The organism is Polynucleobacter sp. 31A-FELB (genome assembly GCF_018882405.1).
GTDB lineage: Bacteria > Pseudomonadota > Gammaproteobacteria > Burkholderiales > Burkholderiaceae > Polynucleobacter.
On record NZ_JACVOO010000009.1, the window covers coordinates 1 to 57671 of the forward strand.

The 57671-nt window shown below is 47.5% G+C and carries 51 protein-coding genes (1 of these 51 running past the window's edge); 30 read left to right on the forward strand and 21 right to left on the reverse strand.

Features of this window, described 5'->3' with window-relative positions; all coding sequences use genetic code 11:
- Positions 1-108: 108 nt before the first annotated feature.
- From ICN30_RS06840 to clpS, 3 genes are all read right to left on the reverse strand, one after another.
- Positions 109-486: a hypothetical protein gene (locus ICN30_RS06840; protein WP_216274304.1), complete on the reverse strand. Its 378-nt coding sequence runs from the start codon at positions 484-486 to the stop codon at positions 109-111.
- Between the two features lie 296 nt (positions 487-782).
- On the reverse strand, positions 783-3089 hold the full coding sequence (clpA, locus tag ICN30_RS06845; protein ID WP_216274306.1) for an ATP-dependent Clp protease ATP-binding subunit ClpA: 2307 nt from the start codon (positions 3087-3089) through the stop codon (positions 783-785).
- Positions 3086-3442, reverse strand: coding sequence for an ATP-dependent Clp protease adapter ClpS (gene clpS, locus ICN30_RS06850; RefSeq protein ID WP_062310600.1), 357 nt, complete (start codon positions 3440-3442; stop codon positions 3086-3088). The genes clpA and clpS overlap by 4 nt, the downstream gene beginning before the upstream one ends.
- Before the next feature lie 275 nt (positions 3443-3717).
- On the opposite strand from clpS, the gene ICN30_RS06855 reads away from it, so the two are divergent.
- Both ICN30_RS06855 and ICN30_RS06860 read left to right on the forward strand, forming a co-directional pair.
- Complete coding sequence (locus ICN30_RS06855; RefSeq protein ID WP_011903586.1) at positions 3718-3921, forward strand: cold-shock protein; 204 nt, start codon at positions 3718-3720, stop codon at positions 3919-3921.
- A 121-nt stretch (positions 3922-4042) separates the two neighbouring features.
- Positions 4043-4498 (forward strand): DUF192 domain-containing protein, encoded by a 456-nt coding sequence (locus ICN30_RS06860; RefSeq protein WP_255533149.1) that lies wholly within the window; start codon positions 4043-4045, stop codon positions 4496-4498.
- An 81-nt stretch (positions 4499-4579) separates the two neighbouring features.
- Here the strand turns inward: ICN30_RS06860 and ICN30_RS06865 are convergent, their stop codons facing one another.
- The 3 genes from ICN30_RS06865 to argF are packed head-to-tail and all read right to left on the reverse strand — an operon-like array spanning position 4580 to position 7157.
- Positions 4580-4885 carry a pyrimidine/purine nucleoside phosphorylase gene (locus tag ICN30_RS06865; protein WP_215308360.1) on the reverse strand — a complete coding sequence of 102 codons (306 nt, stop codon included), beginning with the start codon at positions 4883-4885 and terminating at the stop codon, positions 4580-4582.
- Positions 4886-4926: 41 nt separating this feature from the next.
- Positions 4927-6156 (reverse strand): argininosuccinate synthase, encoded by a 1230-nt coding sequence (locus ICN30_RS06870; protein ID WP_216274308.1) that lies wholly within the window; start codon positions 6154-6156, stop codon positions 4927-4929.
- 53 nt (positions 6157-6209) lie between these two features.
- On the reverse strand, positions 6210-7157 hold the full coding sequence (gene argF, locus ICN30_RS06875; RefSeq protein ID WP_216230075.1) for an ornithine carbamoyltransferase: 948 nt from the start codon (positions 7155-7157) through the stop codon (positions 6210-6212).
- Between the two features lie 153 nt (positions 7158-7310).
- Here argF and ICN30_RS06880 point away from each other — a divergent pair, with 153 nt between their 5' ends.
- Entirely contained in the window at positions 7311-7625 is a 315-nt protein-coding gene (locus tag ICN30_RS06880) for a DUF3579 domain-containing protein (protein ID WP_215333851.1), read from the forward strand.
- Positions 7626-7700: 75 nt separating this feature from the next.
- On the opposite strand, the gene rpsT is transcribed toward ICN30_RS06880, so the two are convergent.
- The gene (rpsT, locus tag ICN30_RS06885) at positions 7701-7967 is read right to left on the reverse strand and encodes a 30S ribosomal protein S20 (protein WP_015421893.1); all 267 of its coding nucleotides are present in this window, start codon (positions 7965-7967) and stop codon (positions 7701-7703) included.
- Positions 7968-8120: 153 nt separating this feature from the next.
- Here rpsT and murJ point away from each other — a divergent pair, with 153 nt between their 5' ends.
- Positions 8121-9674 (forward strand): murein biosynthesis integral membrane protein MurJ, encoded by a 1554-nt coding sequence (murJ, locus tag ICN30_RS06890; protein WP_216274310.1) that lies wholly within the window; start codon positions 8121-8123, stop codon positions 9672-9674.
- 5 nt (positions 9675-9679) lie between these two features.
- Positions 9680-10522 (forward strand): SirB1 family protein, encoded by an 843-nt coding sequence (locus ICN30_RS06895; protein WP_216230072.1) that lies wholly within the window; start codon positions 9680-9682, stop codon positions 10520-10522.
- A 32-nt stretch (positions 10523-10554) separates the two neighbouring features.
- Here ICN30_RS06895 and ICN30_RS06900 read toward each other — a convergent pair whose 3' ends face one another.
- Entirely contained in the window at positions 10555-11214 is a 660-nt protein-coding gene (locus ICN30_RS06900; protein ID WP_216134791.1) for a DedA family protein, read from the reverse strand.
- A 67-nt stretch (positions 11215-11281) separates the two neighbouring features.
- Here ICN30_RS06900 and miaA point away from each other — a divergent pair, with 67 nt between their 5' ends.
- Positions 11282-12286, forward strand: a complete 1005-nt coding sequence (gene miaA / locus ICN30_RS06905; protein ID WP_216274312.1) for a tRNA (adenosine(37)-N6)-dimethylallyltransferase MiaA — start codon at positions 11282-11284, stop codon at positions 12284-12286.
- 13 nt (positions 12287-12299) lie between these two features.
- Here the strand turns inward: miaA and purM are convergent, their stop codons facing one another.
- On the reverse strand, positions 12300-13352 hold the full coding sequence (gene purM, locus ICN30_RS06910; protein ID WP_216274314.1) for a phosphoribosylformylglycinamidine cyclo-ligase: 1053 nt from the start codon (positions 13350-13352) through the stop codon (positions 12300-12302).
- Between the two features lie 73 nt (positions 13353-13425).
- Here purM and ICN30_RS06915 point away from each other — a divergent pair, with 73 nt between their 5' ends.
- The 6 genes from ICN30_RS06915 to panB all read left to right on the forward strand — a co-directional run bounded on the left by ICN30_RS06915 (position 13426) and on the right by panB (position 18699).
- Positions 13426-14415 carry an AI-2E family transporter gene (locus ICN30_RS06915; protein WP_216274316.1) on the forward strand — a complete coding sequence of 330 codons (990 nt, stop codon included), beginning with the start codon at positions 13426-13428 and terminating at the stop codon, positions 14413-14415.
- Between the two features lie 12 nt (positions 14416-14427).
- Positions 14428-15186: a DnaA regulatory inactivator Hda gene (gene hda / locus ICN30_RS06920; protein WP_216274318.1), complete on the forward strand. Its 759-nt coding sequence runs from the start codon at positions 14428-14430 to the stop codon at positions 15184-15186.
- A gap of 4 nt (positions 15187-15190) precedes the next feature.
- A complete protein-coding gene (locus ICN30_RS06925) occupies positions 15191-15871 on the forward strand; it encodes an HAD family phosphatase (protein ID WP_216274320.1) in 681 nt (226 codons plus the stop codon).
- Positions 15868-17268 carry a polynucleotide adenylyltransferase PcnB gene (gene pcnB, locus ICN30_RS06930; RefSeq protein ID WP_216274323.1) on the forward strand — a complete coding sequence of 467 codons (1401 nt, stop codon included), beginning with the start codon at positions 15868-15870 and terminating at the stop codon, positions 17266-17268. Before ICN30_RS06925 ends, pcnB begins: the two co-directional genes overlap by 4 nt.
- Before the next feature lie 70 nt (positions 17269-17338).
- A complete protein-coding gene (folK, locus tag ICN30_RS06935; RefSeq protein ID WP_216274324.1) occupies positions 17339-17866 on the forward strand; it encodes a 2-amino-4-hydroxy-6-hydroxymethyldihydropteridine diphosphokinase in 528 nt (175 codons plus the stop codon).
- A gap of 17 nt (positions 17867-17883) precedes the next feature.
- Positions 17884-18699: a 3-methyl-2-oxobutanoate hydroxymethyltransferase gene (gene panB, locus ICN30_RS06940; RefSeq protein ID WP_216274326.1), complete on the forward strand. Its 816-nt coding sequence runs from the start codon at positions 17884-17886 to the stop codon at positions 18697-18699.
- A 14-nt stretch (positions 18700-18713) separates the two neighbouring features.
- Here panB and dnaJ read toward each other — a convergent pair whose 3' ends face one another.
- The 5 genes from dnaJ to hrcA form a co-directional block, all read right to left on the reverse strand.
- Positions 18714-19844, reverse strand: coding sequence for a molecular chaperone DnaJ (dnaJ, locus tag ICN30_RS06945; RefSeq protein WP_216274328.1), 1131 nt, complete (start codon positions 19842-19844; stop codon positions 18714-18716).
- A gap of 99 nt (positions 19845-19943) precedes the next feature.
- On the reverse strand, positions 19944-21878 hold the full coding sequence (gene dnaK / locus ICN30_RS06950; RefSeq protein ID WP_015421906.1) for a molecular chaperone DnaK: 1935 nt from the start codon (positions 21876-21878) through the stop codon (positions 19944-19946).
- Between the two features lie 173 nt (positions 21879-22051).
- The gene (grpE, locus tag ICN30_RS06955) at positions 22052-22612 is read right to left on the reverse strand and encodes a nucleotide exchange factor GrpE (protein ID WP_216274330.1); all 561 of its coding nucleotides are present in this window, start codon (positions 22610-22612) and stop codon (positions 22052-22054) included.
- 82 nt (positions 22613-22694) lie between these two features.
- Positions 22695-23789, reverse strand: coding sequence for a ferrochelatase (hemH, locus tag ICN30_RS06960; RefSeq protein WP_216274333.1), 1095 nt, complete (start codon positions 23787-23789; stop codon positions 22695-22697).
- Between the two features lie 44 nt (positions 23790-23833).
- Entirely contained in the window at positions 23834-24856 is a 1023-nt protein-coding gene (gene hrcA / locus ICN30_RS06965; RefSeq protein ID WP_216230061.1) for a heat-inducible transcriptional repressor HrcA, read from the reverse strand.
- Between the two features lie 37 nt (positions 24857-24893).
- Here hrcA and ICN30_RS06970 point away from each other — a divergent pair, with 37 nt between their 5' ends.
- Positions 24894-25799 carry an NAD kinase gene (locus ICN30_RS06970; RefSeq protein ID WP_216274335.1) on the forward strand — a complete coding sequence of 302 codons (906 nt, stop codon included), beginning with the start codon at positions 24894-24896 and terminating at the stop codon, positions 25797-25799.
- A gap of 26 nt (positions 25800-25825) precedes the next feature.
- Complete coding sequence (recN, locus tag ICN30_RS06975; RefSeq protein WP_216274337.1) at positions 25826-27496, forward strand: DNA repair protein RecN; 1671 nt, start codon at positions 25826-25828, stop codon at positions 27494-27496.
- 3 nt (positions 27497-27499) lie between these two features.
- Here the strand turns inward: recN and glnE are convergent, their stop codons facing one another.
- Positions 27500-30316: a bifunctional [glutamate--ammonia ligase]-adenylyl-L-tyrosine phosphorylase/[glutamate--ammonia-ligase] adenylyltransferase gene (gene glnE / locus ICN30_RS06980; protein ID WP_216274338.1), complete on the reverse strand. Its 2817-nt coding sequence runs from the start codon at positions 30314-30316 to the stop codon at positions 27500-27502.
- Positions 30317-30394: 78 nt separating this feature from the next.
- Here glnE and ICN30_RS06985 point away from each other — a divergent pair, with 78 nt between their 5' ends.
- The 4 genes from ICN30_RS06985 to ICN30_RS07000 are packed head-to-tail and all read left to right on the forward strand — an operon-like array spanning position 30395 to position 38052.
- A complete protein-coding gene (locus ICN30_RS06985) occupies positions 30395-34555 on the forward strand; it encodes a YhdP family protein (protein ID WP_216274340.1) in 4161 nt (1386 codons plus the stop codon).
- A 4-nt stretch (positions 34556-34559) separates the two neighbouring features.
- Positions 34560-35393 carry a carbon-nitrogen hydrolase family protein gene (locus ICN30_RS06990; RefSeq protein ID WP_216274343.1) on the forward strand — a complete coding sequence of 278 codons (834 nt, stop codon included), beginning with the start codon at positions 34560-34562 and terminating at the stop codon, positions 35391-35393.
- Positions 35394-35417: 24 nt separating this feature from the next.
- Positions 35418-36908: a metalloprotease TldD gene (gene tldD, locus ICN30_RS06995; RefSeq protein ID WP_255533151.1), complete on the forward strand. Its 1491-nt coding sequence runs from the start codon at positions 35418-35420 to the stop codon at positions 36906-36908.
- Between the two features lie 19 nt (positions 36909-36927).
- Positions 36928-38052, forward strand: coding sequence for a 3-deoxy-7-phosphoheptulonate synthase (locus ICN30_RS07000; protein ID WP_216274346.1), 1125 nt, complete (start codon positions 36928-36930; stop codon positions 38050-38052).
- Between the two features lie 51 nt (positions 38053-38103).
- On the opposite strand, the gene ICN30_RS07005 is transcribed toward ICN30_RS07000, so the two are convergent.
- A complete protein-coding gene (locus ICN30_RS07005) occupies positions 38104-38673 on the reverse strand; it encodes a cob(I)yrinic acid a,c-diamide adenosyltransferase (RefSeq protein ID WP_216230054.1) in 570 nt (189 codons plus the stop codon).
- A 27-nt stretch (positions 38674-38700) separates the two neighbouring features.
- On the opposite strand from ICN30_RS07005, the gene ICN30_RS07010 reads away from it, so the two are divergent.
- From ICN30_RS07010 to proC, 5 genes are read left to right on the forward strand one after another with little or no spacing between them, the layout of a single operon-like run.
- Positions 38701-40206: an FAD-linked oxidase C-terminal domain-containing protein gene (locus ICN30_RS07010; protein ID WP_370626611.1), complete on the forward strand. Its 1506-nt coding sequence runs from the start codon at positions 38701-38703 to the stop codon at positions 40204-40206.
- Complete coding sequence (glcE, locus tag ICN30_RS07015; protein ID WP_216274348.1) at positions 40206-41354, forward strand: glycolate oxidase subunit GlcE; 1149 nt, start codon at positions 40206-40208, stop codon at positions 41352-41354. Before ICN30_RS07010 ends, glcE begins: the two co-directional genes overlap by 1 nt.
- Before the next feature lie 8 nt (positions 41355-41362).
- A complete protein-coding gene (gene glcF, locus ICN30_RS07020) occupies positions 41363-42640 on the forward strand; it encodes a glycolate oxidase subunit GlcF (RefSeq protein ID WP_216274351.1) in 1278 nt (425 codons plus the stop codon).
- On the forward strand, positions 42640-43365 hold the full coding sequence (locus ICN30_RS07025) for a YggS family pyridoxal phosphate-dependent enzyme (protein ID WP_216274353.1): 726 nt from the start codon (positions 42640-42642) through the stop codon (positions 43363-43365). Before glcF ends, ICN30_RS07025 begins: the two co-directional genes overlap by 1 nt.
- Entirely contained in the window at positions 43362-44222 is an 861-nt protein-coding gene (proC, locus tag ICN30_RS07030; RefSeq protein ID WP_216274355.1) for a pyrroline-5-carboxylate reductase, read from the forward strand. Before ICN30_RS07025 ends, proC begins: the two co-directional genes overlap by 4 nt.
- Here the strand turns inward: proC and ubiA are convergent.
- A complete protein-coding gene (gene ubiA / locus ICN30_RS07035; RefSeq protein WP_216274358.1) occupies positions 44219-45076 on the reverse strand; it encodes a 4-hydroxybenzoate octaprenyltransferase in 858 nt (285 codons plus the stop codon). The two genes, proC and ubiA, sit on opposite strands and share 4 nt — an antisense overlap.
- 36 nt (positions 45077-45112) lie before the next feature.
- Positions 45113-47203 (reverse strand): ATP-dependent DNA helicase RecG, encoded by a 2091-nt coding sequence (recG, locus tag ICN30_RS07040; RefSeq protein WP_216274360.1) that lies wholly within the window; start codon positions 47201-47203, stop codon positions 45113-45115.
- 30 nt (positions 47204-47233) lie between these two features.
- On the opposite strand from recG, the gene queA reads away from it, so the two are divergent.
- The 5 genes from queA to secF all read left to right on the forward strand — a co-directional run bounded on the left by queA (position 47234) and on the right by secF (position 52736).
- Positions 47234-48274, forward strand: a complete 1041-nt coding sequence (queA, locus tag ICN30_RS07045; RefSeq protein WP_216274362.1) for a tRNA preQ1(34) S-adenosylmethionine ribosyltransferase-isomerase QueA — start codon at positions 47234-47236, stop codon at positions 48272-48274.
- Complete coding sequence (gene tgt / locus ICN30_RS07050) at positions 48267-49424, forward strand: tRNA guanosine(34) transglycosylase Tgt (protein ID WP_216274364.1); 1158 nt, start codon at positions 48267-48269, stop codon at positions 49422-49424. The genes queA and tgt overlap by 8 nt, the downstream gene beginning before the upstream one ends.
- Before the next feature lie 122 nt (positions 49425-49546).
- Positions 49547-49873 carry a preprotein translocase subunit YajC gene (gene yajC, locus ICN30_RS07055; protein ID WP_215375725.1) on the forward strand — a complete coding sequence of 109 codons (327 nt, stop codon included), beginning with the start codon at positions 49547-49549 and terminating at the stop codon, positions 49871-49873.
- 25 nt (positions 49874-49898) lie between these two features.
- A complete protein-coding gene (gene secD / locus ICN30_RS07060; RefSeq protein WP_216274366.1) occupies positions 49899-51758 on the forward strand; it encodes a protein translocase subunit SecD in 1860 nt (619 codons plus the stop codon).
- A gap of 3 nt (positions 51759-51761) precedes the next feature.
- Positions 51762-52736 (forward strand): protein translocase subunit SecF, encoded by a 975-nt coding sequence (secF, locus tag ICN30_RS07065; RefSeq protein ID WP_216179624.1) that lies wholly within the window; start codon positions 51762-51764, stop codon positions 52734-52736.
- A 25-nt stretch (positions 52737-52761) separates the two neighbouring features.
- Here the strand turns inward: secF and ICN30_RS07070 are convergent, their stop codons facing one another.
- Together ICN30_RS07070 and purB are read right to left on the reverse strand one after the other, a co-directional pair.
- The gene (locus tag ICN30_RS07070) at positions 52762-54144 is read right to left on the reverse strand and encodes a 3-deoxy-D-manno-octulosonic acid transferase (RefSeq protein ID WP_370626609.1); all 1383 of its coding nucleotides are present in this window, start codon (positions 54142-54144) and stop codon (positions 52762-52764) included.
- Complete coding sequence (purB, locus tag ICN30_RS07075; RefSeq protein WP_216274369.1) at positions 54141-55520, reverse strand: adenylosuccinate lyase; 1380 nt, start codon at positions 55518-55520, stop codon at positions 54141-54143. Before purB ends, ICN30_RS07070 begins: the two co-directional genes overlap by 4 nt.
- 94 nt (positions 55521-55614) lie before the next feature.
- Here purB and ICN30_RS07080 point away from each other — a divergent pair, with 94 nt between their 5' ends.
- On the forward strand, positions 55615-56229 hold the full coding sequence (locus tag ICN30_RS07080; protein WP_216274371.1) for a glutathione S-transferase N-terminal domain-containing protein: 615 nt from the start codon (positions 55615-55617) through the stop codon (positions 56227-56229).
- 4 nt (positions 56230-56233) lie between these two features.
- Here the strand turns inward: ICN30_RS07080 and mnmA are convergent, their stop codons facing one another.
- Positions 56234-57349, reverse strand: a complete 1116-nt coding sequence (gene mnmA, locus ICN30_RS07085) for a tRNA 2-thiouridine(34) synthase MnmA (protein ID WP_216274422.1) — start codon at positions 57347-57349, stop codon at positions 56234-56236.
- 175 nt (positions 57350-57524) lie between these two features.
- On the opposite strand from mnmA, the gene ICN30_RS07090 reads away from it, so the two are divergent.
- A protein-coding gene (locus ICN30_RS07090; RefSeq protein ID WP_216274373.1) for a Re/Si-specific NAD(P)(+) transhydrogenase subunit alpha crosses the window boundary here: on the forward strand, positions 57525-57671 show its 5' portion. The gene runs 984 nt beyond the window's last position; 147 of the gene's 1131 nt are visible here — the first part of the coding sequence; its start codon is at positions 57525-57527; its stop codon lies off the right edge, out of view.

Consider the following 57671-nt stretch of genomic DNA (forward strand, 5'->3'; position numbering starts at 1 on the left):
TTGATGCAATGCAAAAGCAATCTGCTCTTCTGTGAACTTTGACCTCTTCATGGCGCACCCCTCCTTAGGGATAATATCGCCGATTTTTTCTAATTTAGGGTGTCCAATTTATTGGGAGGAGGTCAATGCTGTAGCAACAGGAATCTTAGGGGCAACATAGGTTGACGTGATGGTTGTATTCCCCGACGTATTGCCTTGTGAACTTGAGGCACCAGAAGTGGTATTGCCAACAGACCCACCAGCACCGCCAGCAGATGTTGAGGCGCCAGTTGTTAAATTACCTACCGATCCGCCGGTACCGCCAGCACCGCCAGCCGAGGTAGAGGCTCCCGTAGATAGACTACCTACGCTTGAAACAGAATTACTCAGAGGGCTACTAGTGACAGCGCCACCGGTAGTACCGCCAGTAGTGTTGACTGTAATTTGAGCATATGGTCTAGTAAATACGAGCGCAATCAAACTTGCCAATGCAAGTTTTTTAAACATATAAGAATTTTCTGAGAGGGATGAGACCTACTCTAATTCGCTAGAGAGGACGACTGTTACGTGAGGTTGAAAAACCCAGTGCTGTAACAGTTATCAGCCTTGGACTGTACTGAAGATACTCCCTAAGTACAACAATAGATACAACTCATTCCTAAAGACCTTCTGGGCACATGAATGAGGCCTAAGTCACAGATTGTGAAGGTAACATTAATTATCTAGGGCTATTGTGAAATGCAAAAACCACCCGAAGGTGGTCTTTACGGTCTTTCAATACCTTGGTATTGAATACGCAATACCTAGATCTCCTCAACCGGAGCTACATCTGCTTTAGGCCGCTTACCCGGAATTACTGGGGCATCAAACTGGAGCTGAACTTTGCCATCAGCATCAATGTCAACATCAACATGACCGCCCTGTGCCAATTTTCCGAAAAGTAGCTCGTCAGCCAAAGCTTTACGCACCGTATCTTGAATGATGCGTTGCATTGGTCTTGCGCCCATGAGTGGATCAAAGCCATGTTTAGCCAAATGCGCACGTAATGCCGGACTAAATGTGGCGTCTACCTTCTTCTCGTGGAGTTGCTCTTCTAGCTGCATTAAGAACTTATCCACCACGCGCATGATGATGGTCTCATCAAGCGCTTTGAAGGAAACAATCGCATCTAAACGGTTGCGGAACTCTGGCGTAAAGAACTTCTTAATATCAGCCATTTCATCACCGGACTCGCGCGCATTGGTAAAGCCGATCGTAGACTTCTGCATCGCTTCAGCACCAGCATTCGTAGTCATAATGATGATGACATTCCGGAAGTCAGTCTTGCGGCCATTGTTATCCGTAAGAGTACCGTGATCCATTACCTGCAAGAGAATATTGAAAATATCTGGATGAGCTTTTTCAATTTCATCAAGCAAGAGAACGCAATGTGGCTTCTTATTGACAGCCTCAGTTAGCAATCCACCTTGATCAAAGCCTACATATCCGGGAGGTGCACCGATTAAGCGACTAACTGCATGACGCTCCATATACTCAGACATATCAAAGCGAAGAAGCTCAATACCCAAGATGTAAGCAAGCTGCTTAGCAACCTCAGTCTTACCCACACCGGTTGGGCCAGAGAACAGGAATGATCCAATTGGTCTATCGATCTTGCCAAGACCAGCACGAGTCATCTTAATAGCACTCGCCAATGCCTCAATGGCAGGATCTTGACCAAACACCACACTCTTAATATCGCGATCTAATGTTTGCAGCTTGCTACGATCATCCACAGTTACAGACTGTGGCGGTATGCGAGCAATCTTTGCAACGATCTCCTCAATCTCTGGGCGGCCAATAGTTTTCTTCTGCTTAGACTTCGGCAGAATGCGCTGCGCGGCACCAGCCTCATCAATCACATCAATCGCCTTATCAGGCAAATGGCGATCATTGATGTAACGCGAAGACAGTTCAGCCGCTGCTACCAAAGCGGCGGAGGCGTATTTAACGCCGTGATGCTCTTCGAAGCGTGACTTCAAACCACGCAAGATTTGCACTGTCTGATCTACGGTTGGCTCAACTACATCCACCTTCTGGAATCGGCGTGACAAGGCTGCATCTTTTTCGAAGATGCCACGGTACTCAGTAAAGGTAGTTGCACCGATACATTTGAGCTGACCATTTGATAATGCGGGCTTTAACAAATTGCTCGCATCCAAGGTGCCACCTGATGCAGCACCCGCACCGATCAAGGTATGGATCTCATCAATAAATAAAACGCCATGTTCGCTGTCTTTTAAAGACTTGAGAACACTCTTTAAGCGTTGCTCAAAATCTCCACGGTACTTAGTACCCGCCAATAGCGCACCCATGTCTAATGAATAGACTGTGGCATCAGCCAAGATCTCAGGTACATCACCCTTCACAATTCTCCAGGCTAGACCTTCAGCAATCGCGGTCTTGCCCACGCCAGCCTCACCCACCAATAGCGGATTATTTTTGCGTCGACGGCACAGCACCTGAATCACACGCTCAACTTCGCTGTCACGCCCAATCAGTGGATCAATCTTGCCTTGCTTAGCTAGAACATTGAGGTTCTGGGTATATTGCTCTAAAGGACTCTCTTTTCCGGAAGATCCAGCCTCCTCAGTCTCCTGAGCAGCCTCAGCTGGCTTCACGCTCTCGGTTTGATCTTTACGTACACCGTGGCTAATAAAGTTCACTACATCCAAGCGAGTCACACCTTGCTGTTGCAAGAAATACACCGCATGCGAATCTTTTTCACCAAAGATAGCTACGAGCACGTTGGCGCCAGTAACTTCTTTCTTGCCATTTGAGGTGGATTGCACATGCATGATAGCGCGCTGAATCACACGCTGAAAACCTAAGGTTGGCTGCGTATCAACTTCATCGTTACCAGGGACAACGGGTGTGTTGTCATTAATAAAGTTCTTGAGTTGCGCACGCAGCTCGGCAATATTGACAGCGCAGGCTTTTAAAACCTCGACTGCGGTTGCGTTGTCTAGCAAGGCGGCAAGTAAATGCTCTACCGTAATGAATTCATGCCTTGAAGCTCGTGCGTCAACAAACGCCATGTGCAAACTGACTTCTAGTTCCTGGGCAATCATGCTTCCTCCATAGTGCACTGCAGTGGGTGACCCGCTTCGCGGGAGAGCTCGATAACTTGATGCACTTTTGTTGCCGCAACATCACGTGTAAATACACCGCAAATGCCTTTGCCAACTAAATGAACCTGCAACATGATCCGTGTAGCTGTCTCATGATCTTTATTAAAATACTCCTGAATAACCATCACCACAAATTCCATTGGCGTGTAATCGTCATTCAATAGTAAAACTTTATACATCGAAGGCGCTTTTAGTTTCTCGGCCTGCTTTTCGAGAAGAATGGTGTCTTCGATGTGAGGGTTGTTTGGATTGCCAACCGTGGGATTTTTCGTTGTACGACTCATGAGAAACATTCTAAACACAGATATAAAAATTTGGATTTGAGGGCTTTGTTGCAAAAAACCATCAAGAAAGGGCTCTTAACCCCATATTGGGGCATTTTTCGATAAAAAAAGGGGGCTTTATCAGTAACTATCTTTGCCCAACCCCTTGACACCCCACCATAAAGGGCAAACAATCAGGGGGTAGGCTTTATTTGAAGTCCTATTTAGGCGTGTTGTAGAGCGAGACTGATTAAAAAGTATTCACCCTCATCACGGTTGTTTTAAGTTTATGTAATGGAGTTCGCATGGCGACCGGAATTGTTAAGTGGTTCAATGATGCAAAAGGTTTTGGCTTTATCAAACCTGATGATGGTGAAGAAGAGTTGTTTGCGCATTTCAGCGCAATCACAATGCCTGGGTTCAAAACCCTCAAGGAAAACCAAAAGGTAACGTTTGACATTACCCAAGGCCCTAAAGGCAAACAAGCTACTAATATCCAAGCAGCTTAATCTGCTTTAGATCATTACTAAAACCCAGGACTTGTTCCTGGGTTTTTTTTCGCCTGTATTTTCTTGCCATACCAGCCCTGCCTTAGAATTACCCCCACTCATACCAATCACTTAAAACAACATGCGCTTACCCAACATCAAACAATTCGTATTTTCATTGGCAGCTATCGTCGGCAGCTTTTCAAGCGCTGCGTTTGCACAGCAAAATGTTGGCCTACCTACGATTGAACTTAAAGCTGGAATCTATCGCATTCAGGCAGAGCTAGCAGACACACCTAAGGCCCGTGAAGTTGGACTCATGAATCGGACCAGTATGCCCACCAACTCCGGCATGCTTTTTATCTTTGAACAAAAGGCAGGGCATTGCTTTTGGATGAACAACACCAAGATTCCGCTTTCCATCGCCTTCATTGCGGATGATGGGAAGATTGTAAATATCGAAGAGATGCAAGCCGAGACCACTAATAACCACTGCCCTAAGGCGGCCGTACGTTACGCACTAGAGATGAACAAACAGTGGTTCTCCGAGAGAGTCATCGCGCCCGGCACGGTCATTCAAGGACTGCCTAAGAAATAAAAGTTTATTAGTATCTACAAAAACAAAAACGCAGACCGAGGTCTGCGTTTTCTTTGAAGGCACAAGAAACAAGCATCTTGCTTATTCGAAGTGACAAACATAGTGCACTGGAGACTCGGCACGGATGATGAAATAACCACCCTTTTCCACTTCCCAGCTTTGACCAGCCTTGAACTCGACTTCTGGAGCGCCGTTAATACTAACGAAAGCATTGCCATCAACCACTTCCATAACTTCTTTAGTGCTTAAATCAAAACGCAAAGTGCTTGGCAACACTACGCCAACTGACTTGCGAACACCATTTGGCAAAGTCACAGTATGAGATACGCACTTACCATCAAAAAATACATTGGCTTTTTTACCTACAGAAACTTGATCAAATTGCATCTTTATTCTTTCTAATCTGAATTACTAGTTAGTTATCTAAATTATTTAGCACGCTTACGTCTTGCAGTTTCAGCAATCCGCATACGCAAAGCATTGAGCTTGATGAAGCCACCAGCATCAGCCTGGTTGTAGGCACCGCCGTCATCATCAAATGTGGCAATGGTCTGATCAAACAGCGTGTTTGCTGAATCACGTGAAATCACGGAGACAGATCCTTTGTAGAGCTTCAGGCGCACAACACCATTGACCATCTGTTGAGTGTGATCAATCAAGGTTTGCAATGCGAGGCGCTCTGGCGCCCACCATAAACCGTTGTAGATCAAGCTGGCATAACGTGGCATCAAGTCATCTTTGAGGTGAGCCACTTCACGATCCAAGGTAATACTTTCGATACCGCGGTGCGCCTTCAACAAAATTGTGCCGCCAGGGGTTTCATAGCAGCCACGGCTCTTCATACCTACGAAGCGGTTCTCAACCAAATCGAGACGGCCAATGCCATGCATACCACCGATACGATTGAGTTCAGCCAACAAATCATGAGGCTTATAAGCCTTGCCATTAATCGCCACTGGATCACCAGCACGGAATTCAATTTCAATAATTTCTGGGGTGTCGGGAGCCTTCTCGGGAGAGACCGTCCAACGCCACATAGATTCTTCTGCTTCAGCATTTGGGTTCTCGAGATGACGACCTTCGTAACTGATATGTAACAAGTTGGCATCCATGGAATATGGTGAGCCGCCTTGCTTGTGTTTCATCTCGACTGGGATGCCATGCTTTTCTGCATAGGCCATCAATTTTTCACGAGAGAGCAAATCCCACTCACGCCACGGAGCAATGACTTTGATTCCTGGCTCAAGTGCGTAGTAACCTAATTCGAAACGAACTTGGTCATTTCCTTTGCCAGTCGCACCGTGTGACACGGAGTCTGCACCGGTCAAGCGGGCAATTTCAATTTGACGTTTAGCGATTAATGGACGTGCGATGGAGGTACCTAAAAGGTACTCACCTTCGTAAATCGTATTGGCACGGAACATTGGGAATACAAAGTCGCGCACAAACTCTTCACGCAAGTCATCAATAAAAATATTTTCTGGTTTGATACCAAACTGCAGCGCTTTAGCGCGCGCCGGCTCAAGCTCTTCGCCCTGACCTAAATCGGCGGTAAAAGTCACGATCTCACATTGGTACGTATCTTGAAGCCATTTCAAGATCACGCTAGTGTCAAGACCACCGGAATACGCTAGAACTACTTTTTTAATATCAGACATGATTTCTATTCAATCAAAAATTAATCAATAACCAACAAAACAAATTACTTAAATTAGTCCAAACGACCGCAGAGTAAGTACTCCATCAAGGCCTTTTGAACATGCAAACGATTTTCAGCCTCTTCCCAAACAATGCTTTGAGGACCATCAATTACTTCCGCAGAAACCTCTTCACCACGATGTGCTGGTAAGCAATGCATGAACAAAGCATCTGGCTTGGCTAAAGACATCAACTCTTCATCCACCATCCAGTCTTTAAAGGCAGCCATACGAGAAGTATTTTCATCCTCATAGCCCATACTGGTCCATACATCAGTAGTAACCAAGTCAGCGCCTTTGCAAGCCTCTTTTGGATCGCTACAAACGGTGAGATGCTTTAATGCTTTAGCAGTCAATCTGGAATCATCCAGCTGGTAGCCACCAGGGGCAGAGAAACGAATTTGAAAGTCCAAACACTCCGCCGCCTGAATCCAGGTGTAAGCCATATTGTTGGCGTCACCGACCCAAGCAACGGTTTTGCCCTGAATCGGGCCACGCGCCTCTACAAAGGTAAAGATATCGGCCAATACTTGGCAAGGGTGATATTCATTGGTTAGACCATTGATCACTGGGACACGAGAATTGGCAGCAAAGCGCTCAATAATTTCTTGGCCAAAAGTGCGGATCATGATGATGTCAGTCATCCTAGAAATTACCTGCGCAGCGTCCTCTACGGGCTCGCCACGACCCAACTGGGTGTCACGGGTGTTCAGGTATACGGCGTGCCCGCCAAGCTGGTGTATGCCCGCTTCAAAAGAAAGGCGAGTACGAGTCGAATGCTTCTCAAAGATCATCGCCAGAGTGCGATCGTGCAAAGGATGCCAAGTCTCATAACTTTTGAACTTGGTCTTGAGCCAAGCAGAGCGCTTAAGGAGATAGTCATACTCTTCGCGCGTCAGGTCAGCAAACTGCAAGTAATGCTTAACCTGGCCAGGCACTTGGGGCTTTGCCAAAGATGTCATTGTTGAGCTTTCTACTAGAGTTTTAGCTTGCATTTTTTGTTTGGAGCATCGAACTGCACGAAAATAGTTCCTAAAGTCATCTTAAGGCCTTCGCAGACTGTTAAGCTAGAGGGCTGAGCAACACTGATTCCTTACAACGATTTCTACGCCAACTTGAACCACAAAAAGCTTTTCATTCAAGGCATTACAACTTCTGGCAAACCTTTTCGTCCCAGCGACTGGGCCGAACGTCTTTGCGGGGTGATGGCCACTTTTCGCCCACCAGGCGATGCTGGCGATCCCCGCTTCACTTACTCGCCCTATGTCAGGCCAGTGGTTATTGCAAAAGTGAAATGCGTTGTTATTGATACCAGACTAAGAGATCTTGATCCGAGAGCGCTCGACTTTGTCATGAACTTTGCCAAAGACAACGGCCTACCAATCGAAGAAGCCTGTGAATTCGAACCGAATTCACAATCCCAGTCCTAAAAACAAAAACCCGCTCTGATAAGGAGCGGGCTTAGACTCCGATTTCTCTAGAGTCTGCCTAAAACTATAAAAGTCTTACGCTGCCATTGCCTTGATAGCTGCAGACAAACGTGACTTCTGACGTGATGCAGTATTTTTGTGAGCAATCTTTTTATCAGCAATCTTGTCGATTGTTGATTGAGTTGCTGCGAACACTTTAGCTGCAGCAGCCTTGTCGCCAGTTTCAATTGCTTTACGTACTGCCTTGATGGAAGTGCGAAGCTTTGAACGCAAACTGGAGTTGTGTTCATTCTGTTTTACTGCCTGCCGTGCGCGTTTACGCGCTTGTGCGGTATTGGCCATCTTTAAACCTTGCTATATAAAAATTACAAAATACGATTAACTGAAAATCTGCGTGGGTTCGCCAAATTTGTAAGCTGACTCACCAAAACCCAAGATTTTACATTAAAGGACTAAAAAAGCCCAGTCGCCTGATAAATAGGGGAAAATTAGCCCATGAATCTGCTTTCTGCTGCCGCCAAGGTCAGCTCCCTCACGATGCTCTCCAGGATCACCGGACTACTCCGGGAGACCCTGATTGCCCGTAGTTTTGGGGCCTCAGAGTGGACGGATGCCTTTAATGTGGCCTTCAGACTACCCAATCTGCTACGTCGACTCTTTGCCGAGGGAGCCTTTTCCCAGGCATTTGTGCCTATTTTGGGAGAAATTTCGAGCCAAGGGGACGTAAAACAGTCCCAAATCCTCGTAAATGCCGTTGCTACGCTCTTATTCTGGGCTTTGCTCCTTACGGTACTCCTAGGGGTTATTGGCGCCCCCCTGCTGATTCTGGCTATTGCTACAGGCTTTGAAGGTGGTCCCGCCTATGAAGCAAGCGTAGTTATGACCCGGATCATGTTCCCCTATATCGGCCTTATTTCCATGGTTTCCCTGTCAGCCGGGATCCTCAATACCTTTGGCCGCTTTGCCATTCCGGCATTTACCCCGGTTTTACTCAATTTAGCCCTCATCGGGAGCGCTATCTTTTTAGCGCCCCATCTTGAACAGCCGATTTACGCTCTGAGCATTGGCGTGCTCTTGGGCGGCTTCTTGCAGCTCGCTATTCAGGTGCCAGCGCTATCCCGCCTAGGCTTATTGCCAAAAGTGGGTCTCTTGCCAGGCGCTATCAAAGCAGCAGTTAAAAATCCGGACGCAAGGCGCGTCATGAAATTAATGGGTCCTGCGGTGTTTGCAGTTTCCGTTGCTCAGATTTCCCTCATCATCAATACCAATATTGCTTCTCGCTTACAAGCGGGTAGCGTGTCCTGGCTCTCTTATGCGGATCGCCTGATGGAGTTTCCGACGGCCCTCTTAGGTGTGGCTCTGGGAACGGTTTTGCTGCCAAGCCTGAGCAAAGCAAATGCAAAAAATGATTTAGTACATGCTGGTGAACTTCTCATTTGGGGATTGCAACTCACCTTTTTGCTAGCTGCTCCTTGCGCAATTGCTCTCTTTATTTTTGGTGAGCCACTGGCAGCAGTTCTGTATCACTACGGCAAGTTCAACGCCTTGGATGTCTTGATGACACAGCGTGCTTTAGCAGCTTATGGCGTTGGACTGATTGGCCTCATTTTGGTGAAGATCTTAGCTCCCGGTTTTTACTCACGGCAAGATATCCGCACGCCAGTAAAGATTGGCCTACTAGTCTTGGTGGCAACCCAATTAGCCAATTTAGTTTTTGTTCCTTGGTTGGGGCATGCCGGTCTTGCACTCTCTGTTGGTACTGGCGCCTGTCTGAACGCAACGCTCCTTTGGGTTGGCCTGCATCGACGTGGCGCCCTACCCAGTGCTGCCTGGCTTAAGTATCTAGGGCAGTTATTGCTGGCTTTAATTCCTTTTGCATTCCTACTGTATTACGCAGCCACCGCACATGATTGGATAGCACTTCAATCTACCCCCTGGACTCGAGTAGGGTTAGTAGCTGCCTGGCTAGCTGCTGCTGCAGCGGTTTATTTTGCAGCTTTAGGTCTTGTCGGTATTCGCTGGCAAAAATTCCTACGTCATGCAAAATAGCTTTTATGCCAACACAACAACTCGACTATTTCACATCCCTCGTTGCTGAAGACGAGCACTTCCCTTTAACCGAGGCGACGGTAGCAGTTGCACAACATGCCTACCCTGACCTCGATGTCCAAGGAGTGCTTGATCAGATCGATCAGTGGGGCAATAAACTAAAGCAACGCATTACTCCGGATACGCCACCGATTCAGCGCCTGCAGTTACTCAAGCATTTCTTTTATAACGAGTTGGGCTTTGGCCCTAATCCGAATGACTTCTACGCGCCCGAGAATTCTTATCTGCATCAGATCATTGAGAATCGTCGCGGCATTCCGATTTCTCTAGCCATCTTGATGATGGAGCTCGGACAGCAAATTGGTTTGAATATTCGTGGGGTATCCTTCCCAAATCACTTCATGATGCGCATCTCCTTGCAACAAGGCGAAATCATCATGGATCCCTTGAATGGCGACTCCCTCTCAAAAAATCAATTGCAAGAGATGCTCGATCCATACCTCGATGCCAAAGGCTATCGCGGCGATCTCAGCCTGCCATTGAATATTTTCTTGAGAGCCTCTAGCTCTCGCGAAATCCTCTCGCGCTTCATGAGAAATCTCAAAATGATTTATTCGGAAGATGAGCGCTGGGAGCGGCTACTGGGCATTCAAGAGCGTCTAGTGATCTTGCTGCCAGATTCAACTGAAGAGGTTCGTGATCGTGGTTTGATCTTTGCGCAACTAGAGTATGTTCGTCCTGCGATAGCGGATCTGCATCGCTACTTAAGCGAAATGCCTGGCGCAGAAGATGCAGCAGACATTCGTGAGCATATCGCTACGCTAGAGAGTCAGACTAAGCTGCACTAAGCAGCCCAATTCAACGATCTTATTTCTAATCTTTATTTCTTTTTGCGCTGAAATATTTTGTATAGCGCGGCCAGCACAATTGGAATAGCTGCCGCACCAATACCAATCAACACGATCACATTCAGATTTTGGCGAATGATGGGGATGTTGCCAAAGAAGTAACCAGCAACAACTAAACCAAAGACCCACAAGAGCGCACCAGTCACATTGAATAACTGGAAGCGAGAGAAGTTCATTGCCGAAACGCCAGCAACAAATGGCGCAAAGGTACGAATGATCGGCAAAAAGCGGGCCACAATAATTGTCTTGCCGCCATGCTTCTCGTAAAAAGAATGTGTCTTACGCAAAGCTGCTTGATCAATCCAGCGAGATTGGCTACTAAAAATTCTTTCGCCAATCCAGCGACCAATAAAGTAGTTCACGGTATTGCCAGCAATGGCAGCGATTAACAATCCAATGCACAAGGTCCACAGATTAAAGTGCTCAGTAGCGCAATAGGCTCCGGCAATAAACAATAATGAATCGCCGGGTAAAAATGGAGCGACTACCAAACCAGTCTCGGCAAACACAATAGCGAAAAGTAGGCCATAAGCCCAATAACCATATTGCTGAATCACTACGTCTAAATGACGATCAATGTGCAACAGCAAATCGCCTAACTGCAATAAGGTATCGATCAAATCGTGCTCCATGTATTAGTTGCAAGGATATTAACAGGCTAGCAATACCGATCGGGGCATTTCATTCCTATAATGCGGTATGCAAACTGAACTTCACATTCAGCCTACGCATCCATCTGATCAGCCACCCATACTGTGTATTGTTGGCCCCACAGGCGCAGGCAAAACACATCTCGCAATGGCATTAGCAGAGCATGCGAAATCCATGGGTCAAACCGTTGAATTAATCAGCATGGACTCCGCCTTGGTATATCGCGGATTGGATATTGGTAGCGCCAAACCAACTAGAGCAGAACAAGCTGCGGTTCGGCACCACTTGATTGACATCTTGGATCCCACTGAATCCTATTCAGCCGCGCGCTTCGCAAATGATGCCAAACGGCTGTGTCAGGAAATTCGGGAGCGCGGAAATATTCCAGTTGTGGTGGGTGGAACGATGTTGTATTGGCGCGCATGGGCATATGGCCTCTCTTCTCTCCCGCCAGCAGATCCAGAGATCCGCGCCCGTCTCGATGAGCAAGGAAAAGAGATTGGCTGGCCTGCGATGCATACTGAGCTAGCTAAAGTAGACCCCGTTACCGCCGCACGTTTACAGCCCAACGACTCTCAACGCGTGCAACGTGCCTTAGAGGTTTATGAAATTACTGGCAAACCCATGTCGGAGCTGTTGGCAGATTCACCAAGCGAAGATGGCCGAGAAGGTTCATCCATCCCAGAATGGATTGACCTCATCTCACTAGAGCCAAGCGATCGTTTGCGCCTGCATCAGAACTTAGAAAAAAGATTTGATGAAATGCTAGTCGGCGGACTGCTAGAGGAAGTTGAATTACTCAGAAAGAATCCAGACCTGCATGGTGACCTGCCCGCCATTCGCTCTGTTGGCTATCGACAAGTCTGGGAATATCTGTCTGGTGAAGTAGATCAAGCTGAAATGCGCTACAAAGCACTAGCCGCGACTAGACAACTTGGTAAACGACAGTTAACTTGGTTGCGTGCGATTGCCGGAAGAAAGACATTTGACCCTTTCAACTCAGATGAGTTGAAAGCGGCCATAGAGTACTGCAAACAAAGCCTAAGCAAATAGGCTTTGTTGAATATTAAATAACGATAGTTTGTGGTGCACCAGCCGGACGCTCTACAACCTCACCAACAGTCCAAGCATGTAAAGCTTCAGCTTTGAGCGATTGGATTGCAGCATCCGCTTGATCGGCGGTGACGATCACCACCATGCCAATACCGCAGTTGAATACACGCACCATTTCTGCATCCGCTACGCCACCCTTCATTTGTAACCAGCGGAAGAGCTCTGGCATTTGCCAGCTATCGCGATGCAATACAGCTTGCGTATTTTCTGGGAGCACGCGTGGTACGTTGTCCACCAAGCCACCGCCAGTGATGTGCGCCATACCCTTCACATTGACCTCGCCAATCAACTTCAGCAACTGCTTTACATAAATTTGCGTAGGAGCCATCACCACATCACCCAAAGAGCGACCACCCAAATCATCGGTTGGCTTAGCACCCGCACGCTCAATAATTTTGCGAACCAATGAATAGCCATTGGAATGCGCGCCACTCGAAGCAATTGCCAAAACGACATCGCCAGGAGTAATGGTTGCGCCAGTAATAATTTTGGATTTTTCAACTGCGCCAACAGCAAAGCCAGCTAAGTCATATTCGCCTGGAGGGTACATGCCAGGCATCTCAGCTGTTTCACCGCCAATTAATGCGCAACCAGACAACTCACAACCTTTAGCAATTCCGCCAACTACGGTGGCAGCAGTATCTACAGTCAACTTGCCGCAAGCAAAGTAATCCAAGAAAAAGAGGGGTTCAGCACCCTGAACCAAAATGTCGTTCACACTCATCGCCACCAAATCCTGGCCAATCGTATCGTGACGATTCCACTCAAAAGCTAATCTCAGTTTGGTACCAACGCCGTCAGTGCCAGATACCAATACTGGCTCTTTATAGCGTTTTGGCACTTCAAACAGGGCGCCAAAGCCACCAATCCCGGCTAATACGCCTTCGCGCATGGTTTTCTTGGCCAAAGGCTTGATGCGATCCACCAAGTCATCCCCAGCATCGATATCGACACCAGCGTCACGGTAGGAAAGGCCTTTTGAGGAAGAATTAGTAGATGAGTTCATGGCAGAGATAGAAGATTAGTAAAAAACACTACTTGGTCGGTAGAATCATTGAATTCTAGAGGATTCGAGCACGATGGCTGAAATTTTTACCCCTTTTCTGACTGCATTTATTCTGGCTTACGCCCTACGCCCAGTTTGCTTGTGGCTTGAGAGGCATCGCCTACCCCGCGCAGCGGCTGCCGGGATTGCCATGATTATTGGTTTGGGCGTGTTTTTTATGATTTTGAGTCTGTTTATTACCCTCCTCAAAACTGAAATCCCCCTCATCAAGGCCCAATTTCCGGATTGGATCCAAAACACCCAATCTTGGCTTGGGCCTAAGTTAAGTGAATTTCACATTAATGTGGATTGGAATACTCTCAAGTCAAGTGCCACTCAAAAAATTACCGCACACCTCAATGACAATTCCGATGCACTGATGTCCTCCACATTGGAGACAGTATTGATGTCAGGTAGCTCGGTAATTACAGGATTCGTAAATGCTGTATTAACGCTATTTGTAATGTTTTATCTATTGATCGACTGGGACCATTTTTTCAAACTCGTCAAATCAATTGTTCCAGTACGTGCACAAGAAACCATTCACCACCTCGCCATGCATGCTGATGGTTTGCTCTCTCAATATCTCAGGGGCATGCTGATCGTCATTTCTATCATGTCCGTTTTTTACAGTGCTGGATTGAGCATCATTGGAATTAAAGGCGCTGTGGCATTGGGCGTCTTTACGGCACTCATGATTGTGATTCCCTACATTGGCATCACTTTAGGTTTCACCTTGGCAATCCTGGCAGCCCTTTTACAATTTGGGCCTGGGGGTGCAATCATTGGTGTCCTAGTGCTATACGGACTAGGGCAATTCATTGAAGGCTTCTTCCTCACGCCACGCCTAGTAGGCGAGCGAATTGGCTTGCATCCAGTCGCAGTGCTTTTTGCGTTACTGCTATTTGGGAAATTATTTGGCTTCTTTGGTGTGCTGCTGGCATTACCAACAAGCGCAGTCAGCTTGGTGCTACTGCAGTATGGTTGGTCACGCTATACCCAAAGTTCTTGGTATCAAAAATAAGTTTTCGCAGTAATGAATAATTCCTCACTACCAAAACAGTTTGCGCTTGATATTGGTCACACACCTAAACCCACTTTAAGCAATTTTCTGGCCGGAGAAAATCTGGCACTGCACTCAGCTTTGTTAGCTTTAGTCAAAGCTTGGGAAATAAACGCCCCAAGAGAGGCTAGCGAAAATCCTCTGAACCAACGCTGGATTTATTGGTGGGGACCAGAAGGCTCTGGTCGCACCCATTTGCTTAGCGCTATTGGCGATGCAGCCCAGGAATTGGGTTTGGAGTGCCTCCCCCTCACCCCCAATGAACCGATTTCCTGGGTACGCCTAGAAGAAAGACTGCCCACCCTCTGTGCAAGCGATAAGCCCTCTGTAATCACTGTAGATGACGTGGATCGACTTGATGAGCGCTTGGTAGCTGCTTTATTTCGCATTCTGAATGCTATTCAGGGCAGCAAAGCCATTCACATCTTCATGGCAGGTAATGCCGCCCCTGGCGCTTTAAGCCTCAGAGAAGACCTTCGTACCCGCTTAGGATGGGGTTTGATCTTTCAAACTCATCTTTTGGGCGATGATGAGAAAATGGAGGCCTTACAGCAAGCGGCGCAAGCGCGCGGCTTGGTTTTATCCCCAGATGTATTGCCTTGGTTGTTAAATCGCTTTTATCGCGATATGCCAAACCTCATGGCCTTGATTGATGCTTTGGATGCTTATTCACTAGAAACAAAACGTGCTGTCACCTTGCCTCTCGTTAGAGAGCTTTTACAGCCCAAATAAATTAATGACCCGATTAGCACTCTTCGACTTAGATCACACCCTTCTCCCCTGCGATAGCGATTACGAATGGGGTCAGTTCTTGGCACGTATTGGCGTAGTAGATAGCAAATACTATGCACAGCAAAATGAGCGCTTCTATCAAGATTACAAAGATGGCAAGCTGAATATTCAGGAGTTCTTGCGCTTTGCTTTGAAGCCGCTGTCAGAGCATTCTCGTGCACAGCTCAAAGAATGGCATGACGCGTTCATGCAAGAAGTGATTACTGGCCAGCTACGACAACAAGCACTGGATTTAGTAAAACGCCACCAAGATGCCGGTGATCTTTGCTGTGTAGTGACTGCAACCAATAGCTTTGTTACTCGCCCTATCGTAGAAAGTTTTGGCATTGAACATCTCGTGGCCACCGAACCTGCGACCATAGGAGACGAGCCTCTTGCCAATTTCACTGGCGAAGTTAAAGGCATCCCGAGTTTTCGAGAAGGCAAGATTCAACGAGTGCATGATTGGCTTGCCACACAAAATCTCGCATTAGACCAATTGCCAAAAAGTTATTTTTATTCAGATTCTATGAATGATTTACCTCTCCTGGAAAAAGTTAGCAACCCTATTGCTACTAATCCAGATGCTCGCCTACGTGACGAAGCCGCAAAACGTCACTGGCCCATACTTGAACTGTTTGCATGATTACCAAATTTATTAAACGTATTTTGCGTCGCGACCCAATGGTCCGACATACTGCGGCCCATACCTCTGGCGCACCGAAACGAATCCCTAAAAAATCTCATCGTATTGATCCGCATTTGCTGTCTAAAAATGCCGTGAAGGTGACCCAAACATTGCAGCAAGCTGGCTATGATGCCTTTATTGTCGGCGGTGCAGTACGAGATTTAGCTTTAGGAATTGGTCCCAAGGATTTCGATGTGGCGACCAATGCCACGCCCGAGCAAGTTCAAAGGTTGTTCCGTAAAGCACGCCTGATTGGTCGTCGCTTTCAGATTGTGCACGTGACCTTCTTTGGCAAAGGACAACCTGAAATCATTGAGGTCTCCACCTTCAGAGCCTTGCTGGAAAACGCTGGCGAGCACGTAGCCGAAAATGGCCGCATCTTACGCGATAACGTCTGGGGTAGCCAACATGAGGATGCTGCTCGCAGAGATTTCAGCATTAATGCGATGTATTACGATCCAGCTACCGAAACCGTGCTCGACTATCACGGTGGCATGGCTGATATGCAGAAGAAAACTTTGCGCATGATTGGCGATCCTGCTAAACGCTATCGCGAAGATCCGATTCGCATGTTGCGGGCAGTTCGTTTTGCCGCGAAGACAGGCTTTACTTTAGATGCAGCAACACGCGCTCCTATCGCCAAATTAGGCAAGTTGATTCATGATGTTCCGTCTGCTCGACTCTTCGATGAAATCCTTAAGCTACTCATGTCAGGTTACTCATGGGCTGCGATTCAAGGCCTGAAAGATGCGGGACTACATCACGGCCTACTGCCTTTGCTGGATCACATCTTGGATAAAAGCGCAGATTCTAAGGAAGCGAATGATTTTGTTCGCATTGCTCTTGCGAATACTGATCAACGCATTCAATCCGGGAAAAGTGTTTCCGCAGGATTCTTGTTTGCGACTTTACTCTGGCCTGATCTATTGACCAATTGGAAAAAGAATATCGCCAAAGGAATTTCTAATATTCCAGCACTACATGATGCGATGGATGAAACGATTGCAAGCCAAAGTAGTGGCATGGTGATCCAACGCCGCTTCGAAAGTGACATGCGAGAAATCTTGTCCATGCAGCCCCGTTTTGAAAAGCGTGTTGGACGCTACCCTTATCGCCTGATTGAATCCCCACGCTTTAGAGCGGGTTATGACTTTATGTTGCTGCGCTGCGCCACTGGTGAGAAAAACCCCTCTCTAGGCCAATGGTGGACTGACTTCATTTCTACCGATCCAGAAGGTCAGGAAGCCTTAATGGCCAGCGTCAAAAATGAGGCCGGTAATAGCGCCTCCCCCACAAAACGACGTCGCCGTAGAAAACCCAAAGTAGCTACGCCCACTGAAGGTGCAGCAGACTAAGCAGACTTGAGAAAAATTCAGTAAAGTAGATTCGGTAGTTTCGTGTAGTTTTCTCTCATTTGGAATGAGCATGGCTCGAGCTTTTATTGGATTTGGCGGCAATATCGGTGACACGCGTCAGCTTATTACTGACGCGATTGTGTGCCTTGCACAGCGTTGCGAACTCCAAATTCTAGCCAAAAGCTGCTTCTACCAAAGTGCACCCTTCCAAGCTACCGGTGGCGACTACATCAATGCGGTAATTGAAATTGAAACGCAATTAAGTCCTTACGGCTTATTGCACGTCTGCCAAGCGGTTGAACAAGAATTTGGACGTGAGCGCCCTTACGCCAATGCACCCCGTACGATTGATCTGGATATTCTGGCATTTGAGGGTGTATCCCAAACAGATAGCGAACTCACCATTCCTCACCCCAGAATCATTGAACGCTCTTTTGTACTCCTGCCTTTATTGGAAATTGCCCCGGATTTCTTTTTACCGAACTGGGGCGAACTCAAGGCTTATTTACCCAATGTAGCGGATCAGCGCATCGAAAAACTCCCTTGCCGCAACTGTAATTGTGGTGAAAAAGACGTTTATAGCCAATCAGCGCATTAATTCATTAAACTCACGCCATGGGTTACTTACAAGGCGAAAAGCCAATTACGATTTCTAAGCTCCTCACCATGCGTGCTGAGGATGAAAAAATTACTATGCTGACAGCATACGATTCAACAATGTCAGCCCTGTTAAATCGCTGCGGGGTAGAAACCATCCTGATTGGGGATTCTCTGGGTAATGTCATTCAAGGTCACTCGAGCACTACTCCCGTAACTGTTGAGCAAGTGGCGTATCACACCGAGTGCGTGGCCCGCGCCAACTCTTACGCTTTCATCATTGCCGATCTTCCTTTTGCCAGTTATGGCGATCCGGTTCAAGCCCTGGATTCAGCCGCAGAACTCATGCGCGCTGGTGCGGATATGGTCAAGCTTGAAGGTGGTGATTGGCAAATCGACATCATTCAGTATTTGGTAGAGCGTAGCGTTCCTGTTTGTGCGCACCTGGGTTTATTGCCCCAGTCCGTTCATCTTCTGGGCGGCTATAAGGTTCAAGGTAAATCTAAAGACGCTGCAAGCTTAATGCTCGAACAAGCGATTGCTTGCGAGCAAGCTGGTGCGCAAATGATTGTGCTCGAAGCAATTCCGTCTTCATTGGGTAGGCTGATTACCGAGTCGCTCTCCATTCCTACGATTGGAATTGGCGCAGGAGCAGATTGCTCCGGCCAGGTATTAGTACTACAAGATATGCTGGGTATCAGCCCTGGGAAGCCACCAAAGTTTGTTAAGAACTTTCTGGATGGTCATACCTCAATTGAGGCAGCAGTCAAAGCCTATGTTCGAGAAGTGAAATCCGGAAAGTTCCCCGGACCCGAACACGGCTTTGCTGGATAAGCTTGAACTATTAGTTAACTAAAGAAACTCTTCACACCATCAAACCAACCCTTTTGATGGGGGTTATGTTTGTCTCCACCAGACTTCAAGCTGTCATCAAACTTTTGCAGCAATTTCTTTTGCTCATCAGTTAGCTTGACCGGAGTCTCAACGGCAACGTGAACGAAGAGATCACCCACCATCGTAGAGCGCAGTCCTTTAATTCCCTTATTACGCAAACGGAATGTTTTACCAGTCTGCGTTCCCTCAGGAATCGGAAACTCGACGCGCCCTGACAGCGTTGGCACTTCAATATCGCCGCCAATGGTCGCAGTTGCAAAAGAGATCGGCATTTGCACATGCAGATCACTACCATCGCGCTCAAATACCTTATGGGGCTTAACTCTGACTTCTACATAGAGATCGCCAGATGGTCCGCCATTCACGCCAGGTTCGCCGTTACCAACGGAGCGCACGCGCATGCCATCATCAATACCCGCAGGGATTTTGATTTCAAGTGTTTTTTGTTCTTTGTTTTTACCGCTGCCATGACAAGTTTTGCATGGCTTCGGAATGTACTCGCCTGTACCGCGGCACTTAGGGCAAGTTTGTTGCATGGAGAAGAAGCCTTGCTGGACACGAACTTGGCCATGACCATCACAAGTAGTACATCTTTCAGCTTTGCTACCAGGCTCAGCACCAGTCCCGTGACATGGCTTGCAGTCACTCCAACTTGGTACTCGAATTTGCGTGGTGTAACCCTCGGCAGCTTGCTCGAGGGTGATCTCCATGTTGTAACGTAAATCGGCACCCTTATAAACCTGTGGTCCCGACTGACGTCCACCACCTTGGCCAAAAATATCGCCGAAGATATCACCGAAGGCATCCGCAAAACCGCCGCCACCAAAACCGCCACCGCCAAATCCACTGGATTGGTCCACACCCGCATGACCGTACTGATCATAAGCTGCGCGCTTGTTTGGATCCGTGAGGGTTTCGTACGCCTCTTTAACTTCTTTGAATTGCGCTTCCGCTGTTTTGCTATCGGGGTTGCGATCGGGGTGATGCTTCATCGCCATTTTCCGATAAGCCTTTTTTAGCTCCTCATCGCTGGCACCTTTCGCAACACCAAGCACTTCGTAATAATCGCGTTTACTTTTAGGCACAAAATTCCTCTCAACAACCTGAATGACACAAGTCGGCACGAGGCCGACTTGTTATTTAAGTACTTCTAAACTACGTTAAATGGCTTTCAATCTCCGGGATTACTTCTTGTCATCCACTTCTTTGAAATCCGCATCCACTACGTCAGCATCCGGAGCAGCAGCTTGCGCGCCACCAGGGGCTGCACCAGGAGCGGCGCCACCAGCTTTAGCTTGTTCAGCAGCCATGGCTTTTTCGCCTAACTTCTGACTAGCTTTACCCAAAGCCTCAGTCTTAGCTTCAATAGCAGCTTTATCGCTACCCTTGATTGCCTCATCCAATTCTTTCAGGGCAGCTTCGATTGCTTCTTTCTCAGAAGCCTCTAAAGCAGAGCCATGCTCTTCCAAGGCTTTCTTGGTTGAGTGAGCCAAAGCATCGGCAGTGTTACGCGCTGTTACTAATTCCAATGCTTTTTTATCTTCATCGGCATTCGCTTCAGCATCTTTCACCATGCGCTGAATTTCTTCTTCAGTCAAACCAGAGTTTGCCTTAATGGTGATCTTGTTCTCTTTGCCAGTCGTTTTGTCTTTTGCAGTTACATGCAAAATACCGTTGGCATCAATATCAAAAGTCACTTCAATTTGTGGCATACCGCGTTGTGCTGGAGCAATACCTTCCAAATTAAACTCACCGAGCAATTTGTTGGCAGCAGCCATCTCACGCTCACCTTGGAAACACTTAATGGTTACCGCAGGCTGGTTATCTTCCGCTGTGGAGTAAACCTGTGAATGCTTAGTAGGAATAGTCGTGTTCTTTGGAATCATCTTGGTCATTACACCGCCCAAGGTTTCGATACCCAATGACAATGGAGTTACGTCCAAGAGCAATACGTCCTTACGATCACCAGACAATACAGAGCCCTGGATCGCAGCACCAACAGCAACTGCTTCGTCTGGGTTCACGTCTTTACGTGGCTCTTTACCAAAAATCTCTTTTACTTTGTCCTGAACTGCAGGCATACGGGTTTGACCGCCAACCAAAATCACGTCATCGATGTCAGCCACATTTACGCCAGCGTCTTTAATTGCAGTTAAGCAAGGCCCAGCCGTGCGGTTGATCAACTCTTCTACCAAAGACTCCAACTTAGCGCGAGTGAGCTTCAAGTTCAAATGCTTAGGACCGCCTGCATCAGCAGTCACGTATGGCAAATTGATTTCAGTTTGTTGTGCAGATGACAGTTCGATCTTGGCTTTTTCAGCAGCATCTTTTAAACGTTGTAATGCCAATACATCTTTACTCAAATCTACGCCTTGCTCTTTCTTGAACTCAGCAATGATCCAATCAATGATGCGTTGGTCAAAGTCTTCACCACCCAAGAAGGTATCGCCGTTAGTAGAGAGCACCTCGAACTGCTTCTCACCGTCAACGTTAGCGATTTCAATGATGGAGACGTCGAATGTACCGCCACCCAAGTCATACACAGCGATCTTGCGATCTACTTTGTCTTGCTTGTCGAGGCCAAATGCCAGCGCTGCAGCAGTTGGCTCATTGATGATGCGCTTGACATCTAAACCAGCAATACGACCAGCATCTTTAGTCGCTTGACGTTGGCTGTCGTTGAAGTAAGCAGGAACAGTAATCACTGCCTCAGTCACCTCTTCACCAAGGTAATCTTCTGCAGTCTTTTTCATCTTGCGCAAGATTTCGGCTGACACTTGTTGTGGTGCCATTTTTTTATCACGTGCTTCAACCCAAGCATCACCGTTGTCCGCTTGAACAATTTTGTAGGGCATTAAACCGATGTCTTTTTGCACTTCAGCATCAGTAAATTTGCGACCCATCAAACGCTTCACTGCGTAGATAGTGTTTTTAGGGTTGGTAACTGATTGGCGTTTTGCAGGTGCGCCAACCAATACTTCGCCGTCTTCAACGTAAGCAATGATGGATGGAGTTGTACGGCCGCCTTCTGCGTTCTCGACAACTTTAGGTGCATTGTTTTCAACAACGGAAACGCACGAGTTTGTGGTTCCTAAGTCAATTCCGATAATCTTTCCCATAATGGCTCCAAAAATTAAGTTATGTGTAATTTCGTAAAACTGTGAATAAATCGATATTCAATAAATGGGGTCAAAAAGAGGGAATTCAAGGGCTAAAAATGCAAAAAAGGCAGATTTCTGCCTTTTTATCCCGCTTTTTGGTGAAAAACCCCTAATTTAGAGGTTTAAATGGCTTATTTGGGTGCGCTCACGGTTACCAAAGCTGGGCGCAAAATGCGATCGGCGATGGAATAACCCCTCTGAAGCACTGAAACCACGGTATTAGCCGTTTGATCCGATGGTACGGAAGCAATTGCCTGATGGTGGTGAGGGTCAAACTTGTCACCCACAGCAGGATTAATCTCAGTCATGCGACCCTTTTCAAAGGCGGAGAGCAACTGCTTGAGAGTGATCTCCAAGCCTTCTTTAAAGGCTTTTGCATCGACCGCCTCTGCGTTCAAGGCTGCGTACAAACTGTCTGTTACTGGCACGAGATGCTCAGCAAAACTCTCAATCGCAAACTTATGCGCCTTAGAAACATCCTCAGCAGCACGACGACGGATATTCTCACCCTCAGCTTTTGCGCGGAGGTAGTTATCCTGCATTTCTGTTAGCTTTTGATTTAGCTCGGCAATCTCTTGTTCTGGCGTCTTTACTTCGGCTTCTGCAGAAGCAGCATCAGCACCAGCCTCGGCCTGAGGATCAGCAGCAATATTTTCCTGCTCAGGAGATGGATTTTGGTTTTCTTGGGTCATAGGTGCAAATTCACTTTTCTATCAGAATGGCTACTTCTCAACAATATGGGGCCGATTAAAGCAATTTCAAGTGCGACCGAGTTTAAGCAATTTTTGCTTTAGCTAACTCAGCGAGGCGATTACGTTCTTGCAATACCGCATCGGACTCCATACCTAAGCTCCAACCTGATAAATGCTGCTGGGCAATTTCGTACATCGCTTCGATCCATTTTGGATTGCTATTGAGACAAGGAATATAGCGGTAATCTTTACCGCCATGTTCTAAAAAGATCTCACGTGCTTCCATGGCAATTTCTTCTAGAGTCTCCAAACAATCTGCCGGAAAGCCTGGGCAAAAAATATCTACTCGCTTGCAACCTTCTTTGCCCAGCTTTTCAATTGTTGGGGCTGTATAGGGTTTAAGCCACTCTGCTTTACCAAACCGAGATTGGAAGGTAACTAAATATTGTCCGGGCTCTAAGCCCAAAGACTCACCAAGCAGGCGACCGGTTTTTAAGCACTCGCAATGATAGGGGTCACCCTTCATCAAATTACGTTTAGGCAGACCATGAAATGACATCACTAGACGATCGCCAGCAGCTAAGTCTGGGCGCCCATCTTTATCCCATGCGCCGAGTACTTGATCACGTAACGCAGTGATGTAAGCAGGGTTGTCGTGATAGTGCTTTACTAAGCGCAGCTCAGGCTGATTACGCCATGTTCCGAGCACACGAAATACTTCATCAAAACTGGAGGCAGTTGTTGTCGCTGAATACTGCGGGTATAGCGGTAACAACAAAAGTCGCTCCATGCCCTGTGCCTGCAAGGCTTCCAGGGCTTGCTGGGTCGAGGGCTCACCATAGCGCATAGCCAAATCTACCAGCACCACTTCTCCATGATTAGCGAATTTCTCGCCCAACTCTTTTGCCTGTAAGCGTGAGTAATGCATCAATGGAGAGCCTAGTTTTGGCAACCAAATAGAAGCGTATTTTTTTGCAGAAGCGCCGCTACGAATCGGCAAAATAATGCCATTCAAAATGCACCACCAAATAATGCGAGGGATTTCTACAACGCGAGGATCTGATAGAAATTCTTTGAGATAAGCTCTCACCGCTTTAGCAGTTGGCGCGGAAGGAGTGCCCAAGTTCAGCAACAACACTGCTGTCTTAGAAGGGCGTAAGTGAGGGTTTTGATTCAAGGAGGATCCGTCTTAATTAAAGAGAATTAAAAATGAGATTGCTATCAAGATCCCACTGGGGAGCTCAATGCGCCTGATAACAATTTAGAAGTAATGTCGACAATCGGAATCACTCGATCGTATGCCATGCGAGTAGGTCCAATTACTCCAAGCGTTCCAACGATTTGCCCATCAACACTGTATGGCGCGCTAATGACTGCTAAATCTTCATATGGCAGTAAATCACTTTCACCGCCAATAAAGATCTGAATCCCGTCCGCATGACTAGATACATCCAACAACTGCATGAGTACTGACTTCTGCTCCAGCATGTCAAACATCTTGCGGAGCTTATCTAAATTAGTACTGAGGTCGCCGACATTAAGCAAACGACGCTCACCTGATAGGAGCATGTCCCCCTGACCCATGCCGTAATCGCTGACGCCACTGTGGAGCGCCAAGGCCATCAAACCAGAAATATCACTGCGTAAGTTATCTAGATCAGAAGCCAGATGCGCCCGCACTTCAGCAAAGCTCTTACCAGCGAACTGCATATTGATGTAATTGCCAGCCTCTACCAACTGGCTTGGTGTGTAGTCTTGTGTAGTAGGAAGGATGCGATTTTGAACATCACCCTCAGGGGTCACCATGATGAGCAGTATCTTGCCTTCGCCAAGTCGTAAGAACTCGATGTGTTTGAACACTTGCGCACGCTTAGGCGTCATCACCACCCCAGCGAAATGAGTCAAATTGGACAGAATTTGTGCAGCAGAGTTCATTACCCGTTGCGGGGAATCTGGCAAAAGGCCTTTTTCCATCTCACGGGTAGCAATTTCTTCTAGAGGACGGACGGTCACCATCGTATCCACAAAGAGACGGTAGCCCCTTGGCGTTGGAATACGTCCGGCAGAAGTATGGGGGCTGGTAACCAAGCCCATTTCCTCCAAATCCGCCATGACATTGCGAATCGTGGCCGCAGAAAGATCCAATCCCGAGAATCGAGATAGGGTGCGTGAGCCAATAGGCTGCCCCTCTTCGATATAGCGCTCGATGAGGGTTTTCAGTAAGGCGCGGGAACGATCATCCATAGTGGAAGGGATTTTATGCGTATGGTTTAATCGTTATATGTTAAGCCCATCCCCAAATTCCAGCAAAAAGGCATTTAGCCGGGTTGCGCTCGTCGGCAAATATCAGGCTGACGGCATGCAAGAGCGCCTCAAGGACCTGGCTACCCTATTAGCCGAGCAAGGCTGTGAAGTCTATGTCGAGAGTGCTACTGCAAGCCATTTGGGGCTGACCGCCTATCCAGTCAAAAAAGTCGGGGAGTTTTCGGGCGCCATCGATTTAGCAGTTGTTTTGGGCGGTGATGGGACGATGCTTGGCATTGGACGTCAATTGGCTGGTAGCAACGTACCTCTGGTTGGTATCAATATGGGTCGCTTGGGCTACATGACCGATATCCCGATTCAGAACGTTCAAACTGTCTTGCCACAAATTATTGCTGGTGAATACGAAGCTGACACTAGAACGCTGCTTGATGCAGTTGTGATGCGCAACGGGAAAGAGATTAATCAAGCCCTTGCGCTCAACGATGTCGTAGTCAATCGCTCTGGAATTTCCGGAATGGTCGAGCTTGCAGTGCGCGTTAATGGTTCATTTATGTATAACCAACGCTCCGATGGTTTGATTGTCTCAACACCTACCGGCTCAACTGCTTACGCCCTGTCAGCCGGCGGCCCCATCCTGCATCCGCGGGTAGCAGGCATTCTATTGGCACCGATTGCCCCACATTCTTTATCCAATCGCCCCATCGTATTGCCGCAAGATATTGTGGTGAGCATCGAGGTGGTTGATGGCAGAGAAGTGATTGTGAACTTTGATATGCAATCCCAAACCAACTTGCAATCGGGCGACATCATTGAAGTTAGTCAATCTAAAAGAACAATCACCCTACTTCACCCTCGCAGCCATAGTGACTACAAAACCTTGCGAGAAAAGTTACATTGGAATGAGTATCCATCGACATTCTGATGTCGAATTTTTCGGTACGCTAAGGCATGCTTCAAACCCTATCGCTTCGCGACTTTGTCATTGTTGACCAGCTAGAGCTAGATCTTTCCTCAGGCTTCACGGTGCTCACCGGTGAAACTGGTGCCGGCAAATCAATTCTCTTAGACGCACTCAGCCTCGTATTGGGCGAGCGTGCAGATAGCAGTCAAATTCGTGAAGGCTGTAACCGCGCAGAAATTAGCGCCCTCTTTCGGATTGATCCACAGCAAATTAACCACTTCAATCAATGGCTTGATAGACAAGGCTTTCCGCTTGAAGATGAAGGGCAAAGCCTGCTCCTCAAAAGAACCGTAGAAGTCAATGGTCGTAGCAGAGCATTCATTAACGGTAGCGTGGCAACCTTAGCCCAGCTCCGTGAAGCAGGCGATCAATTGGTGGATATTCATGGGCAACACGCGCATCAACTATTACTCAAGGGTGGCGCGCAACGTGAACTACTAGATCGTCATGCGAATCATCTCGATCTTGTTGCAGAGGTCTCTCAATTATTTAAAACTCTAAGTGAATCGCGTCGCAGACTGGAGCAAGCCGAAAATGCTGGCCAGGATATTGAACGCGAACGTGAGCGTTTGGAGTGGCAATTGGAGGAACTCAGCGAACTTTCTCCGCAAGAAGGTGAATGGGTCACCATTCAAAGTGAGCATGCTCGATTAGCTAATGGCGCAAAAATTATTAGTGGTTGCCAAGAAGCGATCGATGCTCTGAGCGAGGCGGATAACTCAGTAGAGTCAACCCTCTCTAAAGTCAGCACCAATATGAGTGCATTAGCAGAACATGACTCTGCGCTCAGCGATATCAGTCAAGCTTTAGAGTCAGCGCAAATTCAAATAGATGAAGCGGTGCATAGCCTCAATCGTTATTTGCAAAAAATCGATTTAGATCCTGCACGCCTCAGTGAAGTAGAGGAGCGCATGCAAGCCCTCCATAGCGCAGCTAGAAAATATCGCACCGAAGCAGATGACTTGCCAAAATTACTTTTGGACACTACCGAACGTTTAGATGCATTGACCGCCTCTCAAAATATAGAAGCTTTACGTGAGAAAGTGAAACAAGAAGAGTTAGCCTATCTCAAGCAAGCAAAGCAACTCTCCCAAAAACGGAACAAAGCTGCACTCGACTTGGGCAAGCAAGTTACCACCGCAATGCAAGACCTATCAATGGCAGGCGGACAGCTCGAAATTGCTTTACTACCCCTATCTGAAGGTGGCGCCCAAGGTCTTGAACAAATTGAATTTCTGGTTGCAGGTCATGCTGGCAGCACCCCACGCTCATTGGCAAAAGTGGCCTCCGGCGGTGAATTGGCTCGTATTAGCTTAGCCATTAGCGTGATCACCAGCAAAGCATCATTTACGCCAACCCTGATATTTGATGAAGTCGATGCTGGGATTGGTGGGGCTGTTGCAGAGACAGTTGGAAAATTATTGCGTCAACTTGGCGAATCACATCAAATTCTTTGTGTGACCCACTTGCCACAAGTTGCTGCACAAGGTAATCATCACTTGAAAGTAAGCAAATCTCAGGCGGATGATAAAACTCTTTCTCAAGTCATGCCGCTTGGAAGGTCTGAGCGAGTGGAAGAAGTTGCCCGCATGTTGGGCGGAGCAACGATTACCGATACTACGCGTCGACACGCTCGAGAACTGTTAGAACAAAACTAGGTTTTAAGCGTCCGAGGGGGCAAGAAAGATTTCTTGCCATAAAGCTAGCACCACTTCTCTTGCTTGAACTAGTTGAGGCTCAAGCCCCAAATCTACCCGCGTCTTTTCAGCGCCATCTAACCGTAAGCGATGTTGACGAGCCCGTAGTAGGCGATAGGCATCGCCTACCTCTTGAGCCGTTGAAGCTTGAATTAAATCCACCTCTCCAGCTATTCGTAATAAGGCGATATTCCCCAGATTACCAATAAGCTGTGGATAGGTATTTGAAAATGCCAGAACTAAAAATTGCACAATAAACTCAATATCTACCATTCCGCCAGCATCATGCTTTAAATCAAAATCGGGAGTGGGATTTGGGTGCCCAGCATGAACTTTGCGACGCATCTCTAAAATCTCATGGCGTAACTGATCAATATCGCGATTCTGACTTAAGACCTCAAAGCGCACATCATCAAAGAAGGCTTCAACCACTTTACTTCCCGCAGAGAACCTTGCGCGCGTTAGGGCTTGATGCTCCCAAACCCAAGCTGCGTTATCACCCTCGCGCAACTGATATTTCTTAAAAGCATCGGCATTTGTTACCAAGAATCCTGCAGAGCCATTTGGGCGCAGACGCGTATCGATTTCAAACAGGCTGCCAGCCGATGTATAAGCGGTTAACCAGTTGATCATCCGCTTGGCGAGTAAGGCATAAATTTCTTGGGCGGCAAAATCTGTTTCTTCGGCTTGATATAAGAATACCAAGTCCAAGTCCGAGGCATATCCCAACTCTTTGCCGCCTAACTTTCCATAAGAGATCGCCGCAAATGGCACAGTTGCATCAAGTGGTAATTCAAACTTCTTGGCTACGCTTGGCCACACACGCTCAAAAGTAGTCTGCAATATTAAGTCGGCCAAAGCGGATAAATGATCGCTGACCTTTTCCACAGAAAGCTCATGATCAACGCCAATACCCAAATCTGCCAACAAGGTAATAAAGGTTTCGGTGTGATGGGTAATGCGCAAAATGTCCATCGCCTGTTCAGGGCCATCACCATCTGCCATCACGTCATCAAGACGCATTTCTAGCGTGGCTTTCACCTCTTGCCAATATTGCTCCGGATGTTCAATCAACGCCTTCTCAGTTCTTGAATTGAGCAAGTAATCTAGGAGATGAGGGTGTCTGGTTAAATACTCTGCGCCCCACTGAGAGGCCTTCAGCAACGCCAATACATTGGATAGCGCCTGAGGGTACTCAGACAAAATGGATAGGTAGGCGCTACGCCGAGCCACCGCCTCCAATAAATCAAAGAAACGAAGCAAAGTCTGGTCTGCGCTGATGGAGGCAGGCGGATCCGCTTGCAAGCTATCTGCAGCCTTACGAATTAGGTTATTAAAAATGATTCTGCTTTTCTCTGGTAGCTGTCTTTGCTTGGAGCTATCAGCCCAAGCCAACCAACGTGCTGCAGACTCTGGGAATATCGTGCCATCAGGCTCCCATCCCGCCGGTAAGCTTGTATTGTCCAGACGCGCAGCATCATCAAGTACAAATGCTTTTTCAAAGTACTGAGCTACTGCGGCTTGGTGTTTGTCGAGTACGGACAAAAAAGTGGATCGCTCCTGAGTTTGATCGGGGCCAACCATACTCGCTGCTAAGCGAGTACGAGCGTCCTCATCTTCAGGCAAATAGTGTGTCTGCTGATCCTCCCACACCTGAATCCGATGTTCCAAGCGACGCAAGTAAACGTAAGCGGTCTTGAGGTCATCCACTTCATTGGCCGGTAAAATTGCTTGCTGCTTTACCAAGTCCAACACTTCTAGGGTAGGTCGAATACGAAAACGTGGATCAGTGCCGCCACGCATCAGCTGAAACATTTGCGCCAAGAACTCAATTTCACGGATACCGCCACGGCCCAACTTGATATCCCTGGATCGACCGTGATGATTTGACGAGCGTTTCTCAGCTTCATGCTGAATCTGTGCATGTAATTCACGGATAGAGGCAATCACGCCATAGTCCAAATGACGGCGATAGACAAAGGGGCGAATCAGTTGATCGAGCTCACGCTCACAATAAGCAAAGGCAGGCGAGTCAGGCAAAGGTGAAATCAACCTGCCCTTAATCCAAGCATAGCGTTCCCACTCTCTACCTTGCACCAATAAATATTCCTCAAGCATATCGAGACTACAAACCAAAGGACCCGAATCTCCATTTGGTCTCAGGCGCATATCCACCCGAAATACAAAGCCGTTTGCGTCATGCTCTGCCATGAGCTTAATCAAACGTTTACCCATTCGAGTAAACCACTCGTGATAAGACAAGCTTTTGGGTCCGCCTTGCGTGTCGCCTTCATGCTCATATAAAAAGATGAGATCAATATCAGAGGAGAGATTGAGCTCTAGACCGCCCAACTTGCCCATACCCACCACCATCAAGGGCATCTCCGAGTCTGTGACTGAACTCCAAGGAATGCCAAAACGACGCTGCAGATCCTCCCGAATATAAGCAATAGAAAGAGCTAGTGCCTCCTCTGCAAAATGACTCAACGCATGGGTCACCTCTCTGAGATCAGCTAGGCCATTAAGGTCTCGGTAGGCAATCCAGAGCATGAGGCGCTGTCTAGCCAGCCTCAGATCTGCCATAAATTGAGCCTCATTCTGCTCGGGAATAGCTAAAGCTTCCTGGCAAGGGCTTAATAAACCCCGAATACCCGCAACATCGACTTTGAGGGCGGCCTGGGACTGGAGCCAATCCTCCCATTCAGGACGAGAATTAAGCCAACGTTGAGCATAGCTAGAGTGCTGCTTTAAAAATTCAATTTGGGCGGCAGAATCGGTCATTCCTCCATCTTAATCCGACTCTAGACTCAAACTATAGAAGCTTGGAGATCGCCCAAGGGCTGACGGATAATAGAGGCCATGCTTCGAAATATTATCCGGACTCGCCTGCAGAGCGTGCTTCAAAAACGTCCTCCAGGTTCTGGCGGTCGTTGGCGTAAGCGTGCCCTCATTCTTGCTGGTGTCACAGTAGCTTTTTTTGTTGTCGGCCATCTTGGGGTGCGTTTTGTTTTATGGCCTCAGATCGAAAAATCAAAGCCCTCCTTGGAGCGCTTAATGAGCGCTCGCTTAGGTGCCAAGGTCACGATGGATGCAGTGCAAGTTTCGTGGACTGGAATTCGTCCGAAATTTGCGATTCAAGGATTGCGCTTTAACGGCGGGACTAACTCTACTCCACCCTTACTGATTCAAAATATCAACGGGCAACTTAGTTGGCTATCTTTTTATCACCTAGCCCCCTACTTCCACGAGATCACATTTGATCAGGTTCAACTGTACGCTCAACGAGATACCAAAGGCGTAGTCTCTATTGCCGGAATTCCAATTCTTAACAATGCTGATAATTTTGCAGTTGGGAACTGGTTGCTTGCTCAAACTGATATTCAAATAAATAATGCGAAAATTTTTTGGGAGGATCAGCAAAGTCAAAAGCTGAAGACTTCCATTGATATTCAAAATGTCCATCTAAGTAATGGCATGCGTAGCCATGAAGGTCAGCTAGTTGCGCAAACACCTTGGAGCCCAAACCCAATTAAACTCGAAGCCGACTTTGTACATCACCTTGCTGGACAAGCAGGAGATTGGCATGACTGGGTCGGAAATTTTTCATGGGATCTTGCTGAACTTAATCTCAGTCAAATTTCCAAAGACATAAGTCTTCCGCTATATGACTTAGCTGGAAAACTCAACTCCAAAGGCAGTCTGAAGCTTGATGGCGGTAAGGCGAATGGTGGACAAATGTCCTTAACAGCCGATCAACTTAGAGTGCAATTAAACAAGGGGGAGGATCCCCTTGAGTTTGGCAGACTAGAGACAGATTTAGTCCAAGATACGGATGGCGGCCTCAACTCCATCACAACAAAAACTTTGTCATGGCGCAATATCGATAGCCCTGCCACTGCCCCCTTAGATAAATTAAGTCCGATTACTTTCCGCTGGCGTCCACCAAAAGATGGTGGCGAAATTAAAGAGTTCGGTTTCTCCTCGCCCAAAATACAAGTGGAAGATATTGCACTCTTCGCACTCAATCTTCCGCTCCCGAAAAAGATTCATCAGTGGATCAAAATTTCTGAGGCAGATGGTGAGCTGCAGAATTTGGATATGAATTGGTCTGAAAGCCAATCCACTCTCTCAGCCTTACCAATACCAGGCAATTGGTTTTCTTCCAATAAACTCGATTTCACCATCAGCGCAAAGCTCAATGACATTAGCTTTACTGGGGTAAATAAATCAATGCCTTCGGCTTCGCATTTATCTGGCAACTTAGTCAGTAATCAGAAGCAGGGTAACTTTACACTTGACTCCAGCAATCTTGAGCTGGAGATGAATGATTTTTTATCAGCTCCTGAAATTCAACTTGATCGAGCGAAGGGTGACATTAGCTGGTCCAAACAAAAAGGCGGCTGGCTCATCAATGCCAAGAAATTACAGCTCAGCAATTCTGAAATCACCACCAATTTTGATTTGAGTTACCTCATTGGTGGACCTAAGCAGCCCGATCAAATGACGCTAGACATGGAGTTTGTTAAAGCCAAACTCGCGACAGCCCATCGCTATCTGCCAGTTAATATTGATAAAGAAACTAGGCAATTTCTTAGCAAAGCATTTGAGGCGGGAGATATTCAGAATGGCTCCCTCCACATAAAGGGAGACCCCGACCAGGTGCCATTCCCTACGGGAACGGTTGGTGAACTCACTCTTCATCTCCCCATTTCAAAAGCAATCTATAAACCAGCGCCCTTGCTACCAAAAAGCCAGGGGGTTTGGCAAGCATTTAGCAACGTCAGTGGCAATATCGACATGAAGCAAGCAAGCCTGAATGTTGAAATTGATAAAGCCAACTACAAAAAAGTGACTCTGACGAATGTCACATCAAAAATCCCCAATCTCAGCGCTAAAAATCTAACCGTATCGATCAATGGCTCAGCTGAGGGTGATGCTTCCGAAATGCTGGAATATCTATTTACATCCCCGGTAGGTGTACAGCAAGCCAATCTGGCCAAGAACCTCACATTGAAGGGTCCAGTTAGCCTAGGTCTTGATTTAAAGATTCCTTTGTCTGGAAGTGATGATGTCAATTTCGATGCAAAAGTTACCCTCCCAGGAAATCAAGCGCAATGGGGGGAAGTGCCTCCAATGGATAATTTAAAGGGCAAGATAAGAATCACTGAAGTCAATCCAGAATTTGATAATGTCACTGCAAACTTTTTAGGTGGCGCCTTTAAGATTTCAAGCGCGCCCTCTACAGCAGGAAATTCAAGCTTCAGCATCGGCGGCGATATCAATGCTAGCTTTATTAAAGATTATGTTTCAGGAAATTTAAAGTCTCGTGCCCATCCAGCACTGCTGTCCGCAATGAGCGGATCAGCAAAATATGATGGTTTGATCAACTTTAATAAGGCGGGAAGTCAGGCCAATCTAAAATTTGATTTGCGTAATTGGGCAAGTGCTGCCCCCGCTCCCGCAAAGAAATTAGCAGGAACCCCCATGTCTGGTGAGTTCAATTTAAAAACTTACCCAGCAAGCAAAAATAATCTAGTGCGCGCAGATTGGTCTGGAAAATTAGGGGATCAGTATTTCATTCAAGGCAATCTGAATTTCGCCAACGAAGTAAAAAATGCCTTAGGTGTTGGATCTTTAGCGCCCTTGCCACAACAAGGCACTTCACTTCACTTGGCAAGTAATGAACTGGACCTCGATCAATGGATAGAGTTTTTAGGGGCAGGAAAACATAAGGGTGAAGTAAAAAAATCAGATACTCCAGAAGAAGATATTCAAATCTCAGCCCAAGTTAAAAAATTAATCGCACTGGATCGCGATTGGGTTGACGTCAACCTACAGTCACAGAAAAAAAATTCGGTCTGGCAATTGCGTCTAAATTCACCTCAAATTGCTGGTCAAGCGCAATGGCACCCAAGCAGCGGTGATCACCCCAGCGGATTGATTGCTGGGCGACTTGCACGCCTGAAGCTGCCAGATCAGCGCACACTCGCAGACTCGTCACCGAAGGAAAATGTCCCGCAAAAATTAGCAAACCTTAAGACTCCTGTCAGCCCAAATGCTATCCCCAGCCTGGATTTAACAATTGATGATCTAAGTTGGACTAAGGCAAAACTAGGTGCAGTAAAAATCAAATCGAAAACTAGTCAAGATCTCATGAAGGTCGAGTCTATTCAGATCAATAATCCACAAGGTAGCTCGATAATCAAGGGTCAATGGAGTGCGCGCACTCAAAACGCTGCCGAACAGAGCTCTATCACCGTCGATATGAACATCAAAGATGCGGGCCAAATCATTACCCACTGGAGTAGTGAGAAGCCTGTGGAAGGTGGGGAAGGAACACTCAACGCCTCACTCTCGTGGTCAGGACCACTCTTTGCGCCAGCATATGATTCATTGGCAGGCGATGCCAGCATCAACCTGACAAAAGGTCGCCTACTTGAAGTCAATACTGATGGAGCAAAGTTACTAGACGTTCTAAGTCTACAAAGTTTATTTAGATTTGCCACTTTCGACTTAAAGGGCAGTCTAGGCAGCTTAGCAACCAAAGGCACCCCTTTTAATTCGATCAATAGCGACTTTGAAATCACAAAGGGAATTGCGCAAACTAAGCAATTCACAATGATCCTGGATCAGGCACGTGTAGCCATGACTGGTCAAATTAATATTCCAGAACAAACACAAGATCTTCGCGTTACCATCTTCCCAACAATTGATGCCACCGCTGGCTCACTAGCGGCATTCGTGATCAACCCTATCATCGGCCTAGGAGCGGTAGTGGGTCAGTACCTCATTACCAATCAAATTAATCGCACTTTGCAAACGGATTATTTGATTCAGGGTTCTTGGAACAATCCGGAAGTGATTCCACTCGATCAGAAGGGTCAACCCCTTGATGCGAAAACGCTAGAGACGATTCGCACTAAAAATCTTTTGAAAGAGCAAACAAAACCCAGCTCACCTAATTCTGCGCCTGCAAGCCCGCCCGCAAACCCAGGCCTTTCTACCCAAATGCCAGGCTAAGTCGATGAACATGCCAAGAAATACTTCTGAACTTAACATGGCATCGATACAAATGGTATCGACCCCTAATCTCAATGAGAATCTCGAAGTTGCGGCACGCTTAACTAAAGCGGCTGCGGACAGCGGGGCTCAACTTGCCGTTCTCCCAGAATATTTTTGTTTGATGGGATTAAAAGATACCGATAAGGTAAATGCGAGGGAAGCTGCAGGCTCAGGCCCAATTCAAGAACGCTTGGCAGCAATGGCACAAGAAAATAATATCTTTCTAGTTGCAGGCACCATACCTTTAGAGGCTAAAGAGTCGAACAAAGTTCTCAACACTTCCCTGGTGTTTGACCCTGTTGGCAAGCAAATCGCCCGCTACGACAAAATTCATTTATTTGGTTTTCAAACTGAGACAGAGCGCTACGAAGAATCCGAAACTATTGCTGCAGGTAATCAACCGGGCCAATTTGCAATCAGGCTCAATGAAGTCGACTGGCGTTTTGGCCTAAGCATTTGTTACGACCTACGTTTTCCTGAACTGTATCGCTCTCTTGGGACAGTTGATTGCCACATCATTCCAGCTGCGTTTACTTACACTACCGGCAAAGACCACTGGGAAATTCTGCTGCGCGCCCGCGCTATTGAAAACCAATGCTATGTTCTAGCCTCAGCCCAAGGCGGCATTCATCTTAATCAGCGCCGCACCTGGGGTGAAAGCATGCTTATTGATCCTTGGGGGGAGATATTAAGCCAGCTTCCTGAAGGAGAGGGGTTTATTCAAGGCACACTCAGCAAAGATAAATTAAAAGAGGTACGCTCTAAGCTACCCGCACTAAAACACCGCAAGCTTTAATACAGAAAGTTCAGCTAAATAAAGATGAGAGCACCAGAAGCATTATTTCCGAGTGATTGGACTAAGCCCAAGAAACAAGCTGACCTCCTTAAGCTGGCCAAATCTATTCTGCTTGAGCCAACCGGCCTTTCCGAGCAAGATTTGCATCACACCTTCGGCAATATGTTTACGCACCAGCTCGACGATGCTGATCTTTACTTCCAACATACCCGCAGTGAAAGCTGGAGCCTAGAAGAAGGTATCGTGAAATCCGGTAGCTTTAGCATCGATCAGGGTGTTGGGGTGCGCGCGATCTATGGCGATAAAACCGCCTTTGCTTACTCTGATGAAATTAATTTAGAAGCTCTCAACAAGGCAGCTAAATCCACCCGTGTAATTGGGCCTCAAGGCGGTACACGTGCTGTTGCGAGCAAAATATTTACGCCCGTATCCAACGAACTCTACTCAGATTTAAATCCCTTAGATTCACTGGCACCACAAGAAAAGATTGCCTTACTTGAAGGTATTGAGCGTCGCGCAAAAGCCCGTGATCCCCGCATCATTCAGGTTATGGCCAGCCTAGCTGGCGAGTTTGATGTGGTGCTTGTAGTTCGAGCTGATGGCTTACTAGCTGCCGACGTACGCCCTCTAGTACGAGTATCAGTACATGTGATTGCCGAACAAAATGGCAGTCGCGAATCTGGATCCTCGGGTGGTGGTGCTCGTCATGATTACCATTACTTCAATACTGAACTCATTAATCAATATGTTGATGAAGCTGTTGATGGCGCACTGATTAACTTAGACTCTCGCCCTGCTCCTGCCGGACCAATGACCGTAGTCATGGGTCCAGGATGGCCTGGCGTGCTACTACATGAAGCAGTAGGTCATGGCCTTGAAGGCGACTTTAATCGCAAGGGTTCATCTGCTTTTGCTGGCTGTATTGGGCAGCGCGTTGCCGCTAAGGGCGTCACCGTCGTAGATGATGGAACCCTCTCTGGTCGCCGCGGCTCACTCAATATTGATGATGAAGGTACACCTACCCAGTGCACCACCCTAATTGAAGACGGCATTTTGAAAGGCTATATTCAAGATAGTCTGAATGCCCGTCTTATGAATATGCCTCTGACTGGAAACGGTCGACGCGAGAGTTTTGCCTCCCTACCAATGCCCCGCATGACCAATACTTACATGTTGGCTGGCAAAGATGACCCCCAAGAAATCGTAGCCAGCATCAAGCGCGGCCTCTATGCGGTGAACTTTGGGGGCGGTCAAGTCGACATTACTAGCGGTAAATTTGTGTTTTCAGCCTCGGAAGCCTATTGGGTAGAAAACGGCAAAATTCAATATCCGGTTAAAGGCGCCACCATTATTGGTAGCGGTCCTGAGTCCCTAAAACAGGTCTCCATGATCGGAAATGACCTGAAATTAGACGGTGGCATTGGGGTTTGCGGCAAAGAAGGTCAGAGCGTCCCCGTGGGCGTTGGGCAGCCAACTTTACGTATCGACAGCCTGACTGTCGGGGGAACCGCTTAATACGGCTTAAAATAGCCGTATGAGCCAACAAAATACTAATCCCGCAAACTGGTACGCTGCCGTCGACAAAACGTCAGACACGGATGATCAACGCATTCATAACATTACTGTTCTGCCACCACCAGAGCATTTAATTCGCTTCTTCCCAATCTCGGGAACACCTACTGAAGCCCTCATTAGCAAAACGCGTAAAAAGATTCGCGACATCATTCATGGAAAAGATGATCGTCTTCTCGTCATCATCGGACCTTGCTCGATTCATGATCCCCGTGCAGCACTAGAGTATTGCCAACGACTCCTTGCTGAACGTGATCGTTTTGCTGGTGAACTCGAAGTTGTGATGCGTGTCTATTTTGAAAAGCCGCGGACCACTGTTGGCTGGAAGGGTTTGATTAACGACCCGTACTTAGATGAAAGCTATCGCATTGAAGAAGGTTTGCGAATTGCTCGTCAAGTGTTGATGGAAATTAACCGTCTTGGCATGCCTGCAGGTAGCGAATTCTTGGATGTTATTTCCCCGCAATATATTGCTGACCTCATTTCTTGGGGCGCTATCGGAGCACGTACAACTGAAAGCCAAGTTCACCGCGAACTTGCTTCAGGCTTATCTGCGCCAATCGGATTTAAGAATGGTACTGACGGCAACATTAAGATTGCTACCGATGCAATTCAAGCGGCTAGCCGCCCACACCATTTCTTGTCAGTACATAAAAATGGTCAAGTTTCTATTGTGGAAACTAAAGGCAATAAAGACTGTCACGTAATTTTGCGCGGTGGTAAAGAGCCTAACTACGAAGCGCAGTATGTGCAAGCAGCCTGCTCTGAGCTAGCAGCAGCAAAGCTTCCAGCCAGTTTGATGGTTGACTTGTCGCATGCAAACTCTAGCAAAAAACATGAGCGTCAAATTGTGGTGGCTGAAAACATTGCCGAGCAAATTGAATCTGGCTCAAGTCAAATTTTTGGCGTGATGATCGAGAGTCACTTGAATGATGGTGCTCAGAAGTTCTCACCTGGAAAAGATGATCCGAGCAAATTGGAGTACGGCAAAAGCATTACTGATGCCTGCATTAACTGGGAAGATTCAGTTAATGTATTACAACGCTTAGCTTTAGCAGTAAAGAACCGCAGAAAAGCAAAGAAATAAGAAGTTGTGAAATAAAGCGAGGCTGCTTTAATAAATTAAAAAGAGACTAATTTATTTAGTCTCTTTTTTTTCGTGCTTCCAGAGAACGTCTTGACCACCCGCCGCACGATTAAGCACACGCGCTAATACAAACAAGAGATCAGATAAGCGATTGACGTATTGACGTGGGGCATCGTAAAGAGGCTCTTCCCAACCTAAACGCACAATCGAACGTTCGGCGCGCCTACAAACCGTTCTGCACACGTGGGCCTGAGCAGCAGCACGCGTTCCACCCGGGAGAATAAATTCAGTTAAAGGGGGCAAAGTGGCATTGTATTTTTCAAGCCAAATATCTAACTGAGCAACATGCTCTGGTTTGAGCAGGGTGTAATTGGGGATGCAAAGCTCGCCACCCAAATCAAATAAATCATGCTGCACTTGCAAAAATAAAGTTTTTAGCTCTTCAGCAAGACTCTCGGGGATCGATTCAGTCATCAAAACACCGATTTCAGAGTTCAATTCATCCACATCACCCATAGCGCAGATGCGCAGATGATCCTTTTCCACCCGGCTACCATCACCAAGCCCAGTCATGCCTGCATCACCAGTTCTGGTGGCTATTTTTGAAAGTCGATTTCCCATAAAACTAATTATAGGTAAATGGCTAAAATGATTCCTATGAATATGGTGACCCCGCCCCCCGAGCTCGCGGCTATTACAGCCCTTCAATCTAAATTGGTATCGGCCCTGCGCCCCATCCTCCCGGAGCATGCATTGCTGTGGGAGCCTGAGGACACGATTCCCTACGAATGTGACGGCTTAGCAGCCTATCGGCGTATGCCACTGGCTGTTGCCCTTCCAGAGACTGAGGAACAGGTTGCCCAGATTCTGAGGATTTGCTTTGAGATGCAAGTGCCTATCGTCCCACGCGGATCTGGCACAGGCCTATCTGGTGGTGCCATGCCTATTTCTCAGGGTTTAGTGCTCTCACTAGCTAAGCTCAAAAAGATCGTCAGTATTGATCCCTTCACCAGAACTGCGGTGGTGCAACCAGGCGTACGGAATTTGGCCATCTCCGAAGCAGTTGCCCATCTTGGGCTCTATTACGCTCCAGATCCATCGTCGCAGATTGCCTGCTCAATTGGCGGCAATGTGAACGAAAACTCTGGTGGTGTGCACTGCCTTAAATATGGACTCACGCTTCACAACGTATTAAAAGTCCGCGGCATTTTGATGAACGGCGAGATTGTGGAATTTGGCAGTCTTGCTCCAGACTCCCCAGGACTTGATTTATTAGCCATCGTGATGGGTAGCGAAGGCATGCTTGCGGTTGTCACTGAAGTTACGGTGAAGTTAATTGCTAAGCCAAAATTGGCACGCGTCATCATGGCGAGCTTTGACGATATTGAAAAAGGTGCAGATGCAGTTGCTGCCATCATTGCTGCTGGCATTATTCCAGCCGGCTTAGAGATGATGGATAAAGCCACCACTCGTGCCGTAGAAGAATTTGTTCATGCAGGGTATGACCTTGAAGCCGAGACTATTCTCTTATGTGAGTCAGATGGCACGCCCGAAGAGGTTGCAGAAGAAATTGAGCGCATGACGAAAGTGCTAGAACAAGCTGGCGCTAGTGGTATTCAGATTTCTCAGAATGAAGCCGAGCGCCTGAAGTTTTGGAGCGGTCGTAAGAATGCATTCCCTGCGGCTGGGCGCTTAGCGCCCGACTACTACTGCATGGACGGTACGATCCCACGCAGAAATATTGGCACCCTACTAAGACGCATTCAAGGAATGGAAAAGAAATATGGTCTTGCTTGTCTGAACGTATTTCATGCGGGCGATGGCAATATGCATCCCCTCATTTTATTTAACGGCGCCGACCAAGAAGAGTGGCACCGTGCGGAAGAGTTTGGTACTGAAATTTTAGAAGCCTGTGTTGAGCTTGATGGCACGATTACTGGTGAACATGGTGTTGGCATTGAGAAGATCAATTCCATGTGCGTTCAATTCGGCGAAGGTGAACGTGAATCATTCTGGGGTGTTAAGGCAGCATTTGATCCGGAGCGCCTATTGAATCCAGACAAGGCTATCCCAACCTTGAATCGCTGCGCTGAATATGGTCGTATGCGCATTAGTGGTGGCAACTTGCCGCATCCCGAGTTGGAGCGCTTCTAATGTCTCAATCCAATAATATGAATATTGATTTATTTCGTGAGCAAATTTTGGCGGCAGCCAAAAACAAAACGCCTTTATCAATTGAAGGTGGCGGCACAAAGTCTTGGTATGGCAATGCTAATTCCTATGCCAAGTTAGATACCCGTCCTTACTCTGGCATCTTGGAATACCAGCCTGAAGAGCTGGTAATTACCGCTTGTGCCGGTACGCCATTAAAGGAAATTGAAGCAGCTCTAGCTGAGAAGAATCAAGTGCTCGCATTTGAGCCACCCCATTTTGGTGATACCGCAACCTTTGGCGGCGCTATAGCAGCAGGCTTAGCAGGGCCTGGACGAATTAGCGTTGGTAACTTGCGTGACTTTGTTCTTGGCGCGCGCATTCTGGATGGCAAAGGTCAAGATTTATCTTTTGGCGGCAAGGTGATGAAGAACGTAGCCGGATATGACGTTTCACGCTTGCTACCTGGATCCATGGGCACATTGTCACTATTGCTCGAGGCCTCTGTAAAGGTTCTGCCACGACCAGCAGCCACAACATCTCTTCGCTGCAATATTACTCAAGCACGTGCACTGCAACTCTTAAATGAATGGGCAGGACAACCACTGCCGCTATCAGCTAGTTGCTGGATTGGAAGTTCCAAGGGTGGCGATGGTGAGCTCACCATTCGTTTGGCTGGCGCAGCTGCCGCAGTTAAGGCAGCGATACCTTTGATGGGCGCAGCAGTCAATGCAACGGAATTGGAACCTAAGGTTGCTACAGAATTTTGGTCTGCTTTGCGCGAACAGCAACTCCCCGTTTTCTCAAAACTCAGTAGTGATGAAACTTTGTATCGCCTGGCACTTCCTGCTGCCTGTGGACCACTTGCTCTTCAAAATACGAGTGGCGACATCGCTTTGGAATGGCATGGACAGCAACGTTGGTTTACAGCGCCTGGTGATGATGCTACTTTTGCATCCATTAAAGCTTTAGCTAATGCTAACGGTGGACATGCAACACGCTTTAAGCAAGGAAGCAGTGTTGACCCAAGCAAGCAACGCTTTACCCTCCTGAGTGAGCAAGCGCACTCAACTGCTTTAGAGGCAGTGCAAGCACGCCTAAGAGCCGCCTTTGATCCAGCAGGCGTATTTGCTACTTCACGCCTTCCTTAAGTCTTTATATGCAAACTCAACTCGCCCCCCAATTCGCCAATACTCCTGAAGGTATAGAGGCCGCCAGAATTCTTGGAAAGTGCGTGCACTGTGGCTTCTGCACCGCCACTTGCCCTACCTATCAAATTCTGGGCGATGAACTCGACGGACCACGTGGTCGCATCTACTTAATTAAGCAGATTGCAGAAGGCCAAGTCCCGACTGAAAAAACACGCATGCATTTAGATCGCTGCCTCACTTGTCGCAATTGTGAAAGCACTTGCCCAAGCGGCGTGCAGTACGGCAACCTAGTGGATATCGGTCGCAAGTGGGCAGAAGAAAATACACCTGAACGCCCTATTGGTCAGCGACTCACCCGCTGGGCATTGAAAGAAGGATTAACGAGTCCTAAGTTATTTAATTCTGCAATGGCAATTGGTCGCTTAGTTCGCCCACTCATGCCCGCCGGTATCCAACGCAAAATTCCAGAAGCTAAAAATAAAGCGTTAGCTAGCAGCACCGATCCCTACGCCAGGCCACAAGCAAGTCACTCTCGCAAGATGCTATTGCTCGAGGGATGTGTCCAACCAGGCATGTTGCCAAACATTAACTCTGCGACAGCTCGTGTTTTAGATGCACTCAAGATTGAATTGATTAGTGCACCCAATGCCACTTGCTGTGGCGCATTACGTTATCACCTAAACGATCAAGCTGGCGGCCTAGATAACGCTAAACAGAATATCGATGCTTGGTGGCCGCAAGTCGAGCAAGGTGTAGAAGCCATCGTCATGACTGCATCTGGTTGCGGCGTGATGGTCAAAGACTATGGGCATCTATTTGCAAATGACCCGCAATATGCAAGCAAGGCAAAACAGATCTCTGATCTCACTAAAGATATTTCAGAAATCTTGCCAGCACTTGAAGGTGAGTTGATATCTCTTGTAGGGGCGGATCCTAAGCCTGGCGTGGTGTACCACCCGCCCTGCACATTGCAACATGGCCAACAAATTCGAGGCAAGGTTGAAGGTCTTCTATCCAGCATTGGTATTGGCGTTCGCCTCTGTGCTGATAGTCATCTGTGCTGTGGTTCAGCGGGAACCTATTCAGTTACCCAGCCAGAACTATCAGAGCAATTACGCAAGAACAAACTTGCACACCTCAATGCCGCTTGTGAAGAATCGGGGGCTGAGGTGATTGTTTCTGGAAACATTGGTTGCATTACCCATCTCCAACAGAAAGATACTCCGGTCTTACATTGGATCGAGATCGTTGATCAACTCATTAGCCAAGCAGGCCGAACTAAATAATGAGTCAAGTTACCGCCAACCTGATGTTGGTAAAACAGCGCCTTGAATTAGCGGCACTGGCAGCCAAGCGCGAACCCGAAGATATTCAGCTGCTTGCGGTAAGTAAAACCTTTCCCGCTCTGGCGGTTGAAGAGGCGATGCATGCAGGGCAAACCGCTTTTGGTGAGAACTACGTACAGGAAGGTGTTGAGAAAATTCAGCAACTCGCTAAATTGCGTCCTTGGCTTGAGTGGCACTTCATTGGTCCACTACAAAGTAATAAGACGCGCGATGTCGCAGAACACTTTGATTGGGTTCACAGTATCGATAGACTCAAAATTGCTGAACGACTATCTAGCCAGCGCGGAGAGTTTCCAGATTTGGGCGACTTGCAAGTGTGCGTTCAAATCAATGTGAGCGAAGAAGAATCCAAAAGCGGTATAGCTCTTGAGGAAGTAGAGGCGCTTTGCAATGCAGTCGCCAAACTCCCCAATCTCGTTCTTCGCGGACTCATGGCTATCCCTGCGCCCAGCGAAGACGTAGGACAACAACGCCAAGCCTTTGCGGCAGTCAGGGAGTGTTTTACTGGTATTAAAGTAAAGCATAGCCATGATCTTGGTTATGATTTCTTTGACACCCTTTCGATGGGGATGTCGGATGATATGGAGGCTGCAATTGCTGAAGGCAGCACCATGGTACGTATAGGAAGCGCCATTTTTGGGAAGCGCGATAAGATAAAAGCATGAGCACACAACAAACAAACCAGAATGCCCACATCACCTTTATTGGTGGTGGCAATATGGGTCGCGCATTAATTAGCGGATTACTCGCCAACGGTTTTGAAGCTAAGCAACTTTCTGTGGTTGAAGCCAATGCCAGCACTGGCCTGCAATTACATCAAGATTTTGGCGTGCAGATCATTGGTGCACTAGATCAGATCGCTTTTGATTTCTCCAAAAACAATGTCGTAGTGATGGCTATCAAGCCCCAAGATTTCAATGTAGTTGCCAAATCTTTGAGCGCAAAGCTCAAGCATGCAACTTCGCCAGGTCCGCTGATCCTTAGTATTGCCGCAGGTATCCGCCTCAAAGACATGAGTCGTTGGCTTGACCACGAGCGCTGCGTTCGCGCTATGCCAAATACCCCCGCCCTCATTGGTAAAGGTATTACCGGTCTATTTGCCGATGCTGCAGTCAATGCTTTAGATCGCGCCTTAGCGGAAACCATTTGCAATGCAGTTGGACAAGCAGTCTGGGTTAATGAAGAAAAACTGATGGATGCTGTTACCGCTGTATCTGGAAGTGGCCCAGCCTATGTTTTTGCTTTCTTAGAGGCAATGCAATCGAGCGGCGAGAAACTTGGGCTTGATGCGGCTACTGCTCGCAAACTTGCTTATGCAACTTTGGAAGGCGCTACACAACTCGCCCATAACTCCGATGAGCATGCAGGTGTATTGCGCGAGCGAGTCACTTCCAAGGGTGGCACTACAGCTGCCGCACTAGATATGCTTAAGCAACTCGATTGGCATGGCGCACTGGAAAAAGCGATTGATGCTGCCAGTCAACGTGGCAAAGCCATGGGCGATGAGCTAGGAAAGAACTAAAAGCGAGCCAGACCCAATAGGATTCCTAGAAATAGGAATCCGCCAAGCCAGTTGTTGTGGCGAAATGCTTTAAAGCATTCTTCGCGCTTGCGAGTAGAAACTAGTTTCAAATGGTAAATAGCGCAAGCAAGCGCCAAGGCCCAACCCACCCAAAAGTAATTACTGAGGTTTGCCAACTGCGCAACCCAAATCTGACTCAGAAATAGCACGCCGTAACTCAGGGCAATTGCGATCACATCAAAGCGGCCAAATGTAATGGCTGAGGTTCTCAAACCTAAGCGCAAATCATCATCACGATCAACCATGGCATAGGCGGTGTCATAGGCGATAGCCCAAAAGATATTGCCGACAAACAAAACCCATGCCTCCAGCGGAATAAAGTCCAATACCGCCGCATAGGCCATCGGAATCCCAAAGCCAAAGGCAATGCCCAGAACTGCCTGCGGAATAGCAAAAAAACGTTTGGTAAAGGGATAGAGAATCGCAACCGCCAAGGCAAAGAAAGAAAGTTCCTTGGTTAGCGCATTCAGAGGCTGAATCAGTAGAAAAGCTATCAGAGCAAGACTCCCAGCCACCATCAACGCTTCTTTTCCGGAAATCTTGCCACTGGTAATGGGACGATCTTTAGTTCTCAAGACATGGCGATCAAAGTCTTGATCCGCATAATCATTGATAGCGCAGCCCGCACTACGCATTAAGAAAGTTCCCAAGATAAAAATAATTAGGAGATGCCATTGGGGGAAGCCGCCGCTCGCTAGCCAAAGCGCCCACAAGGTTGGCCACAATAGAAGCAAGGTTCCGATCGGCTTATCCAAACGGATCAAATAGGCGTAAGCAACAATACGATCACGCATCAGAGAAAATCTCTTTTCATATTCATAGCTAAATTATCAAGCCTTTAAGAATTCTGTGCGGGAGCCTAACCAGCGCTCAAGATGTCGCTCCACTAAATCACCATGCTCTGCCAGCAAGCGCTCTGCTGCAGTCTGGGCCAGTTCGATCAACCAGGCGTCGCGTTGAAGATCCACAAACCGGAGCATCGCATCGCCTGACTGCTTTGCCCCCAATAACTCACCAGGACCACGCAACGATAAGTCGCGCTCTGCAATCACAAATCCGTCTGAAGTTTCTCGTAAAGTTTGTAGGCGCTCTTTAGCCGCTAAAGATAAGGGTTCTGCATACATCAAAATACAAACTGAATCCGCCGAACCGCGCCCTACGCGCCCACGCAACTGATGAATCTGCGCATAGCCGAAACGTTCGGCATGCTCGATCACCATCAGCGCCGCATTGGGCACATCAACCCCGACCTCAATCACTGTAGTAGCAACTAAGAGCTGGATTTCATTGGCTTTGAATGCCGCCATCACCGCAGCCTTCTCTTTGCTCTTCAAGCGGCCATGCACTAATCCCACTTTGAAATTTGGCAGCGCTTGTGTGAGCTGCTCAAAACTTTCAACGGCTGTTTGTAATTGCAATACTTCAGACTCTTCAATTAAAGGACAAACCCAATAGGCTTGTAGTCCCTTGGACAGCCAATCATATAGGCCGCTAATCACTTCATCCCTGCGCGCCGCCTTTACTACTTTGGTGGCAATTGGTTTACGACCCGGGGGCAATTCATCAATGACCGAAACATCTAGGTCGGCGTAGTAGGTCATCGCCAAGGTTCGTGGAATTGGAGTGGCCGACATCATCAATTGGTGGCAATAAAATAATTCAGAACCAACCCGTTGCTGAATTTCTAAACGTTGCCTTACGCCAAAACGATGTTGCTCATCAATTACAGCCAAACCCAACTTAGCAAAACTCACCTTATCCTGAATAAGGGCATGAGTACCAATAATCAGTTGAGCTTCACCACTCTCAATCATTTCTTGTGCAAGTTTTTTTTCTTTTGCCTTCAAGCTACCCGAGAGCCATGCAATCTTGACTCCTAAAGGCTCAAACCACTCTTGCATTTTGAGGTAGTGTTGCTCAGCCAGAATTTCTGTGGGCGCCATGATGGCAGCTTGATATCCGTGATCCATCGCACGCGCAGCAGCCAATGCTGCAATCACTGTTTTTCCGCTACCCACATCGCCTTGTAATAAACGGTTCATTGGAAAGGTATTGGATAGATCAAGCCCAATCTCAGACCAAACACGAGTTTGAGCGCCAGTTAGCTCGAATGGTAGGACTTTGAGTAAACCCTCTTCAATGCCAAGATTTACTTTGTTTGATGATTTTGTTTTTTCCTGACCCTTCGCAAAACTAGGAGCACGTCTCTCTCTCCGAATAGCATGGGCTCGCTTCAAAGAAATCTGCTGCGCGAGCAATTCTTCAAACTGCACTCGGCGCCACGCAGGATGGGTCCGCTCCAGAAGTGATTGGGTATTGGCATCAGCAGGTGGTTGATGCAAGTAGGTGATTGCATCTTGGAGTGGTGGCCAATCATTAGTTGGCAAAATTTCTGCCATGAGTTTGGGTGGTAAAAATTCCGCCAAACTTTCTTTGAGACTGGCATCCTGAAGAGCCTTTAACACTGCCTTACGAATAATGGTTTGTGAAAGACCAGCGCTAGCTGGGTATACCGGCGTTAAGCTAGCCGACAAGGGCGCCTCTGGTACAACAGCGCGGACAGTAGGATGCACCATCTCAGGACCTTGATAACCCTCGCGAATCTCGCCTCGTACCCGCACATGCGCGCCCACCGCCATCTGCTTTTGCTGGCTCGGGTAGAAATTGAGGAATCGGAGTTGAAGCGAAGCAGTGTCATCCTCAATAGTGACTAAGAGCTGCCTTCTAGGGCGGAACGTGACCTGATTGCGAATCACAACACCCTGGGTCTGAATCGAATGAAACCTTCCAAGCCCCAAAGCTTCCTCGATAGTGAAAAGCTCAGTCTCGTCCTCGTAACGGGATGGCAGGTGCAAAGCAAGCGCCATAGGGGTGTTTAAACCCATCTTTTCGAGTGCAGTTGGCGGTGGCTTAGTCGTCATCGTTAAAATCCAATACCTGATGGTAATGCTATGCAACTTTCCGACTTCAATTACGACCTCCCACCCGAACTAATTGCCCAGCATCCCCTGGCCAATAGAACGGATAGTCGCCTCCTAGAGCTGAGGGCGAATGGGGATAATGTCGCCCAACTGATCGATCGGCAGTTTCCCGACATTCTTAACCTTATCAAGCCTGGGGATTTACTCGTCTTTAATGACACCAAGGTTATTCCTGCTCGCCTGCATGGCAAAAAAGAGACTGGGGGCAACGTTGAGCTCCTGATCGAACGCATTAGCGGTGACAAGCAGGCCTGGGTACAAATTAGAGCCTCAAAGGTTCCTAAGACCGGCAGTATTGTTCATATACACAATAAGTCAGGGGAAACTTTCCCAGTAGAAATGATTGGCTATGACGGCCGATTCTATGAAGTGCGCTTCCCCGAGAATGTATTTGATTTACTTGAGCGCTTTGGCGAATTGCCACTACCGCCTTATATTGAGCATCAGCCGGATCAAGAAGATGCTAACCGCTATCAAACTGTTGTCGCTAAGAACCCCGGTGCTGTCGCAGCCCCTACGGCAGGCTTGCACTTTGATGAAGCTATTCTCAAGAAGCTAAATGAACTCGGAGTTCAGCAGGCCACCGTTACCCTTCATGTGGGTGCCGGCACCTTTACGCCAGTTCGCGAAGAAGACCTCAGCAAACACAAAATGCATTACGAATGGTTTTCAGTTCCGATGGAAACTATTGAGGCAATAGGGGCTACTCACAAAGCAGGTGGCAGAGTCATTGCAGTCGGGACAACCAGCCTGCGTGCCCTAGAAAGCCAAGCTCAAAGCCAACAAGCCAGTGGCGAAACCAATTTATTTATTACACCTGGTTACACATTTAAAACTGTGGATTGCTTGCTTACAAACTTTCATCTGCCAAAATCAACCCTATTAATGTTGGTGAGCGCCTTTGCTGGCGTAGACAATATCCGCAATGCCTATCAACATGCCATTCAAAATGAATACCGCTTCTTTAGCTACGGCGATGCGATGTTCTTAACTAGACAAACTCATGACTAAACCCGTTCACTTCAATATCCTCGCGCGCGACTCAGCGAGCCCTGCACGCCTTGGCCAACTTGATCTTCCTCACGGTAGCGTACAAACACCGATCTTTATGCCAGTGGGCACATATGGCACCGTGAAGGCAATGACTCCGCGGGATTTACATGAGGCCAAAGCACAAATTATTTTGGGCAATACCTTTCATCTGTGGCTACGACCTGGATTAGATGTCATTAAGAAGCATGGCGGCTTACACCGCTTCATGGGCTGGGATAAGCCCATCCTTACTGACTCCGGTGGCTTTCAGGTCTTTAGCTTGGGGGCGCTGAGAAAAATTTCCGAAGAAGGTGTGACCTTTGCCTCCCCAATCAATGGCGATAAATTATTTATGTCGCCAGAAGTGTCGATGGAAATTCAGGCGGTGCTCAATAGTGACATTGCTATGCAGTTTGATGAGTGCACACCTTACGAAGTCAAAGGACAAGCAACATCAGAAAAAACTGCACGCGCTTCACTAGAAATGTCGCTGCGCTGGGGTGACCGCTCCTTAAAACGCTTTCGCGAACTCGAGACAGGCAATGGCCTTTTTGGCATCGTTCAAGGCGGCATGTTTGAAAATTTGCGGGAATTCTCCTTGGATGCCGTCAGCCAACAAGGCTTTGATGGCATAGCTATTGGCGGCCTCTCCGTTGGAGAACCCAAACCCGAGTTTGAGCGCATCCTCAATTTCACGGCCCCTAAGCTGCCAGAGCACATGCCCCATTACTTGATGGGGGTTGGGACACCTGAGGATCTGATGCTGGGCGTCAGTCTGGGTATCGATATGTTTGACTGCGTTATGCCAACTCGCAATGCCCGCAATGGCTGGCTATTTACCCGCTTTGGCGACCTGAAGCTGCGTAATTCAGGGTACAAGGACGATGATCGCCCTGTTGACCCTACCTGCGCCTGCTACACCTGTAAAAACTTCACCAGATCCTACTTAAATCACCTCCAAAAGGCGAATGAGATCCTTGGATCGCAGCTCAACACCATCCACAATCTTTCCTACTACCTCCAGCTAATGGAGGAGGTCAGAGAATCCCTGTCTAAAGACCGTTTTAGCGCCTACCGCGAGGAATTTCATCGGAATCGCCAACGGGGCGTAGAGCCTGGACAGGATTAATACCCCTAGGGCAGTAAATCAGCCCTCAAAGCCCCATACAGTTTAGAATTGCGGGTTTACGGCTTCGCTTTAAAAGCCTAAAACTGAAGCAGTTTCCAATTGGTAATTAATGGAGGTTTTGTATGTGGATTAGTAACGCTTTTGCCCAGGCTCCAGCCGCGGGTGCAGATTCTGGTGGCTTAATGAGCTTCCTTCCCCTTATTTTGATGTTTGCAGTTCTGTACTTCATCATGATTCGCCCACAAATGAAGCGTCAAAAAGAAACTAAAGCAATGCTTGAGTCTTTATCTGTTGGCGACGAAGTAGTGACTGTTGGCGGCATCATCGGCAAAGTTACCGCATTGAAAGATCAAGTTGTTACTGTTGAAATTTCTGCTGGCACTGAAGTGCAGATGCAAAAAGGTGCCATCACAACAGTATTGCCAAAAGGCTCACTGAAGTCTGCTTAATACGTTTGTTTAAAAGTATCTTAATATGAATCGCTACCCTCTCTGGAAATACATAGTCATCCTCTTTGCATTATTAATTGGAGGACTATATTCATTACCCAATTTCTACGGAGAGGCTCCAGCGGTTCAAGTCTCGTCCGCCAAACCAACCATCAAGGTTGATTTGGCGACACAGTCTCGAGTCGAAAAGATTCTGACTGATGGCAACATTAGCAATACCGGCATCTTCTTTGAATCCGCAGGCAATGTAGGTTCAATCAAAATTCGTTTTAACAACACCGACATTCAATTACGTGCCCGCGACTTGCTGCAACAAAAGTTGAATATCGATCAGAACGAACCCAATTTCACAGTTGCATTAAATCTACTCTCCAATACTCCGAGTTGGTTGAATGCACTCAATGCTTTACCAATGCCACTGGGTCTTGACTTGCGTGGCGGCGTTTACTTCTTGCTGCAAGTGGACATGAAGGGCGCAGTTCAAAAGAAGGTGACTTCTTTAGCAACCGATATTCGTAGCCAGTTACGCGACAAATCAATTCGCCAGCAAGGTATTGAGCGCGGCCAGGACACCATCACCCTGACTTTCGGCAGCATTGAAGACGCAGAAAAGGCACGCTCTGTTTTAATGACTAGCCAGCCTGAACTCATTTGGCAAATTAAGCCTACCGGCCTGTCTCCTAAGTTGGTCGGCGAATTTAAACCTACTGCCTTGAAAGAAATTCAAGACAACGCCGTAAAACAAAATATCGTCACACTGAATAAACGCGTAAATGAATTGGCCGTTAAAGAACCAGTGATTCAACAACAAGGCGCTGAACGCATTGTTGTTCAGTTACCAGGCGTGCAAGATACTGCACGCGCCAAAGATATTATTGGTCGTACTGCAACTCTTGAGTCCAGACTAGCTGACCCAATTGTTTCTACGATTGCGATTGGTGAGACTCCACCTCCAGGCATGGATGTATTCCGCTTTGGCGAAACACGCCAAGGTGTATTCAAAAAATCCGTCATTTTCAGCGGCGATCGTATTACCGATGCGAGCGCTGGCTTCGATCAAAACCAACGTCCTGCTGTCAATATCTCCTTAGATGCTGCTGGTGGTCGCGTGATGCAAGAAGTAACTCGTGAAAATATTGGCAAGCCAATGGGCATGATCTTGTTTGAAAAAGGCAAAGGTGAGGTTCTCACGATTGCTACCATTCAAGGCGAGTTCGGATCTAAATTCCAGATCACTGGTCAACCAACTACCGAGAGTGCAAATGACTTAGCCCTCTTGTTACGCGCAGGTTCACTTGCAGCCCCAATGGAAATCATTGAAGAGCGCACCATTGGACCAAGCCTTGGCGCAGAAAATATTGAGAAGGGCTTCAAATCCCTCATCATTGGTTTTGCAGCAATCTCTGTCTTCATGATTGCCTACTACCTCTTATTTGGCACTTTCTCAGTGGTAGCTTTGGCAGTGAACTTGCTACTCTTGATTTCTGTGTTGTCGATGTTGCAAGCCACTTTAACTCTGCCAGGTATCGCTGCGATGGCCTTGGCGCTGGGTATGGCGATTGATTCCAACGTCTTGATTAACGAACGTATTCGTGAGGAGCTGCGCAATGGTGCCGCTCCGCAAACGGCGATCGCTGTTGGCTTTGATAAAGCTTGGGCAACCATCTTAGATTCAAACGTCACCACCTTAATTGCCGGCTTGGCGTTGTTGGCATTTGGCTCAGGCCCAATCAAAGGCTTTGCGGTAGTACATTGCCTTGGTATTTTGACTTCAATGTTTTCAGCAGTCTTTTTCTCACGTGGCCTGGTTAACCTCTGGTACGGCAGAGGTAAAAAAGTTCAGAAACTCGCTATCGGCCAAGTTTGGCGTCCACAGGAGAAATAAGCCATGGAATTTTTCCGGATCAAAAAAGACATTCCCTTTATGCGCCATGCATTGGCGCTCAATGCGGTTTCTCTAATTACCTTCTTAGCTGCTGTTTTCTTCCTCTGGCATAACGGACTTCATCTATCGATTGAGTTCACAGGCGGTACGGTGATGGAGGTTTCTTACCCCCAGACAGCCCCTTTAGATTCCATTAGGTCAAATGTAGAAAAGTTAGGTTACGCAGATACCCAGATTCAGAACTTTGGTAGCTCACGCGATGTGATGATTCGCCTACCGCTACAAAAAGATGCTGAAGGAAAAATGATTTCCTCTGCGGATCAAAGTGCAGCAGTGATGAAGGCGCTTGAACCAGCAACTTCCGGTGTGAAGTTGCAACGTGTTGAGTTCGTAGGTCCACAGGTTGGGCGTGAGCTGGCAATAGACGGATTGATGGCGCTGCTATTTGTGATCATTGGCATCGTGGTTTACCTCTCTTTCCGTTTTGAGTGGAAATTTGCTGTCGCCGGCATCATTGCGAACTTGCATGACATTGTGATCATTCTTGGCTTCTTCGCCTTCTTCCAGTGGGAGTTCTCACTCTCCGTATTAGCTGCAGTATTGGCGGTATTGGGCTACTCAGTTAACGAGTCCGTGGTGATCTTTGACCGTATTCGCGAAAACTTCCGCAAATACCGCAAGATGAATACCCGCGAGATTATTGATAATGCGATTACCAGCACCATCAGCCGTACCGTGATTACTCACGGTAGTACTGAGATGATGGTTTTGGCTATGTTGATTTTTGGTGGCCCTACCCTTTTCTACTTTGCCTTAGCGCTCACCATTGGTATCTTGTTCGGCATTTACTCTTCAGTGTTCGTGGCAGCAGCTCTAGCGATGTGGCTTGGAGTAACTCGCGAGGATTTGGTTAAGGGTGAACGCAAGCCTGAAGACACAAGCCGCAATGATGACCCAAACTTCGGGGCGCAGGTTTAAGGTTTAAGTTTTAAGTTTTAACTGATTAGTTAAGTGTGAAATTCTGATGCTCAAGGGCGGCTAATATTTTCTTAGTCGCACCTTGATGCTCAATCGAGTAGGCCATTGCAGCACTCGACATCTTTGCCAGTTCGGCAGCATTCAATAGCAATTCTTTTAAAGATTCCATCAAGGCAATTGGCTCGCTCAATGGCAGTTCGCCCTTGATGCGCTTTGCAGCACCCATCTCTATTGCATCTAATGCAGCCTGCTGGAAGTTATAAGTATGCTCACCAAGCAATACGGGGCAGCCAGCAGCACAAGCTTCAATGAGATTCTGACCGCCAAAGGGGAGCAGGCTGCCACCCATCACCACTAAATCAGCGGCGCTGTAATACATGGGCATCTCACCCATCGAGTCACCGAGAATCACATCAACCCCCGCATCACTCTTTGGTGTTTCCAGCCATTCCGTGCGGCGTCGAAACTTCAAACCAGCATCATCAATTTGATTGGCTACTTCCGAGAAACGCTCAGGGTGACGAGGCACCAAGCACAGCAATGGGGCAATATCAAATGCATTACTAAGAAGCAAATCCTTCCAAGCCTTCAGAATGACTCCCTCTTCACCATCGCGAGTGCTGGCAGCGCAGACCATTAGGCGCTGTTTGGAATGCAACTCTTGCTTCCAAGATTTACCTTGTTGAACCAGGCTTGGATCAAGCGGTACATCAAACTTGAGGTTGCCAACAATCTCCACTTTTTTAACACCAAGACTGCGATAGCGGTCAGCATCGAATTGTGTTTGAGCCAAGATGCCTGCAAATGCCTGAAATAAAGATCTACCAGCTTTACCAAATAGATTCACTCGACGAGCACTACGCTCAGATAGGCGCGCATTCACCAAAAATAATGGCAGGCCGATTTCTGCACAATAGAACACTACGGTTGGCCAGGCTTCAGTCTCCATAAACAAGCCGAATTTGGGCTTGAATGCACGAATGAAATTGGCTACAGACCAACAAAGGTCATAAGGCAAATAAACTTGGCGTAGCCGACCTGCGGCAATCGCTTTTGCAAATAAAGCGGCGCCAGTGCGACGGCCATTGAGAGTCATGTGTGTTAGCAGAACGGTTTCACCACGCTCTAGATAAGCTTCTATCAGAGGCTGAGCAGCTCTAGTCTCACCAACGGATACCGCATGAATCCATACTGAGCCCTGAGTAATATTTTTCCCATAAGCAAAGCCTAGGCGCTCAGCGAAATGACTTAAATATTCAGATGAGTGACGTGTACGCCAAGCCAGACGAATAAATGCGAATGGCAAGAGTAGATGCCAAAGCAATTGATAAACAGCAAACCAGAACTTGGGGCGGGCACCGTATTGCGAATCCTGCGGTGTGCGCCCAAGGTTTGGAGTCAAACTCACTTTTTAAGACGTTCGGTCAATTCGACCGCCTTGCCTAAATAAGAAGATGGAGTCATCTCAAGCAAAAGAGTTTTTGCATCATCCGGGATCTTCAATCCACGAATAAAGGTTTGTAAATCAGCCTGGTTAATACCTTTGCCACGAGTCAACTCTTTAAGTTGCTCATACGGGTTCTCAATGCCATAACGGCGCATGACGGTTTGCACTGGTTCTGCCAATACTTCCCAGCACTCATCTAAGTCAGCAGCAATCGCCGCATGGTTTACCTCTAGCTTACCCAAACCACGCAAAGCGCTGTCATAAGCTAAAACGCTATGGCCAAAGGCTGGGCCGAGGTTACGCAATACTGTTGAATCAGTCAGGTCACGCTGCCAACGAGAAATAGGTAACTTCTCAGCTAGGTGACGTAACAAGGCGTTAGCTACGCCCAAGTTACCTTCAGAGTTTTCAAAGTCAATCGGGTTCACTTTATGCGGCATGGTTGAAGATCCAATCTCACCCGCTTTAGTGCGCTGCTTAAAGTAACCAATCGAAATATAGGCCCAGAAGTCACGGTCCATATCCAACAAGATAGTGTTGGCACGAGCAATCGCGTCGAACAACTCAGCCATACCATCATGCGGCTCAATTTGAATCGTATAGGGATTGAATGTAAGACCCAAGCGCTTCTCAACTACATTTTTAGAAAAGTTTTCCCAATCAAAATTGGGGTAAGCAGATAAATGCGCGTTGTAGTTACCAACTGCACCATTCATTTTTCCTAGGAGCGGAACTGCGGCAATCGTTGCAATCGCACGCTCTAAACGTTTAGCGATATTTGCTAACTCTTTACCCAATGTACTTGGGGAAGCGGGCTGACCATGGGTACGTGATAACAAAGGTACCTTAGCGTTCTCAATCGCCAAATCCGTTAAAACAGAAAGTACTTTTCTGAGTTGCGGCAACAACACTTCGTCACGCGCCCCACGCAACATCAAACCATGCGAGGTATTGTTGATATCTTCAGAGGTGCAAGCGAAGTGAATAAATTCACTGGCCTTCAATAGGTCTGGACGGCCGGCTACTTTTTCTTTTAAGAAATATTCGACCGCTTTGACATCATGGTTAGTAACTGCCTCGATATCCTTAATGCGTTGAGCATCTGCATCTGAGAAATTTTCTGGCAAGGCCAATAAAAACGCTTCATCGGCTGCGCTGATTTTTGGAACATCCGGCAAACCTGCAGAAGCCAAAGCCAAGAGCCAATGGATCTCCACAAACACCCGTTGACGCATAAATGCAGCCTCGGATAACCAAGGGCGCAAGGCATCTAGTTTTCCTGCATAACGGCCATCTAAAGGGGAAAGTGCGTTGAGGGTAGAAATCGGCTGACTCACGAATATTGCCTTTACATTGAATGTGTCAATAAACCCTGATTTTAATCGTTCTTGAAGGCAACCCAATTTGGCTGGGGTGGCTATACTAAGCCACATGAAACTCATCGGATCCCTCACTAGCCCCTACGTACGCAAGGTACGCATTGTTTTCTTGGAAAAAAAGGTTGATGTAGACCTAGAACTCGAGAATGTCTGGGCTGCAGACACCAAAATTGCCCATAACAATCCTTTAGGCAAGATTCCTTGCTTGATTTTGGATGATGGCGAGGCTATTTATGACTCTCGGGTGATTGCTGAGTATGCAGACACTCTTAGTCCAGTCAGTAAGCTTATTCCAACAGGTAGTCGCGAACGCGCTACGGTTAAAACCTGGGAAGCCCTAGCTGATGGGGTGGAAGATGCCGGTATTTTGGCCCGCTTAGAAGTGACCTTACGGCCCCCAGAGCAGCAAAGTCCGGACTGGCTTACGCGCCAAATGGGCAAAATTGACTCCGCTTTAGCCCAAATGTCCCGTGAATTAGGCGAAAACACCTGGTGCCATGGTAACCAGATGACTTTGGCGGATATTGCCGTGGGCTGTGCCCTGGGTTATATGCTGTTCCGCTTCCCCAATGTCGCTTGGCAGGCTCAATACCCCAATCTGGATGCCTTGTATCAAAAGTTAATGCAAAGGCCTTCCTTTGCTGAAACAGCGCCCCCAGCAGCCTAAATCCCTAGGCGGAAATAATGCCGCCGCCTAAGCAAATATCACCGTCGTACAAAACGGCAGACTGGCCAGGGGTGACCGCCCACTGAGCCTCCGGAAAAGCCAGTTCAAAACTGAGAGGCCCTTCCAATCCTGTTGCAAGTGAGCATGCAGAGTCTGATTGACGATAACGGGTTTTTGCTGAATATTGTCCTGGCGCAGGAGCTGCACCGGCAACCCAACTAGCATCAATCGCAGATAACTGATTAGCTAGTAACCATGGGTGCTCATGGCCTTGGGCAACATACAGAGTGTTGTTAGCAACATCTTTACGTGCCACATACCAAGCATCGCCATTGCCATCTTGGCTACCGCCCAGGCCAATCCCTTTACGCTGTCCCAGGGTAAAGAAGGCAAGCCCCATATGCTCTCCAACCGTTTTACCCTCTGGGGTTTTGATGGGGCCCGGAGTACGTGGCAGGTAGCGGTTTAAGAATTCTCGGAAAGGGCGCTCACCAATAAAGCAAATTCCCGTGGAATCTTTTTTACGTGCATTGTGCAAACCAATTTGCTCGGCAATCTTTCGTACTTCCGTCTTTGGAATCTCCCCCAAAGGAAAAAGCACATTTGCCAATTGGCTTTGGCTTAAGCGGTGCAAGAAATAACTTTGGTCTTTACTAGCGTCCAATGCCTTTAATAATTGCACTCGACCACCTTCATGTCGAACCCGCGCATAGTGGCCCGTGGCGATAGCATCTGCGCCCAAACTCATGGCGTGATCTAAAAAGGCTTTGAACTTAATTTCTGCATTGCACAAAACATCGGGATTTGGTGTCCTGCCAGCAGCATATTCCCGCAAGAACTCGGCAAAAACACGCTCGCGGTACTCAGCAGCAAAATTGACGGCCTCGACATCAATGCCAATCATGTCAGCCACGGAAACGACATCTAGCCAATCCTGGCGTGCGGAGCAATATTCATCGCTATCGTCATCTTCCCAATTTTTCATGAAAAGGCCAATTACTTCATAGCCTTGCTGCTTGAGCATCCATGCCGCAACAGACGAATCCACCCCTCCAGACATGCCAACGACGACTTTGGATGGTTTTGAGGCCGGTATTGCGGAAGAATTGAGCGGGATCATCAAAAAATGCGAGAATTCAATATAAGCTGAAAACCCCATTGTAGAAGTCTTCCTTCAAACTTACCAAGATTCGAAGGAATGCCAAACGAATGGTGATCAGGGTAAATAGATAGGTAGTTGTTGACCTATTTAACTAAAATAGATTTTTCGAAAAATTTGCATTTGGAGACATGCCATGCGCATAGGCGTACCGCTAGAAATCAGACCCGGGGAAACTCGCGTTGCCGCGACACCAGAAACCGTAAAGAAACTGATTGGCCAAGGCCACACAGTCGTTATTCAAAAGGATGCAGGTGTTAAAGCCAGCCAACCAGATTCTGCC

Bases quoted from the DNA above. Each gene is read 5' to 3' on its own strand.
- ICN30_RS06840 (WP_216274304.1), bottom strand. From the start codon at position 486: ATGTTTAAAAAACTTGCATTGGCAAGTTTGATTGCGCTCGTATTTACT.
- clpA (WP_216274306.1), bottom strand. From the start codon at position 3,089: ATGATTGCCCAGGAACTAGAAGTCAGTTTGCACATGGCGTTTGTTGAC.
- clpS (WP_062310600.1), bottom strand. From the start codon at position 3,442: ATGTTTCTCATGAGTCGTACAACGAAAAATCCCACGGTTGGCAATCCA.
- ICN30_RS06855 (WP_011903586.1), top strand. From the start codon at position 3,718: ATGGCGACCGGAATTGTTAAGTGGTTCAATGATGCAAAAGGTTTTGGC.
- ICN30_RS06860 (WP_255533149.1), top strand. From the start codon at position 4,043: ATGCGCTTACCCAACATCAAACAATTCGTATTTTCATTGGCAGCTATC.
- ICN30_RS06865 (WP_215308360.1), bottom strand. From the start codon at position 4,885: ATGCAATTTGATCAAGTTTCTGTAGGTAAAAAAGCCAATGTATTTTTT.
- ICN30_RS06870 (WP_216274308.1), bottom strand. From the start codon at position 6,156: ATGTCTGATATTAAAAAAGTAGTTCTAGCGTATTCCGGTGGTCTTGAC.
- argF (WP_216230075.1), bottom strand. From the start codon at position 7,157: ATGACATCTTTGGCAAAGCCCCAAGTGCCTGGCCAGGTTAAGCATTAC.
- rpsT (WP_015421893.1), bottom strand. From the start codon at position 7,967: ATGGCCAATACCGCACAAGCGCGTAAACGCGCACGGCAGGCAGTAAAA.
- murJ (WP_216274310.1), top strand. From the start codon at position 8,121: ATGAATCTGCTTTCTGCTGCCGCCAAGGTCAGCTCCCTCACGATGCTC.
- ICN30_RS06895 (WP_216230072.1), top strand. From the start codon at position 9,680: ATGCCAACACAACAACTCGACTATTTCACATCCCTCGTTGCTGAAGAC.
- ICN30_RS06900 (WP_216134791.1), bottom strand. From the start codon at position 11,214: ATGGAGCACGATTTGATCGATACCTTATTGCAGTTAGGCGATTTGCTG.
- miaA (WP_216274312.1), top strand. From the start codon at position 11,282: ATGCAAACTGAACTTCACATTCAGCCTACGCATCCATCTGATCAGCCA.
- purM (WP_216274314.1), bottom strand. From the start codon at position 13,352: ATGAACTCATCTACTAATTCTTCCTCAAAAGGCCTTTCCTACCGTGAC.
- ICN30_RS06915 (WP_216274316.1), top strand. From the start codon at position 13,426: ATGGCTGAAATTTTTACCCCTTTTCTGACTGCATTTATTCTGGCTTAC.
- hda (WP_216274318.1), top strand. From the start codon at position 14,428: ATGAATAATTCCTCACTACCAAAACAGTTTGCGCTTGATATTGGTCAC.
- ICN30_RS06925 (WP_216274320.1), top strand. From the start codon at position 15,191: ATGACCCGATTAGCACTCTTCGACTTAGATCACACCCTTCTCCCCTGC.
- pcnB (WP_216274323.1), top strand. From the start codon at position 15,868: ATGATTACCAAATTTATTAAACGTATTTTGCGTCGCGACCCAATGGTC.
- folK (WP_216274324.1), top strand. From the start codon at position 17,339: ATGGCTCGAGCTTTTATTGGATTTGGCGGCAATATCGGTGACACGCGT.
- panB (WP_216274326.1), top strand. From the start codon at position 17,884: ATGGGTTACTTACAAGGCGAAAAGCCAATTACGATTTCTAAGCTCCTC.
- dnaK (WP_015421906.1), bottom strand. From the start codon at position 21,878: ATGGGAAAGATTATCGGAATTGACTTAGGAACCACAAACTCGTGCGTT.
- grpE (WP_216274330.1), bottom strand. From the start codon at position 22,612: ATGACCCAAGAAAACCAAAATCCATCTCCTGAGCAGGAAAATATTGCT.
- hrcA (WP_216230061.1), bottom strand. From the start codon at position 24,856: ATGGATGATCGTTCCCGCGCCTTACTGAAAACCCTCATCGAGCGCTAT.
- ICN30_RS06970 (WP_216274335.1), top strand. From the start codon at position 24,894: ATGTTAAGCCCATCCCCAAATTCCAGCAAAAAGGCATTTAGCCGGGTT.
- recN (WP_216274337.1), top strand. From the start codon at position 25,826: ATGCTTCAAACCCTATCGCTTCGCGACTTTGTCATTGTTGACCAGCTA.
- glnE (WP_216274338.1), bottom strand. From the start codon at position 30,316: ATGACCGATTCTGCCGCCCAAATTGAATTTTTAAAGCAGCACTCTAGC.
- ICN30_RS06985 (WP_216274340.1), top strand. From the start codon at position 30,395: ATGCTTCGAAATATTATCCGGACTCGCCTGCAGAGCGTGCTTCAAAAA.
- ICN30_RS06990 (WP_216274343.1), top strand. From the start codon at position 34,560: ATGAACATGCCAAGAAATACTTCTGAACTTAACATGGCATCGATACAA.
- tldD (WP_255533151.1), top strand. From the start codon at position 35,418: ATGAGAGCACCAGAAGCATTATTTCCGAGTGATTGGACTAAGCCCAAG.
- ICN30_RS07000 (WP_216274346.1), top strand. From the start codon at position 36,928: ATGAGCCAACAAAATACTAATCCCGCAAACTGGTACGCTGCCGTCGAC.
- ICN30_RS07005 (WP_216230054.1), bottom strand. From the start codon at position 38,673: ATGGGAAATCGACTTTCAAAAATAGCCACCAGAACTGGTGATGCAGGC.
- ICN30_RS07010 (WP_370626611.1), top strand. From the start codon at position 38,701: ATGATTCCTATGAATATGGTGACCCCGCCCCCCGAGCTCGCGGCTATT.
- glcE (WP_216274348.1), top strand. From the start codon at position 40,206: ATGTCTCAATCCAATAATATGAATATTGATTTATTTCGTGAGCAAATT.
- glcF (WP_216274351.1), top strand. From the start codon at position 41,363: ATGCAAACTCAACTCGCCCCCCAATTCGCCAATACTCCTGAAGGTATA.
- ICN30_RS07025 (WP_216274353.1), top strand. From the start codon at position 42,640: ATGAGTCAAGTTACCGCCAACCTGATGTTGGTAAAACAGCGCCTTGAA.
- proC (WP_216274355.1), top strand. From the start codon at position 43,362: ATGAGCACACAACAAACAAACCAGAATGCCCACATCACCTTTATTGGT.
- ubiA (WP_216274358.1), bottom strand. From the start codon at position 45,076: ATGCGTGATCGTATTGTTGCTTACGCCTATTTGATCCGTTTGGATAAG.
- recG (WP_216274360.1), bottom strand. From the start codon at position 47,203: ATGACGACTAAGCCACCGCCAACTGCACTCGAAAAGATGGGTTTAAAC.
- queA (WP_216274362.1), top strand. From the start codon at position 47,234: ATGCAACTTTCCGACTTCAATTACGACCTCCCACCCGAACTAATTGCC.
- tgt (WP_216274364.1), top strand. From the start codon at position 48,267: ATGACTAAACCCGTTCACTTCAATATCCTCGCGCGCGACTCAGCGAGC.
- yajC (WP_215375725.1), top strand. From the start codon at position 49,547: ATGTGGATTAGTAACGCTTTTGCCCAGGCTCCAGCCGCGGGTGCAGAT.
- secD (WP_216274366.1), top strand. From the start codon at position 49,899: ATGAATCGCTACCCTCTCTGGAAATACATAGTCATCCTCTTTGCATTA.
- secF (WP_216179624.1), top strand. From the start codon at position 51,762: ATGGAATTTTTCCGGATCAAAAAAGACATTCCCTTTATGCGCCATGCA.
- ICN30_RS07080 (WP_216274371.1), top strand. From the start codon at position 55,615: ATGAAACTCATCGGATCCCTCACTAGCCCCTACGTACGCAAGGTACGC.
- mnmA (WP_216274422.1), bottom strand. From the start codon at position 57,349: ATGATCCCGCTCAATTCTTCCGCAATACCGGCCTCAAAACCATCCAAA.